The following is a 53,122-nucleotide window of genomic DNA, read 5'->3' on the forward strand; positions in this document are numbered from 1 at the left end:
GATCGTGTTGCGGCCGCTGCGGCCGCGCGAAGAACTGTTCGTGCTGCGCTCGGCCTGCGGCGCCGATGTCCGCTCGATCTGCGGCGGTGTCCAACCGGGCGGCGGGCGGATCGTGCAATGCCTGGCGACCAATGCCGGTTCGCTCTCGCCGGGATGCCGCGATGTGCTGGCGCCGTTCGCGGCGCGATGAGCTTGTTGCCAAGCGACTGACCGGAAGAGGGAGCGAACGATGCTGCGTATTGTCCTGACCGCCGCGCTGCTCTGCGGCGCGACCGCCGTCTACGCCCAGGAGCTAACCAACGCACAACGCGACGCGTGCATGGGCGATTACCAGAAGTTCTGCAAAAGCGTGGCGCCCGGCGGCGGGCGCATCATCGCCTGCCTCGCCAAGGAGAGCGACAAGCTGACGCCCGCCTGCAAGAAAGTGCTGGCGGAAGCGGAAAAGAAATAAAAGCGCGGGCAGTGAGACGACAGGTGCCCGGCGCTTTTCCGGGCACGGAGCCGTAGCACCTTGTTGTCACCGACAGGCCAACCATACCTCACCCGGGAGAGGGAATATCATGCGTTCGCTATTGCTGATCGCCGCGGCCCTGCTGTCCTTTGCCGCGACCATGACCTTTGAGTCCTCCGATGCCAACGCCGTCGTGTGCGGGCGCGGCCCCTATCGCGCCGGATGCGCCGGCGCGCGCGGCGCGGTCGTCGTCCGCAAGCCCGTGGTCGCCGGCTGCCGCTGGGTATGGGTCGGCGGGGTCAAGGTCCGCCGCTGCTATTGAACCGTTCGCCCCCTCGCGGACAGGCATGATCCGGAAAAGTGCGAAGCGGTTTTCCGAAAAGATCATGCCAAACAGGAATCTAGAGCGCGATGACGGTTCAACCTATCGCGCTTTAGACGCCGCGCGCATTTTCCCTCTGGCGTTCCCGCCGGAGGACTATTAGTCTGGACCCAAATTGTAAGTACACTGTCAATCTGGGAGGCAGACGTTGCGGATCGCCGTGATCGGCGGAGGGCCCGGCGGGCTCTATTTCGCCTATCTCTGGAAGAAGCGTCATCCTGACGCCGAGATCGACCTGTTCGAGCAGAACGCGGCCGGCGCCACCTGGGGCTTCGGCGTGGTGTTCTCCGAGCAGGCGCTGGACTTCCTGCGCGCCGACGACCCCGAGACGGTCGACGCCATCGCGCCCGGGATGGAGAGCTGGAAGAACATCACCCTCAATCTGCGCGGCGAGAGCGTCGAGATCGACGGTGTCGGGTTCTCCTCGATCGGCCGGCTCAAGCTGCTGACGATCCTGCAGGAGCGCGTGCGCAGCACAGGCGTCACGCCGCACTTCGACACCGTGGTGCAATCCCTCGACCAGCTCAGCGGTTACGACCTGATCGTCGCCGCCGACGGGCTGAACTCGATGGTCCGGCGCGGCTTCGAGGCTGCCTTCGGCGCGTCGGTCTCGCAGTCCTCCAACAAATTCGCCTGGTACGGCACCACGAAACCCTTCGCGACGCTGTCGCAGACCTTTGTCGCGACCGAGCGCGGCAGCTTCAACGCCCATCACTATCGCTATGCGAAGGACATGAGCACCTTCCTGGTCGAATGCGACGCGGCGACCTGGGAAGCTTACGGCTTCGCCGACAAGAGCATCGAGCAATCGCAGGCGATCTGCGAACAGGTATTCGCCGCGACGCTGGACGGCCACCGACTGATCTCCAACAAATCGGTGTGGCGCAATTTCCCGTGGATCTGGAACGAGCGCTGGTCGCACGGCAACATGGTGCTGATCGGCGACGCCTTGCATTCCGCGCATTTCTCGATCGGCTCGGGCACGCGGCTGGCGATCGAGGACGCGATTGCGCTGACCAAGGCGCTGGAGAGCGAGGGCGGCATCGCCGCCGCGCTTCAACGTTATGAGGGCGAGCGCAAGCCGATCGTGAAGAAGCTCGTCACCGCGGCGCGGACCAGCGCCGACTGGTACGAGCATTTCCCCGCGCATATGAAGCTCGACCTGATGGATTTCGCCTACAGCTACATCACCCGCTCCGGCCGGATCGACGATGCGCGGCTGCGCGCGATGTCGCCCGGATTCATGGCCCGCTACGAAGCCGCAAAGGGACAATCATGACCGGGATCGCCGACCAGGTTCCGCAGGACAACCCCGGTGCGCGCGAGATCGGCTTTACGATCCCCGAACGCTATAATGCGAGCCGCATCCTGTTCGACAATCTCGGCAACGGAAACGCCGAACGCCTGGCGCTGACCGGCCCGGCGGGCACGCGGACCTATCGCGAGCTCTGCGCTGACGCGGCGCGCTGGGGCCACGCCTTGCTGTCGCTCGGATTAAAGCGCGGCGACCGCGTCCTGCTGTTCCTCGACGACACCCCGGCCTATCCGGCGGCGTTCTTCGGTGCGGTCCGCGCCGGCTTCGTGCCGCTCTTGATCAACACGCTGACGACGCCGGAGCTGCTGCAATTCTATCTGTCCGACGCCGGCGCCCAGGTCGCCGTCACCGATGCCGAATTCTGCACGCGTTTCAATGCGGAAGCCTGCAAGGACACGCCGCTGCGCACAATGGTCGTGGTGAACGGTGCCGCAGGCGATCACAACGTGGCCGAGACACGCAACGCCGGCGAATGGCTGGATGGCTTCCCGACCGAACTGGACGCGGCCGACACAAACCGCAACGAGATGGCGTTCTGGATGTATTCGTCAGGCTCGACCGGCCGCCCCAAGGGCATCGTGCATTTGCAGCACGACATGGCCTATAGCGAACGTGCCTTTGCCCGCAGCGTGCTGAAGCTTTCGCCCGGCGATATCTGCTTCTCGGTGCCGAAGATCTTCTTCGCCTACGGTTTTGGCAATTCGATCACGTTTCCGTTCTCGGTCGGCGCTGCGACGCTGCTGCTGCCGGGCCAGCCGAAACCGGCCGCGATCTTCGCGGCGATCGGGCAATATCGGCCGACCGTGTTCTTCGGCCTGCCGACGCTCTACATCTCCTTGACCAAGGCCGAAGGCGCCGACACTGCCGATTTCTCCTCGCTGCGGATGGCGGTCTCGGCTGCCGAAGTGCTGTCGGCCGAGGTCTTCAACGGCTGGAAGCAGCTCACCGGGCTCGAGATCATCGAAGGGCTCGGATCGACCGAGGTGCTGCACGTCTATCTCAGCAACCGCGCAGAGCAGAAGAAGCTCGGCGCGGCCGGCCTGCGCGTCCCCGGCTACGAGATCATGCTCCGCGACAGCGACGGCCGCGAGGTCGGCGACAATGAGGAAGGCATCCTGTGGGTGCGCGGCGATTCCGCGACGCCGCTGTACTGGAACCGGCCGGACAAGACCGCCGAGACCGTGCGCGAGGACGGCTGGATCTACACCGGTGACCGCTTCATGCGCGACAGCGACGGTTTCCATTTCTTCCGCGGCCGCGCCGACGACCTGATCAAGATCTCCGGCCAGTGGGTCTATCCGCTCGAGGTTGAGCTCTGTCTCGCCGATCACCCCGACGTCCGCGAATGCGCCGTCTACGCCGCCGAATTGCCGGACCGGCGCATGACGCTGCGGGCCGTGGTGGTGATGAACAAGGCCGGCTTCGACAGCGACGAGGCGACGCGGCGGTTGCAGGACTACGTCAAGACGAAGCTGTTGCCGTATAAATATCCGCGCGAGGTAAAATTCATCGAGGAGCTGCCGAAGACCGGCACGGGGAAGATCGACCGCCAGGCGGTGATGCGGATGTGAGGGCACCAGGCTCGCTGTTGTCCCTGCGAAAGCAGGGACCCATAACCACCAATCTCAGCCGCTACATCGCGCTGGGGCCCCAGCATCGCGCCACAGATGCATTCGTGGTTATGGGTCCCGGATCGCGCTTCGCTCGTCCGGGACGACGGCGGAGTTTGCGACGGCTAACTCCCCAGCCCCGTCCCGCCATACAGCCACGCGATATCGTCGCACCACTCGGTCTGCGACTTCGCGCTCATGATCGCGTTGCGGATGCGGGCGTGGTCGCCTGCGGGATGGTAGACGTGCTCGCCGATCGCGCGTGACATCAGCTGCACGCGCGCCGTGCGCGGGAAGCGCTGGGCACGATAGGCATCGAGCGCCGCTGCCTGATCATCGTGATTGGCCAGCATGTGCGACAGGCAGACCGCGTCCTCCATCGCCTGGCAGGCGCCTTGCGCGAAATATTGCAGCATCGGATGCGCAGCGTCGCCGAGCAGCACGACGCGGCCATCGATCCAGCGTTCGGTGGGGTCGCGGTCGCACAGCACCCAGAGCTTCCAGTTTGTGCCGTGGCGAATGATGTTCTGCGCCCGCTCGTGGACGTGGGTGAAGCCCTTCATCACCTCGGCTTCGGAGACCGGCTTGCCCGCAACCGGCTCCGGTGCATCATTGTGATAGGTGACGACGAGGTTGAACACCTTCCAGCCCGACAGCGGATAATGCACGATGTGGCATTTCGGCCCGGCCCACAGCGTCGCCGCATTCCAGCGCAGGTCTTCCGGCATCTGCTCGGTCGGAATCACCGAGCGATAGGTGGTGTGGCCGGAGACGCGCGGCGGGCCGTCTGCCGTCACCTGCTTGCGGATGTTCGACCACAGCCCGTCGGCTCCGATCAGCAGCCGCCCGGTGATGCGCTCGCCACCGGCGAGCTTTGCAGTCACGGATGAACCATCCTGCTCGTAGCCGACCACCTCACTGCTGACGCGCAGCTCGATCAGTTCATGGCTCTGGCAGGCGCGCAGGAACACGCCGTGCAGATCGCCGCGATGCACGACGGCATAGGGGTTGCCGAACCGCGCGCGAAAGGCATCGCCGAGATCGATATGGGTGATCTCATCGGCGGTCAGCGCATCCATCAGCCGCAACTGGTCGATATAGACCGCCATGTTGCGCGCGGCCTCGCCGACGCCGAGATAGTCGAAGGCGTGGAACGCGTTCGGCCCAAGCTGGATGCCGGCGCCGATCTCGCCAAGCGCGGCGGCCTTTTCCAGCAGGATCGAGCGGATGCCCTTTTGCGCAAGCCCCAGCGCCACGGCGAGACCGCCGATGCCGCCACCCGCGATCAGGACAGGTCTCGTCTCCGCCATCAGCCCGACCTTCCGAGATGTTCGAGGGCATCCTCGGCGCGCAGCGGCACGCGCGACGCCTCGTTGTTGAGGTCGACAAGTTGGGTCAAGAGCGAGAGAAGCGTCTTTCGATCGGCCGGCTTCAACGGCTGCAGCATCCGCGTCTGTGCCTTCTCGACCGAGGGCATGATCTCGTTCAGCACGCCGGCGCCGGCCTTGGTGAGATAGAGCAGCTTGACCCGCTTGTCCTCGGGCGCCGGCTTGCGCACGATGAACTCCTTGGCCTGCAGCCGCTCGATCACGTTGCCGAGCGTGGAGCGGTCGAACGCGATCACCGCCGAGAGCCGGGTGGCGTCGATGCCGGGGTGGGTCGAGATCGTCACCAGCGCGGCGTATTGCACCGGCGTCAGGTCGAACGACCTGCATTCCTCGATGAACAACGCCACCGCGATCTGCTGCATCCGCCGGAACAAATAGCCGGGCGCGGTGTAGACCGCGTCCATGGTGACGGGCGTGGGCTTGCTACTCGGCATCGGGCTGCTTGTCCGGCGCGGCGTCGGCGAACGCCTTGACTTGTTTTGTCGCGGCCTCTGCCTTGAGCAGGCGCGGATAGGCTGAGACGTCGACGCCGAAGCGCCGCGCATTGGCGAGCTGCGGCACCAGGCAGAGATCGGCGAGCGTCGGCGTTTCACCGAAGCAGAACGGCCCGGCCTCTTCGGCAATCAGCGTCTCGCAGGCCGACAGGCCTTCGCGATTGGCCCAGGCGGCCCATTCCGTCACTTGCTCCTCGGGCAGGCCGAGCTGGCGCAGCCGCGCCAGCACTTTCAGATTCTGCACCGGGTGGGTGTCGCAGGCGATCGCCTGCGCGAACGCCCGCACCTTGGCGCGGCGCAGCGGGTCCTTCGGCAGCAGCGGCGGAGTGGGATTGGTCTCATCGAGCCATTCGATGATCGCAAGCGACTGGGTGAGGATCGCGCCGGCATCGCTCTCCAGCGTCGGCACCAACCCCTGCGGATTGATCGCCAGATAGGCCGGCGCGCATTGCTCGCCCTTGCGCAGATGATGCGGCAGATGCTCCGACGTGAGCCCCTTCAGATTGAGGGCGATCCGGACCCGGTAGGACGCGCTGCTCCGGAAATAGCCATGCAGCTTCATCGGAACCTCCCTTGCATTCTTGCATTTCGTTATCGGCTTGGTTCATTGACGCTAGCCATATTGTCAGTATACTGTCAATTAAATTGAACCGACAAGAATGATGGGAGGCTTGCCATGGAAGCCGTGCAGAAGACCCCGGAGCGCGAGGCGTTCTACAAGAAGATCGACGGCGAAAACCTCTCGGCGCTGTGGAACGTATTGGGCGACCTGGTCACGCCGGAGCCGCGCAGCGCCTGCCGCCCGCATCTGTGGAAGTTCGACCAGATCCGCGACTACATGAACGAGGCCGGCAAGTTGATCACGGCCAAGGAAGCCGAGCGCCGCGTGCTGGTGCTGGAGAACCCCGGCCTGCGCGGTCAGTCCAGAATCACGACTTCCCTGTTTGCCGGCGTGCAGATGGTGGTGCCGGGCGACGTTGCGCCCGCGCATCGTCACACCCAGTCGGCGCTGCGTTTCGTGCTGGAGGGCAAGGGCGCCTACACCGCCGTCGATGGCGAGCGCACCGCGATGGCGCCGGGCGATTTCGTCATCACGCCGTCGATGACCTGGCATGACCATTCCAACGAGACATCGGAGCCGATGTTCTGGCTCGACGGGCTCGATATTCCCATGGTGCAATTCTTCGACTGCTCGTTCGCGGAAGGCGCCAAGGAGGACCAGCAGGCGATCTCCAAGCCGGCCGGTGACAGCTTCGCGCGCTACGGCCGCAACCTGTTGCCGATCGACCAGAAGCGGTCGTCCAAAACCTCGCCGATCTTCAACTATCCCTATGAGCACACCCGCGAGACGCTGGAAAAGGCCCGGGCCCGAGATGAATGGGATGCCTGCCACGGCCTCAAGCTGAAATTCTCCAACCCCGAGACCGGCGACTTTGCGATGCCGACCATCGGCACCTTCATCCAGCTGCTGCCGAAGGGCTTCAAGACCGCGCGCTATCGCTCGACCGACGCCACCGTGTTCGCCGCGATCGAGGGCAAGGGCCGCACCCGGGTCGGCGACCAGACCTTCGAATGGGGACCGCGCGATCTGTTCGTGGTGCCGAGCTGGCACTGGGTCACCCACGAAGCCGACACCGACTCCGTGCTGTTCTCGTTCTCGGATCGCCCGGTGCAGCAGAAGCTGGATCTGTTCCGCGAGGACAGGGGGAACGCCTAAGCGATTGTAGGGTAGGCACGCTGCGCTTTGCTCACCTTACGATTTTAACCCCCGTCGTCCCGGGCAAGCGAAGCGCGACCCGGGACCCATAACCACAGGGTTGCGTTGTTGGAGGTGCTGGGCCCCCAGCCTTTTCTAACAACAACATCCTGTGGTTATGGGTCCCTGCTTTCGCAGGGACGACATTGAGTTTGTGGCCAGCAGCGCGCCTTCACCGCCAGTGCAGCAACCGCACTTCCAGCAGGTTGATCAGCTTCCCCACCACAAGCCCGAACAGCGACAGGATCACGACGCCGGCGAGCAGCTGATCGGTCTGCATCAGATTGCCGGCCTGCAGCACGAAGGCGCCGATGCCGTATTGCGCGCCGATCATTTCGGCGCTGACCACGAGCAGCAGCGCAACCGACGAGGTGATGCGGAAGCCGGCGAGGATCGAGGGCAGCGCGCCCGGCCAGATCACGCGGCGGACGATGGCGTGGAACGGCACGTTGAAGCTCTGCGCCATCCGGATCAGATTGCGCGGCACCGCGTCGACGCCGCTATAGACCGAGATCGCAGTCGAGAAGAACACGCCGAGCGCAATGGTCGCGATCTTCGGCTCCTCGCCGATCCCGAGCCACAGGATCAGCAACGGCAGCAGCGCGATCTTCGGAATCGGGAACAGTGCCGAGATGAAGGTGATGCCGACACCGCGCGCCATGGTCGACAGCCCGATCGCGAAGCCGACAATGACGCCGGCGGCCGTGCCGATGATCCAGCCGGTGCCGATCCGCATGATCGACCACGACAAATGCTGCCACAGCGCCCCCGACATCGCGAGCTTGGTGACCGCCACAGCGATCGCCGACGGCGCCGGCAGGAAGAGCGGATTGACCCATCCCGCACTGCCGGCAAGCTGCCAGACCGCGATGACCAGCGCGAGCGCGATCCAGCCCGCGGAGCGGCTGCCGCCCGGCGTGAAGCCGGCGCCGCGAAACGCGACCGGCCGCGTCGCTTCCGCCGATCGGTCCTTCGTCTCCTGCGGGGAGCGATCAAGCATGCTGGACCTCGCGCTCGGCATCGATCGCCTCTTTCCGGATCAGCGACCACAACTCCCCCTGCAACGCGGCCATCGGCCCGCGCGCCTCCGCCGTGCCACGCTCGGCGCGCGTCATCGGGATGGTCACGATTTCCCTGATGCGGCCGGGGCGGCGCGACAGCACCACGACGCGGTCGGCAAGCCGCACGGCTTCCTCGAGATTATGCGTGACATAGACCGCGCCCATCGCACCATCTGCAAGCAGGCCGACGAAATCCTCCATCAGGAGCTCGCGGGTCTGCGAATCCAGCGCCGACAGCGGCTCGTCCATCAACAGGATCGCCGGACGAACCGCGAGCGCGCGCGCGATGCCGACGCGCTGACGCATGCCGCCGGACAACTGCTTCGGGTATGCGGCGCGAAAATCCGACAGCCCGGTGCGGCGCAGCGCATCGTCGATCACGGCGCGGCGCTCGCCGGCGCCGAGGGACGTGTGCAGCAGCGGAAACGCGACGTTCTCCTCGACCGTGTTCCACGGCAGCAGGGCAAAGTCCTGGAACACAAAGGTCAACGGATTGAGGCTGCCCGACGGCGGCGCGCCGCGCAGTTCGGCGGCGCCCTCACTCGGCCGCAGCAAGCCACCGAGGATCGACAGCAGCGTGCTCTTGCCGCAGCCGGACGGACCGACGATCGCGACGATCTCGCCGGCGCGAACCGTGAAGGAGACATCGCTGAGCACGTCGAGCGCGCCGAAGCGATGGCTGATATGGTCGGCGATCAGGTCCATGTTGCGCCACTCTCCGCTGTCAGACCGTTATCCTGAGGAGCGCGCAGCGCGTCTCGAAGGATGGGCGGCCGAGCTCTATCCGGGCCGTCGACCCTTCGAGACGCGCGCAAGGGCGCGCTCCTCCAGCGACAAAGGCGAAGCCTTTGCGCGGGGGTGACGGTGAGAGAGTGGTGCGCGCGGCTCAGCATCAATCCGCCTTCACATAGTCCTTGGCGATGATCGCATCGGCATCAAAACCCTTGTCGACAAAACCCTGCCCCTGCAGCCATTTGATCTGGTTGTCGAGGTTCTTCACGTCGAGCTTGCCGTCGGGATCGATATAGGCGCAGTTGCCGACCACCTGTTCGACCGGCAGGTTGGTGTATTTGGCGATGATCTCGAGCAGCGGTTTGGTCTTGTCGTTGATCGGCGCCACACCGTCCTTGATCGCGGTCAGGATCACGTCGTGATATTCGTGGTCGGCGCGGGTGAGCGCGGTGAGCAGCCTCTTCACCAACTGCGGGTTGGTCAGCGTCTTCGGCGATGCGAAGATGGCGCCAAGCTGCCACGGCGTCTCGTCGCCGACCCAGCCGAGCAATTTTGCACCCTTCGAATCCATCAAGGTCCGCGCGGTCGAGACCGGCAACAGTGCCGCGTCGACCGTCTCGCCCTTCAGCGCCGCGGTCGCATTCGACAGCGATTGCAGCGGCACCACCTTCACGTCGGACAGCTTGAAGCCGTACTTGTCGGCGAGCAGCCCGAGCGAGTAATGAAAACTGGAGCCGACCTGGGTCACTGCGACGCGCTTGCCTGCGAGATCCTTCGGCGTCTTGAGGCCGGCGGCATAGGCGTTGTTGCTGGCGAAATAGCCGATCAAGGGATAGCCGGCCTTCTCGCGGCTCATGCCGCCGATCACCTTCAGCGTGCTCTTGCCGGCGAGATTGTAGAGCCCCGCGGTCACCGCGGTGACGCCGAAATCGACGTCGCCTGACGCGGTCGCCACCGCGATCGGCTGTGCCGCGTCGAAAAACTTCAGCTCGACATCGAGGCCGGCTTCGCGGAAGTAACCCTTGTCCTGCGCGATGAACACCGGCGCCGAGGACGACAGCCGCAGCACGCCGATCTTCGCCTTCAGGAGATCGTCGGCCCGTGCGATGCCGCTCGCGGCCCACACCAGCAGGCCCGCGAGTGCGAGCCGCGCCCAACCCTTCATTCCGTCCTCCGCTTACAAACCTTCTGGCACGGCCTGATCGCGGCCGACGAACGCGCCCTGCTTGCCGAGTTGTTGTTGCAACTTTTCGACGGAAATGTCGCGCGGAATCGTATTGCCCGATAGTGCCAGCGCCGCCGCGGTTCCTGCCGCCTCGCCCATCACGAAGCAGGCACCGGAGACGCGCGCCGCCGATTGCCCTTCATGGGTCATCGAAGCGCAGCGGCCGGCGACCAGGAGATTGTCGACGCCATCAGGTACCAGCATGCGATACGGCAATTCGTTGTAGCCGCGGCTCTCCGGGATCGGCGGAAACTCGAAAGTCACATCGCCCGGCACGTGCTTTTCCATCGGCCAGCCGTTGACGCCGATCGAGTCCGCGAATGAGGCGCAGCCCAGCACGTCCTCGCCGGACAGCATGTAGCCGCCGATCACGCGCCGCGTCTCGCGGATGCCGAGTTGTGGCGGCAGATCGACGATGTAGGAATTTTCAAAGCCCGGCACCGTGCGCAGGAACTTGAACGCCTCGACCGCCTGGCGGCGGCCCTCGATCTCGCCGCGCGTCATCTCGTCGGGATCAATACCGGAAATGGCGCCGCCATCGCTGCGCGTCACCTGGGTGAAATTCACCCGCCATTCGATCTGCGATTTCTGCGGCCGCACGATCGCGGACTTGCGCGGGAATTTATAGGTGCCGGCGGCCTCGGCCTGCGCCATCCGCTCCGGAATCGTCCGCCACGCATCGCCGGCCTTCGCCGGATCGATGCCGTTGAGACGGAACATCATTGAGGGGTAGAGCATGCCGCCCTGGTTGTCGCCGACCTCATGGGGCGCACCGGCCCACACCGCGAGATCGCCGTCACCGGAGCAATCGATGAAGATGCCGCCCCGCACCGCCTGCCGTCCGGCCTTGGTTTCCACCATCAGCGCGCGGATGTGCGCGCCGTCCATGACGACGCCGGCGCCGAGCGCATGGAACAGGATGTCGACCTTGTGATGCGCCAGGAGATCGTCCGCCGCGATCTTGTAGGCCGCGGTGTCGTAGGCTTGCGCGAGGATCTTGCCGAGGATCAGATGCGGCGCGTTCAGTCCGCCGAGCCGGTCGATGCGCGCCAGCAGGTCGGAGGCGATGCCCTGCACGACCCGGTGCATCTCGCCGAAGATGTTGGCGTGCAGGCCGCAGAAGTTGGTCACGCCCGCCGCGGTGCCCATGCCGCCGAGAAACCCGTAACGCTCGATCAGGAGCGTTCGCCGTCCGGCGCGTGCCGCGCCGACGGCTGCCGCGATGCCGGCCGGTCCGCCGCCAAGCACCACCACATCATATTCGCCATAGACCGGCACCTGCCGCGCAGGTTCTTCGATCGTGCTCGCTCGCATCATTTCCGCCCTGAACAAAGCTGATTGGGCGAACTATGAATTGATGCGGATTGCAGTACAATCCACCAAATTATGTGATCAGTTTTCGCGAATCGAGAAAGGCGAGAGCAAAGGGAACGGCCGATGGATACGCTGGTGAACCTCGAAGCCTTCCTCGCCACCGCAGACGCCGGCGGCTTCTCCGGCGCTGCGCGCAGGCTCAACGTCGCGACCTCGGTCGTCGCCAAGCGCGTCACCCAGCTCGAGGAGCGGATCGGCACCGCGCTATTCCACCGCTCGACGCGGCAATTGCGGCTGACCGAGGCCGGTCAGCAATATGTGCATCGCGCCCGCGGCGTCGTTGCCGATGTCGGCGATCTCCTGTCGCGAATGGGCGAGAAGCAGCGCGACCTCTCCGATCATCTGCGCGTCAAGGCGCCGACCTCGCTGACGGTCGCACGTCTCGCCGATGCCTTCACGATCTTCCAGAAGCAGAACAGCAGCGTGAAGCTCGAGATCGTGATGATCGATCGTCCGGTCGATCCTGTGACCGAAGGTTTCGATATCGCGATCGGCGCCTTTCCGCATTCCTTCGGCGGTGTCGTCGACGAACCGCTGTGCCGGCTGCAGCGGCTCGTGTGCGCCTCACCGGCGTATCTCAAGAAGCAGGGAACGCCGAAGCATCCGCGCGATCTGGTCGATCATCGCTGCCTCAGCTTTCTGCCGACAGGACCGGAATGGCCGTTCGAGGGGCCACGCGGCCGCATCAATATCCAGGTGCGGCCGATTCTCAGTTCAAACGAGGGCCGCGTGCTGACGCAAAGCGCGATCTCCGGTAACGGCATCGCGCTGCTCTCGCATTATCTGGTCGCGGACGCGCTGCGCGACGGCACGTTGCAGCCGGTCCTCCCTGAGTTTCCGATCCCGGAACTGTGGGTGAAGGCCGCCGTTCCCGAACGCCGCATCGATGCCGCCGCGGTGCAGGCACTGCTCAAGACCTTGAAAAAGTCGCTGTCGCAGTCGCTGTGATATAGCGGTGGTCTTGCTCCACGCAGGCGGACCTGAGACAAGGGCGCGAAAGGATCACCCGCTTGAAACTCCTGATGTCAGCCTTGCTCGGTCTCATGATCGTTGCGACGCCCGCGGCGGCGATCGAGACCTGCCGCTTCATCGAGGCCAAGGCCGAGCGCGAAGCCTGCTACCATCGGCAAGAGCAGGAGCTGGCGGCGAAGCGCAAGCCCGAGCCGCCGATCGCGCAATCAAGCGAAGCGAAGACGTTCGATCAGCTGCAGCAGATGCGGCGCGACGACGAAGAGGTCTATCGCAGCATGCGCGGCATCTGCCGCGGCTGCTGAGCGGTACGCTTGCAAATATGTAGGGCGGATTAGCGCAGCGTAATCCGCCAATCTGTCGGAATGCGAGCGGCGGGTTACGCCTTCGGCTAACCCGCCCTACAGACCATCCGCACAGACTACACCTTGCCGCCCCACCGCCCGGCGCGCTTCTCGGCAAAGGACGCGAGCCCTTCGGCCGCCTCGGCGGTCTGCCGCTTGGCCGAGTGCAGCTGGACAAGGCGCTTGTAGGCCGCATCGTCGACGGCCATGCCGCCGAACGAGCTCTCCATCGCGAGCTTCTTGGTTTCGGCCATCGCATCCGGGGCGTTGCCGAGCAGCTGCTCGACGACCCTGGCGCCTGCGCTTTCGAGATCGGCCAGCGGCACCACCTCATGGACGAGGCCGATACGGCGGGCATCCTCGGCGCCGAAACGTTCGCCGGTCAACGCATAGCGGCGCACCTGGCGGACGCCGATGGCGTCGCAGAGCTGCGGGATGATGATCGCAGCCGTCAGGCCCCAGCGTACCTCGGTGATCGAGAACAGCGCATTGTCGGCCGCGATCACGATATCGCAGGCCGAGATCACGCCGGTGCCGCCGCCGAAGCAGCCGCCCTGCACCAGCGCCACCGTCGGGACCGGCAGCGTGTTGAGGCGCTGCACCGCCTCGAAGGTGGCGCGCGACGCCACCTCGTTCTCCTCTGCTGATTTCGGGCGCACGCCGTTGATCCATTTCAGGTCGGCGCCGGCCTGGAAATGCTTGCCGTTGCCGTTGAGCACGACCACGCGCACCGGCTTGGTCGAGAGATCGTCGATCGCCGCCAGCACGCCTGCAATCAGCGCGCCGTCATAGGCATTGTTGACCTCGGGGCGATTCAGCGTGACGGACGCGACCCCGCGCGCATCGAGGCTCCACAGGACTGGGCTGGCCGACATGATGTTTCTCCCTGGTTCGGTATTGCTGTTGTCTTGTACTAACCTTGCACTATGGCGAGAGGAGATGGCTTGATCCATCACTTTCGAGCGCGCGCGGCCGCGCCACGCGCATGACGGGTTGCGCGATGGCCTGCGCTTGTGGAAACTGACGCGACACGTTGCAAGGACTAGTTCCACTGATGCGTATTTGTATTTTCGGCGCAGGCGCCGTTGGCAGCCACTTCGCGGTCCGGCTGGCACGCGCCGGCCACGATGTGTCCTGCGTGATGCGCGGACCGCATCTCGACGCGGTCAGGACCAACGGATTGACGCTGAAGGTCGGCGACAGCAGCGTCACTGCGAAAGTGACGGCATCGGCCGATCCTGCTGAGCTGGGGCCGCAGGACGTCGTCATCAGCACGCTGAAGGCGACCGGCATCGGTGCGCTCGCAACCGGACTGCCACCGCTGCTTCAGCGCGACACGATGGTCGTGTTCGCGCAGAACGGCATTCCCTGGTGGTACGGTCTCGGCCTGCCGACGCAGCATCCCGCGATCCCCGATCTCGGCTTCCTCGATCCCGGCGGACGCCTGCACTGCGCCATCCCGGAGGAGCGGATCATCGGCGGCGTGATCTTCTCCTCCAACGAGGTGATCGCGCCCGGCGTGGTGGCGAACCTGTCGCCGGATCGCAATCGCCTCTTGATCGGCGAGTGCGACGACCGCCGGAGCGAGCGCATCGCCATTCTGCGCGCGGCCCTCAATGACGCCGCGATCGAGTCGCCCGAGGTCAGTGAGATTCGTGAGACGATCTGGTCGAAGCTGCTCACCAACATGTCGATGTCGGTGCTCTGCCTGTTGACCGGGCTGACCGCGCGCGGCGTCCGCGACGATCCTGACATGCAGGACGTGATCGCGCGGCTGCTCGACGAGGCCAATGCGGTGGCGACACGCTATATCCCCGAGGTCAAGCGCGTCACCCGCTCAGGGCCGGCGCCCGACCACAAGCCGTCGATCCTGCAGGACTACGAGCTCGGCCGCGCAATGGAGATCGACGTGCTGGTGCGTGCACCGGCGGCGTTTGCCCGCGCAGCCGGACTTCCGACCCCGATGCTCGATTTGATGGCCGCGCTCGCGATCCAGAAGGCGCGTGACAAGGGGCTGTATCAGGGCTGACAATCCGGTCGCGACGATAACAAGCAGGGATATCGAACCATGCAAGTCAAGGACAAGGTCTGCATCGTCACCGGTGGCGCCAGCGGGATCGGCGAAGCGGTGGCGCGGGCCTATGCGGAGGCCGGCGCGCGCGGCGTGGTGGTCGCCGATCTCAAGACCTCGCGCGACCGGCTCGCCAGCGTCGCCGGCGACATCGACGGCCTCGCGGTCACCGCCGATGTCGGGCTCGAGGAGGACCTCAAGGCGCTGATCGCCGCAGCCGAGGACAAATATGGTCCGGTCGACGTGTTCTTCTCCAATGCCGGGCTGTCGCGCAAGGGACAGGAAACCGCGTCCGATGCCGACTGGGACGTCAGCTGGCGCGTGCATGTGATGAGCCACGTGTTCGCGGCGCGCGCGCTGGTGCCGGGCATGCTGGCGCGCGGCTCGGGCTATCTCATCAACACTGCATCGGCCGCGGGGCTGTTGGCCTCGCTGAACTCGATGCCCTACGGCGTCACCAAGAACGCCGCGGTCGCGCTCGCCGAGCATCTCGCCATCCAGTATGGCGACCGCGGCATCCGTGTCTCCGTGCTCTGCCCGCAATCGGTGCAAACAGGCATGACGACGCCGGGCCCGAGCGCCGCGCGCGTCGACGGTGTGCTGCAGCCCGGCGAGGTCGCGCGGATGGTGATCGAAGCGATGGCCGAGGAACGCTTCCTGATTCTCTCGCACCCCCAGGTGCAGGAATACATGCTGCGCAAGGCCACCAATCGAGAGCGCTGGCTGTCCGGCATGCGCCGCCTGCGCGACCGGATTTATGGCGGCGCGGCGTCGTAAAACCGTCTCCCCGTCATTGCGAGGAGCGACAGCGACGAAGCATCCATTTCTCGGCATGCGGCACTATGGATTGCTTCGCTTCGCTCGCAATGACGAGACTTACTCCTTTGAGGCCGGTGCGAATCCCTCGAGCAGCCCGGAATAGGCCTTGGCCGCAGGCGAGGCATAAGCGCCGCGGCGCGATGTCGTGAGCTTGAGGCCGGCGAGTGCTTCCGCCTGTTTCACCGCAGCCGCCACGCCATCGATGACCGGCACGCCAAATTGCACCGACAGCTCATGCGCGAGATCGGCCATGCCGGCGCAGCCGAGCACGATGGCGTCGGCACCCTTCTCCAGCGCCCGCGCGATCTCCGCCTCCAGCTTCGCCTTGGCGCCCGAACCCGGCTTCTCGAGATCGAGCACCGCGACGTCGCAGGCAGTGACCGTGGCGCGGTCGGCGAAGCCGTAGCGGCGGACCAGTTCCTCCAGCGGCACGATCGAGCGCGGCAGCGTGGTGACGATGCTGATACGCTTGGCGACCTGCCCGGCCGTGACCAGCGCCGCTTCGCAGATGCCGACCACCGGATAGCGCGCGGCCGACCGCGCAGCACCGAGGCCGGTATCGTCGAAGCAGGCGATGATGCCGGCATCGGCATCCGGCGTCATCAGGAACGCTTCGATCAACCCGGGAACGGCGAAGGCCTCGTCGTAGAAGCCCTCGATCGAGGCCGGCCCCATCGCGGATGTGACAGCGACGATCTCGGTGCCCGACGCGGCCACCGCCTGCGCCGCAGTGGCGATGGTCGCGGTCATCGACGCGGTGGTGTTGGGATTGACGATCAGGATCCTGGTCATGGGCTTGATCTCACGAATGTTTCACGACCCAGGCCGCGAACGCATCGAGCAGCTCGGTCATCACCTCGCGGTCGTTGCGGCCGGAGCGCTTGAGGACGTGGAAGGAGTGGTCGGCTTCCTGCACCAGATGCAGCGTCGCGCGGCTACCCAGCTCCTTCACCACCGGCTCAAGCAGATCCAGCTCCGCCAGCGCATCGCGCGTGCCCTGCAGGAACAGCATCGGGATCTTGACCTCGGCGAGGTGCTTGGCGCGTTCGTTCGACGGCTTGCCGGCGGGATGCAGGGGAAATCCGAGGAACACCAGCCCGCGCACGCCTTCGAGCGGCGCTTTGGCCTGCGCCTGCGAGGTCATGCGTCCGCCGAACGACTTGCCGCCGGCGAACAGCGGCAGTTCGCCGCAACGGCGCGCGGCCTCGGCCACTGCAGCATGCACCGTCGCCTGCGCGACGGCGGGCGGATCGGGCCGCTTGCTGGCCTTCTCCATGTAGGGAAACTGATAGCGCAGCGTCGCGATGCCGCGCTCCGCCAATCCCTTTGCGATCACCTCCATCGACGGATGCGTCATGCCGGCACCGGCGCCATGGGCAAACACATAGGCGCTGCGCGCCTGCGCCGGGCGCAGCAGCAGTGCGGACACCGTGCTATCGTCGGAGATCGTGATCGTGAGCGGCTGTGCATCTGACGCGTTCAAGATGACATCTCGAAGAATGATTGCTCCGTCAAATCTAGCCGCAGGTCTCGATGCGCGCAAATGCCGCCGCGGAGAGAGTGCCGCAAGTGAACTGGCTCACAGCTGATCAACATTTCCTTTGCAACATTTCCGTTGGTAGACCAAGCGCCGCTACTGTAGGATGGCGCACAGCTCACCACACGCTTAACGCGAACCTGTTTCGGCGATTTTTAATATCTCATCAATATGACGCGCGGGTATCGCGAATTGGGGGACGGGGCATGCCTCGCAAGACGATCGTTTTCATCGGACTGTTGATTGTCGCCGGCGTCTTCTACTTCAAGGACGATATCGAGACGGTGGTGAGCGGCTTCCGCGTCAAGGCCGTCGACTATCAGCCGCCGGCAAAGACGGTGTGGCTGGACCAGAATGTCAGCGCCGAGCGGCTGCGCTGGTTCTATCACGCCGACCAGGGCACGCGGACCTTCGGCATCCCCCTTGAATGGTTCGTGGCGCTGGAGCAGCCGACCGTCTGGCCGCTGTTCACTGCGGCACCGCGGCTCAGCGAGACCAATTATCTCGGTCGCTTCGGATTTATTCCCGACACTGTAATCCCCGGCAGTCCCGATGCGCTGCCGATCGGCTTTGCGCGGAGCGGCCCGATGGCTGATGCCAACGGCACGCCCTGGCGCAACCCGCACACAAAGGAGAGCATGAACGGGGTCGGGCTGACATGCTCCGCCTGCCACACCGGAAGCTTCAGCTATCGCGGCACCGAGATCGTGATCGACGGCGGGCCGGCCAACACCAACCTGTTCGAGTTCCAGAAGAGCGTCGGCGTCTCGCTGCTGCTGACCCGGTTCTGGCCGGGCCGGTTCGCGCGCTTTGCCGATGAGATCCTCGGCAAGGACTCTAACGTCGACGAGCGCATGGCGCTGCGCGGCCAGCTCGATCTCGTGCTGAAGCAGTACGCCAATATCAATGCGCTGGAGACCAAGGTTGCCGCCAACAGCGTCGAGGAAGGCTATGCGCGGCTCGATGCGCTGAACCGGATCGGCAACCAGGTGTTCTCGATCGACCTGAACAATCCGAACAACTATGCCTCGCATTCGGCGCCGGTGCATTTCCCGCGGATCTGGAACGCGCCGTGGTTCAGCTGGGTGCAGTATGACGGCGCGATCATGCAGCCGATGGTGCGCAATGCCGGTGAAGCGCTCGGCGTCAGCGCCGAGCTCAATCTGCTCGACGAGTCCAGGGGCCTGTTCAAATCGAGCGCGCGGGTCGACGTGCTGCACGAGATGGAGCGGATGATCGCCGGCGAGCCGCCGAGCGAGGACAAGGGCTTTGGCGGACTTGCGTCGCCGAAATGGCCGGAGAACATCCTGGGACCAATCGAGATGAAGCTCGCGACAAAGGGCGGCGAGCTCTACAAGACGCACTGCCAGGGCTGCCACGGCCCGGCGATCGACAGCAAGGCGCTGCCCACGAGCGAGGCCTTTGCGCTGTTCAAGGACAAGAAGCGCTGGATCAAGAACGACGCCGGCCAGCCGCTGCTCGACGTCGAGATGATTCCGATCAGCCATATCGGCACCGACAGCGCACAGGCCGAGGGCCTTGCGAACCGCACGGTCGAGACCCCGGCCAATTTGAAGATCAAGGACGGCGGCTTCGGGCCCGCGCTCGGCGAACTGGTCGAGAAGACCGTCGACTACTGGTACGACCAGAACAAAACCCCGCCTGAGGATCGCAAGCGCATCAACGGCTACCGGCCGAACGGGATCCAGGCGCTGCTTGCCTACAAGGTCCGGCCGCTCAACGGCATCTGGGCGACCCCGCCCTACCTGCACAACGGATCGGTCCCGACCATCTACGCCCTGCTGTCGCCGGTGAAGGAACGTCCCTCGATCGTCTATCTCGGCGGCCGGGAGTATGATCCGAAGGATCTCGGCTATATGTCGAACGACAAGATCAAGAACGTCTTCGCGCTCGACACCACCAAGCGCGGCAACAGCAATGCCGGACACGAATTCTCGGACGAGAAGGGTCCCGGCGTGATCGGACCCGGCCTGAAGGAAGACCAGCGTCGCGCCCTGATCGAGTTCATCAAGACGCTGTAGCCGTCGCTGGTCAACACGCCTGTTGTCATGGCCTGGCTTGGCGCGGCCATTCACGTCTTTTGCGCAGGTCACGTTGAAGGTGTGGATGCCCGGGACTAGCCCGGGCATGACGAGTGGCGGCTTCGTTTGTCCGGCCCTCGGGCGGGAACCGTAACGCTTGCTCTCAACTTTCCTTCAACTTGGGCACCGGCTGCCGGCGTGCCGGGCGGGTCATGGCTTCAAGCTCGAGCAGCTGGTTGAGCTGCTCCTCGGTCAAGAGCTTCTCCTCCAGCACGATGTCGGCAACCGAGCGGTTCTCCTTCAGCGCGCGGCGCGCTACGCGTGAACTGGCTTCATAACCGAGCGCCGGCGCCAGCGCCGTGATCAGCCCGATCGAGCCCTGCACCAGGCTGCGGCAGCGCTCGCGATCGGCCTCGATGCCGTCGACGCAGCGCTTGGTCAGCGTATCGATCGCGGCCGTCAGCATGCGCAGCGAGCTCAACACGCAATAGCCGATGGTCGGCTCGAAGGCATTGAGCTGGAGCTGGCCGCCTTCGGCGCACATCGTCACCGTGAGATCGTGCCCGATGACGAGGAAGGCGACCTGGTTGACCACTTCGGGGATCACCGGATTGACCTTGCCGGGCATGATCGACGAGCCGGCCTGCACCGCAGGCAGGCGGATCTCGCCGATGCCGGTACGCGGCCCCGACGACAGCAGACGAAGGTCGTTGCAGATCTTCGATACTTTGACCGCGACGCGTTTCAGCACGCCCGAGAACAGCACGAAGGCACCGAGGTCGGAGGTCGCCTCGATCAGGTTCGATGCCAGCACCATCGGCTGGCCCGACAGCCGCGACAGCTCCTCGACCGCAAGCGCCGCATAGCGCGGATCGGCATTGATGCCGGTGCCGATCGCGGTGGCGCCGAGATTGACCTCGCGGAACAGCGAAGAAATCTCGTTCAGCCGCGCGACGTCCTCCTTCACGGTGGCATGGAAGGCATCGAATTCCTGACCGAGCGTCATCGGCACCGCATCCTGAAGTTGGGTGCGGCCCATCTTCAGGACGTCGGCGAACTCCACCGCCTTGCCCTTGAAGGCATAGGCGAGATCATCCAGCGCGCGCACCAGCGGCTGGGTGGCGAAGATCACCGCGAGCCGCAACGCGGTCGGGTAGGCGTCGTTGGTCGACTGCGCCATGTTGACGTCGTCGTTCGGATGCAGCGTGTGATAATCGCCGGGCTTCTTGCCCATCAGCTTGAGCGCGACGTTGGCGATCACCTCGTTGGCGTTCATGTTGGTCGAGGTGCCGGCTCCGCCCTGGATGGCGTCGACGACGAAGGACTCGGCATAGACCTTGTCGGTCGCAACCTTGGTGCAGGCCTTGTCGATCGCATCGGCCTTTTCCGGCGAGAGATAGCCCAGGCGCTTGTTGGCGCGGGCGGCCGCCTGCTTCACCAGTGCCAGCGCGCGGACGAATTCCGGAAAATGGCCGACCGGCACACCGGTGATCGGAAAGTTCATCACCGCGCGCTTGGTGTGGATGCCCCACAGCGCATCGGCCGGCACATCGTCCTCGCCGAGCAGATCGTGCTCGGTGCGCGACTGCGCCTGCTCGATCGGCACGGTGCGAACGGTCGCGATCGCGAGCTCGCTGACGCCGCCGCCGTCGCCTGAGGGTGGTGAGGTGCCTGCAGTCCTGGCGGTTTCAACCTTCGATTCGGCCATCGATCCCTCCGTTACCTGCTGCAACCTGTCGTCAGCGACGCCGGTCATGATGCGCCCGAGAGGCGTCGAAAGCCAATGCCTATCGGCAAAGTCTTGCGCATCGGCGAACGGAAAGACACGGAAAAGCAGCATCGGCGTGCGCCGAACCGGCAGTCGAAAGCTGTGCCTTATCCGTCATGATAACAACAACTTATAGCTCCATACCGCGGGTCGCTCCGCGACTGGTGCGGCTGCTTCCTCCGCCCCGTCGTCGCGTGCTAGAGCAGCATCGACTGGCGCTAGGGCGCTGCCGACACTGAACGAACCAAGAGCCAAAGCCGTGTCCAACAACAACGAAGCGATAGCCATCAAATTCCGCTGCCCGGCGGAGCTCGAGGGCAAGATTCCGCCGCCGGTGCCTGCGTCGTTGGGTCTTCCCGGATGGCTCAAGGCGATGCCGACGCAGGCCTTCAATGCGATGAGCAATCGCGAGGAGGATACCGTCAAGCGCTGCCCGCCATTCGTCGATGCGATGACATCGGGTTTCCTGATGCCGCTGGTCTGCGATCTCAAGATCGAGAATGGTGCGATCACATGGGATAACGACCTTCCGCCCGGGGGCGCACTGGAATTCCCGCGCTCGCCGGTCGGCTTCCACGACGAAAGCCAGGTGGTCGGCTCGCCGCTGTTCGAGCCCGATCGCTTCATCATCAAGTTCGTCAATCTGTGGACCATCGAGGCGCCGGCCGGCTACTCGCTGTTCTTCACGCATCCGGTCAATCGGTTCGACCTACCGTTCACCACACTGACCGGCATGGTCGACTGCGATCTGTTTCACGACAGCTGGATCCATTTCCCGGCACGCTGGCACGACACTAATTTCAACGGCGTCTTGCCAAAGGGCACGCCGGTTGCGCAATGCTTCCCGGTGAAGCGCGAAAACTGGGTCGCGCAGACCGCGGCGATGACGCCGGATGAAACGTCGCGCGCACAGGACCTGTCCAACAGGATGGCCCGCGAGCCCGGACTCTATCGCCGCCAGTTTCGGACGTAGACCGGGCGCGGGGCCGTGTTGCGGGGCGATGACGAATGTCGGTGGGGGCCATACTCCCTCCACTTGTCGTCCCTGCCTAGTGCGCAATTGCGCACTAGGCAGGGACGACAGCGAGTACGTTGTGTGGTCGGTGGGTCTTACTCTCACATTCTCGCGACATGATTTGCCCCGAGCGTTTCATCTCATTCCGCCCCAGGGGCTCGCTCGCCTAGCTCAGAAACTTCGCAAACCCGCTGGGACGGAAGAAGAAGCGGCCATGCGATGACATGGTCAGCGCGGCCGTCGTGCGGCCCATCATTTGCGGCCGGCCACGCAACGCCAGGCGCAAATTGGCTTCGCCGGCAGCGCGGTCGCCCATTTCCAGAAGGCTGGCGGAGAAGCTGAGACGCGTCAGGGGATCGTCGGGGCGTTGCGCCACCACCTGACGGTAGAGATCGGCCGCAGCCGCATATTCGCCATCGAGCAGCAGCACGCGCGCGAGCGCGGCCAGAATATCAGGATGTCCCGGCGCCGCAGTGCGCAGCTTCTCCAGAATCTCGCGCGCGCGGCCGCGCTCATTGCGCTGGGGGAGCAGTTGCGCGAGCAGCAGTTGAAACTCGAGGCTCCCGGGCGCAAGAACAAGCGCGTTCTCAAGGACGGCAACCGCCTCGTCGATGCGACCGGCCGCGTGCAATTGCCCTGCCAGCGCCTGAAATGCGGGCAAATACGGTGGCCGCCGCGCGGTGGTCCGGCGCAACAGATCGATCGCCTCGTTCTGGCGACCGGCGCCGCCGAGCGCTGCGCCGAGCAGGGTCTCGAGGCCAGGATCCTCGACGCGGCGCGTGGCTCGCTCGAGCGGCGCGATCGCCTCCTCGTTGCGGTTCTGGATCATCAGCGCCCGTGCCAGGATCGAGGCCGCGCCCACATCGTTCCGGTTTGCCTTCAAGACTTCCGCCGCCAGCCGCTCGGCTTCGACGATCTGTCCCATCTGCAATGCGACGACCGCGCGCTGCAGAGCCGGAGATGGGCTTGGCCCGCGATTGGGAGGAAGCGGAGGTTTCGGCATACGGCCTGTCATGAGCTGGACTGCCCAGCCGTTATCATTGCCGCCGATGAAGCGTCCAGCGAAAGTCGCAGCCGGGTTGGAGATAATTGGAGACGTCAGCATTCGCCCGATCTTGCCACCGCTCGCCCGGGAATGTCGTCAACATACCCGCCGGAACCCGCCACTGAGATACCGCCCGGTTCCTGCAACGCCTGCACGGGCCGATTTGATGCATCCCATCGCTGTCGGGCGACAGGCGCCGAACCAGGCTCTGGCGCGCAATTTTTCGACTGCTTAACCTATTCAATCTAGCCTGAATTGCCGTAACAGGGCCCGGCTTGATGTACGCAACAACCCTCGAAACAATTCAGGCGACCAGGTCGAAGCGAACCGCCTATACGCGCGGAATGCTCACACTTCTCGCCATCGCCGTGCTCTTGAAGGCCGCGTGGTTCTCCCGGCTGGGCCTGGGACAAGACCGCGAACTCGTCGATTTCGATGCCTTCTACATCGTCGCAAAACTGGTGTGGCAGGGCACCGTGGACCAAGCCTACCAGTTCGCGAAGCTCATCGTCATCCAGAGAGAGGCGTCGGGCGGGCACGACAGCTTCATGCCGTGGACTTATCCGCCACAATTCAGCCTGCTGCTCGCGCCGTTCGCGCTGATCCCGGTCGGGATTGCCTACCTGCTGTTCACGGCCTCGACAGTTGCACTCTACCTCGCAGTGCTGCGCCGCATCGCCGGAAGCCAGTTCGTGCTGGTGCTCATCATCTTCTTTCCGACGATCGGAATCACTTTGGCGTGCGGCCAGAACGGATTCCTCACGGCGGCGCTGATCGGGCTGGTTTGCCTGTTCTTCGAAGAGCGACCGGCTATCGCCGGGGTCGCCCTCGGGCTCATGATCATCAAGCCGCATCTCGCGATTGCATTTGCGGTCTATGCCATCCTGCGGCGTTCCTGGGTCGTCGTGTTCGCGGCCGGCGCAGTCGTGCTGGTCAGCTCAGTGGCCTGCACCGCGTTGTTCGGCGTGCAGATCTGGACCGCGCTGCTGCAAAGCGTCCGCGACTCGTCGGCCTTCCTCGAGCAAGGCTACTATCCGCTGTATCGGATGATCTCGACCTATGCCGCGCTGCGGACCGCAGGTCTCTCTGCATCGGGATCATTTGTCGGCCAGGTCGCCGTTGCCGTCCTCGCGCTCGGCGTCGTGCTCATTGCGGTGTACCGGAAGATGCCCGTACGTGAGAGCCTCGGCCTGACCGCGATCGTATCGGTCTGCATCAGCCCTTACGCCTACGATTACGACTTTCTGATCTTCGGCATCGGTCTGGCCCTGCTGTTGCCGGCGCTGCTGGCGAACGCGCGCGAGTGGGAGCGGGGAATCATCTACATCCTGCCGATCCCGATCGGCGCCCTCGGCTACATGCGGGCGACGCAGATGGCGGCTTCCCACAAGGACCCTCAATGGCTCGACGTGCTCTCGATCGGAGGCTTCGCGATCCTTCCGCTCATCGCGCTGATTGTCGGAATCCTGCTGCTGCGCAGTTCAAGTTCTGAAACGGTCCAGTCCGTCCCGGCACAAGGACCGCTTGCAAGAATTTGAGCCGCGGGCACGCGTGATTGGAATCAATGTGGGGCCACGCCCCGCCTCACCGCGCGAGTATTTCGAGACGATCACGCGCCGGCAGCGTCGACGCGAACACCTTCAAGGCGCTGTCGACGACCTCCCGCTCCGCAGCCGGAGTGATATAGAAGTCGACATCGCCCTGCTCGCCGGTTACCGGAATCGTGTGCAGTATCGCAACTTTCTTCCAACTGGCCGGCACGCCCTTTGGAAACCAGCTGTCGTAGATCATGGCGACGCCGACGTGATACTGATCTGCGAGCACGGCCATCTCGTCAGGGCCGTAATGACCGGCGAGCTTCGCCTTGCGCACGCGTTCCGAACCGAGCCCCCACAAATCAAGAACGAAGTTCGGATTCCTCCAGGCAACCAGCCCGAGATCATTGACGGCCACCGGCCGATCGTAGAGTTGCTGGGCAAAACGACGCAGCTGATAATGCTGCTCGTAGATGCCGCGTGAGGCGAGCGGCGTCTCCAGGGCAGCACTGACATAGCCGACGCTGGCAAGGCCGGCCAACCCGACGCTGGCGAGTGTTGCGGCAGTCCATTGCGGCACGCTCAGAAGCGTCCTGGCACGCGCAACGGCGTACAGCAGCGCCAGCACCGCGAGCGCAACGATGTAGACCTCATACCGATAGAACCAGCCGTATTGGCCGAAGGCCAGATGCGCGCCGATCGCGACGAGAACCGTCGCACAGACCGTCAGCGCGCCGCGGTCGACGCGAAGCGGCCACATTGCGCAGGCCAGCGCCAGACCAAGCAGCGTCAGGCGAGAGCCGGTGGGGTCCTCGAAGCTGGCACCGAGATTGCGGAGGATCGAGGCAACCACGCTGGTTCCCTCATAGGCGGTTTCCGCGACATGCGACTTGAGCAACACCGAGCTTGGCAGCAGTGGAAGACCGAGGGAGGCCATCCGCGCGAAATAGCCCGCGAACGCGCAGAGGATCACGATTGCGGCGGCACCGGCGAAGCGACGCCGGCCGAGCAATGCAAAGCCCGCGATCGCCGCAAGCGCAAATGCCGCCCCCTCGAAACGAATGAGCGGCAGCAGCACGAGTGCAACGAAGTGCATCCGGGTCGGCGGTCGTCCGCGCGCGGCCTCGACGAGGCCGCCGAAGGTCGTGATCGTAGCCCAGACGTGAAGGCTGTGTTCCATACCGGTCATCGGCAAGGCAATTGCGCTCGACGACAGGATCGCCAGCAGCGCGACAAAGAAAGACAGCGGCTTCTCCTGCGCAGGTGCGAGCAGCCCCGCCGTTTCGAGAATGCGCAGGAAGGTTACGACCGTCGCCGCTGCGGCTACGGCATTGATCAACAGCGGTCCGAATGCGCCGAGATGCAGTGTCTCGGTCACGACCAGCAGGTAGGGCCAGATGATCGACGAGCTTGGCGACGAGACCTCGGACGCGTTGACCCCGTAACCGCCCGATCGGATGTGATCGGCCACGGCGAGATGGATGTAGGGGTCGTCGAGCGTGAAGATGAGCCGGCCATCGCAGAGAACGATGCAGCAGATCAGCACCACCACGAACAGGCCGAGCCACAGCAACGCCGTCGCCAGCGGAACGTTTTGCCCGATCGAGCCCGACAACAGCGGCCGATCGGCCGAAGCCGCCGCGACATGATCGCGATCTCCGGTGTGCAGACTATCTCGACCAGACAGGGACATGACGGCCAACCGTTAGAACCCGGGACCAGATCGGCAGATGCCGCGGCCCCTCAATAATCCGCCGGTATGCGCCCGGCGTCAGATGCGCATCCGCTTGAAAACGGGCTCCGGCAATGCACAGATGATCGTCATCACCAGCCAGAACCGCCGGGCTACATAGATCACGTCACGCGGCTTCATCACATCGGCCCGGAAGATATCCTCCGCAACCCGATCCGGCTGGACCGTCAGCGGCGCCGGCAGCTTCATATGCGCAGTCATCTTCGTGCGTACGAACCCGGGCTTGACGGTGACGACGCGAACCTTGCCCGCCAGCGCCAGGCGGTTGCGCAGGCCGGACAGGAATTGCGAGAAGCCGGCCTTGGCCGCGCCGTAGTAATAGTTCGACGCGCGCCCGCGATCGCCGGCAACCGAACTGACCCCGACGATGGTGCCAGAACCGCGCGCCTCGAACGCTTGCGCGAACAGTTCGAGCAACAGGCTGGGCGCCTCGAAATTCGTGCGCATGATTGTCGTCGCAAGCTCAGGATCGGTCTGGGCACGGAGCTGGTCGCCGAGTTCCCCGACAACGCACACAACGGTGTCGGGGAGCGCGGAGAGGCCGGCGACAAAGCCGGCAAGCTGCCCGGTCTGCAACACGTCCAGCGCTTGGACCGTTGCTTCGACGCCACTTCGCGTCCTGATATCGTCTGCGTTGCGCTGCGCTGCCTCGAGATCGCGGGCAGCCAGCGTCACGCGCCATCCCTCCCTTGCATAGCGCAGCGCGGTCGCGTGCCCGATGTCCGAGCTGCCGCCAATCACCAGAATTGATTTTGTGCCGGTCATCAGATTCCAAGCCGTGCTGAAAGATGGGACGCAAGCCGGGTGTTCGCCCCGGTCTGCTCGCGGATGTCCCGCAAGGCCGCGAGGCCGGGATATCCGGATTCGAATGTCGCGCGGGACTGCCTTGCGTCCTTGGCGAGGTAAAGCCGGCCGCCGGCATCGACCACCAGTGCGTCGAGCTGGTCGAGAAACGCGAACAGCGTTTCGGTGACGGGAAAATCCATCGTCAATGTGTAGCCGCGAAGTGGAAATGACATCGGTCCGCTCGCGTCGCCAAGCAGCTTGAGCACCGCAAGAAACGACGCATCGCCGCGCCGCGATACCCGATCCAGAATGTCGGCGAGCACGCGGCGCGCGCGGCCCTGCGGGATCACGCATTGATACTGCACGAAACCGCGCCGGCCGTAGATCCTGTTCCAGTCGGCGATCGCATCGAGCGGAAAGAAATAGGGATCCCAATGGACGAGCCGCACTTTGCCCTGATGCGCGGCACCGCGGCGGAAGTAGAGCTCGTTGAACGCCCGCATCGAGGCGCGATTGAGCAGCCATCCCGGAAACAGCTCCGGCACCGACAGACGCGACGTGCGAACGCTGGGGAAAGGCGCGAGGTCAGGTCCGAGCATATCCTTGTCGCGGCGGGTGGCGTGCTCGGCCAGATAGACCAGCGACCGCCCAAGCGCCGCGCCGCGCGCGAGGCAATCGATCCAGGCCACCGAATAGGTTGTCGATGCGCTGCTTTCCAGTTGATCGATCGCCGCGTCGAGATTGCCGGCAACGCGGGTGTCCTGCCGCAGCCAGGCCGTCTCGATTGGGAGCAGCCGCAGCGTCGCATCGAGGATCATGCCGGTCAGGCCCATGCCCCCCAGCGTCGCCGCGAACAGCGCGGCATTTTCCGACCGGCAGCAGGTGACGATCTCACCGCCCGGCAGCGCGAGGCGGAACGAAACGACGATATTGCCGAAGCCGCCGTCGCGATGGTGGTTCTTGCCGTGAACGTCGGCCGCAATCGCGCCCCCGACCGTCACGAATTTCGTGCCGGGCACGACCTTCAAGAAGAAGCCGCGCGGCTCGAACGCGGCAAGAATGTCGGCAATGGTCACGCCGGCTTCGACGGTCAATTGGGCGGTCGCGGCATCGAAGCTCCGCATCCGGTTCAGGCCGCGCGACGAAATCGTGGATTGCGTCCCGATCGCGGCATCGCCATAGGCGCGGCCTGCCCCGCGCGCGACGACGCCGGACCGCGCAAGCAGGTGGTCCCGTGCACCTGCCGGCGTCTGCGGAGCCAGCAATTCGGTCGACACTCTGGGATAGTTGCCCCAGCCGGAGAGGCCGCTCGCGCCCACTCCGGAGTTCGACATCACGCTTCCTGGCAACGCAGCCGACGGCATCGCTAGATTGCAGCGAGCATGATGAGGCCGATCGCGCCAAGGGCAAACCAGCTGACGCGATCCCTCAGCGCGAAGATGACCGGATCGTCATCGATCAATCCGCGCTGTGCGAACAGCATCACGCGACTGATCCAGTACATCAATATCGGACAGCCGACCCAGAGCAGTTGCGGGTGGCTGTAAAGCGCGCGAACCGTATCGGACGAGATGTAGAGCGTGAAGATCACGACGGCGTTGAAGCCCGACGCGGCCGCGAGGATCGCGATCATCGCCTTGTCTTCGATCTGGTAGCCCCGCGCCGCCAGCACGGCACCGTCCGGTTGGCTCGCGAGCTCGATATAGCGCTTCACCAGCGCCAGCGACATGAAGATGAACAGCGAGAACGCGAGCAGCCATTCCGACATCGGCACGCTGATCGCGACCGCACCGCCGATCACGCGGACGGTGTAAAGCGTGGCGAGCACGACGACGTCGACTGTCGCGATGCGCTTGAGCCAGAGCGAATAGGAAGTCGTCAGCACCAAATAGCCGAGCAGGACGCCGCCAAACGCGAGCGATATCGACAATGCGATCGCAAATGCGGTGACCAGCGCCATGGCCATCGCGCCGACGGCTTGTGACGCCGCGATGGCGCCGCTTGCGATCGGACGATTGCGCTTGGCCGGATGCGCGCGGTCGGCCTTGACGTCGAGAATGTCGTTCAGGATGTAGGCGCCCGATGCGCAAAGCGAGAATGCGATCACGGCAAACAGTGAGGTCGCCGCCGATCCCAGTGCGAATTTGTGCGCGGTCAGGAGCGGCACCAGCACGAGGCCGTTCTTGGCATATTGATGCACCCTGAACAGCTTCAGCCAGCTGCGCATGCTGGCCCGCGCAGGCGTGGCAGGCGTGGCAGGCTCCGATCGAGCGGGGCGCGCGACACGCGATGCGAAGCCGGGCAACGCAACCGCTGCGCTGCCGAAATAGTCAAAGCCCTGACCGAGCGCGGGCGGAAGCTCTTCGTCCTGCCCTGCCGGCGATTGGCCGTCCGGTGCGGCAGCCCAGGCGGTGAAAACGCCGAGATGCTGGGCGACCGCACTGACGAGCGGCTCGGGGTAGGTTTCTGAACAGAGATAGACCGGACGGCCTTCGCCCAACGCCTGCAACAGGAACGTCACGGCGTCGTGGTCGAATTGCGCGCGCGAGGAATCGAAACCCGACGCATCAACAGCCCGCGCTGATCGCGCTTCCGATCCGAAGGCCGCGGCAACCGCCGCAATGAATGCGTGAAGGCTGTGGCTCAGGGCTGATGCGATATCCGCCGCGAACGCGCTTCCCGGGAGCATGACTTCGTCGACGTCGACGACGAGCGGCCGGCCCTTTGCGCGCAGCGGATCGCGAAGGGCATCGCTGCCCCCCTGCTCGACCCGTTCTGGAACGCTGGCTCGCATACGCGCGGTCTTCCGGTGGCCCCCTCCCCATTCTCCCGGGCTTTCCCTAATTTGGTGTGAACTTGGGGGAGGCAGACGCCCGGCAGATTGCGCCGGAAGGCGTTCCGCAAAAGCCTCGCCCGCGGCGCACAGCGAGCGCAACGAGACGGAAAATGGCGATCCCGGGAAGACTCGAACTTCCGACCTACGGTTTAGGAAACCGTCGCTCTATCCGGCTGAGCTACGGGACCGCACCGCTCGCAAGCCGAAGCATGCGGGCGCCGCCATCCCATAGCAGAGGCGCCGGGTGATCGCCAGCCCGCGCCCGGCGCGGCCGCGAGCGAAGTTGCGCGGAGATTTGGCGCTTCGCGCGTTACGCCACCTGGCGGGCCGGATCCGCGGCCGCATCGGTCGCGCCGGCCCGCCGCGCCGGCAGAAACTCGATGGCCTCATCCTTCAGCGAACCGAAGCGCAGCGTCATGATGTCGAGTGCATAATTCTGATAGAGCCGCCACGGCCGGCGCGAGCCCTGCTTGGGGAACCTGGCGGCGGCGCGCTGGATGTAGCCCGAGGAGAAATCCACCCAGGGCAGTTCGGTGACATCAGGGTCGTTCCGCCGCGGCGTCACCTGCGCATAGCCATTCGCCTTCATGTGATTGAGCATGCGGCAGACATATTCGCAGGTCAGGTCGCATTTCAGCGTCCAGGATGCGTTGGTGTAGCCGAAGGCGGCGGCGAGGTTCGGTACGCCCGAGTACATCAGCCCCTTGTAGTTCATGGTCTTCGACAGATCGACAGCCGCGCCGTCAACCCTGATCTCGAGCCCGCCGAGCACCTGGAGATCGAGGCCGGTCGCGGTCACCACGACGTCGGCGTCGAGCACATTGCCCGACTTGAGCTTGATGCCACCGGGCGTGAAGGTCTCGATCTGGTCGGTGACGACGGACGACCCGCCGCTGCGCAAGGATTGAAAGAGATCGCCGTTCGGCACCAGGCAAAGCCGCTGGTCCCACGGATTGTAACTTGGCGTGAAATGGGTGGCGATGTCGTAGTCGGGGCCGAGCGCGTGGCGCACGCCGCCGAGGATCAGCTTCTTCACGCGCTCCGGATCGCGCTTGCAGAGCCGGTAGAAATACATGCCGAACAGCACGTTCTTCCAGCGGGTGAGGCCGTAGGCGAGCTTTGCAGGCAGCCGCGCACGCAGCCAGTTGGCGACCTTGTCCTCATCGGGGCGCGCCACGACGTAGGTCGGCGAACGCTGCAGCATCGTGACATGGGCGGCGGTCTTGGCCATTTCCGGCACCAGCGTCACCGCGGTCGCGCCGCTGCCGATCACCACGACCTTCTTGCCGGCGTAGTCGATGTCGTCGGTCCACTGCTGTGGATGGACGACACGGCCGGCGAAATCGGCGATGCCGGGAAAGTCGGGCGTGTAGCCGTGCTCATATTTGTAGTAGCCGCTGCACATGAACAGGAAGTTGCAGGTGAAGCGCTCGATCGTCTTCTCCGGTCCGCGCTCGACCTCGACAGTCCATTGCGAATCCGCCGATGACCAGTCGGCGCGGACGACGCGATGGTTGAAGCGGATGTTCTTGTCGATGCCATAGACGCGCGCGGTCTCGCGCACATAGTTCAGGATCGACGGGCCGTCGGCGATCGCCTTCGACTCGGTCCACGGCCGGAACGAATAGCCGAGCGTGTACATGTCGGAATCGGAGCGGATGCCGGGATAGCGGAACAGGTCCCAGGTGCCGCCGATGCAATCGCCGCCTTCAAGGATGGCGTAGCTGCGATCCGGAGAGTTGGCTTGCAAATGGTAGCCGGCGCCGATGCCCGACAGCCCCGCGCCCACGATCAACACGTCGAAATGAGCGGACATGCCCTGACCCTCCGGTGACAGTATTGACAATCTATATTGTCAGATAACTTGACATCTGACAATCCCCCGTGTCAATAGATTTCATGACAAGCAGCCGGAAAGCCCGCCTCTATGGCGGCATGGACGCCGAGGAACGCCGCGCCGAGCGGCGGCTCAAGCTGATCGACGCGGCGATCGACGTCTATGGCGAGGTCGGCTATCGCGGCGCGACCGTGAAGGCGATCTGCGAGGCGGCCGAGCTGACCGAGCGCTATTTCTACGAATCCTTTGCCAACAGCGAGGCGCTGCTGATCGCGGCCTACAACCATGTCGTCGGGCACCTGCACGAGGAGATGGCGGCCGCCGCCGCTGGCGGCGGCGACGATCCTGAGGCAAGGCTGCGCGCCGCGCTGACGCTGTATTTCACGCGGCTGAAGGAGCATCCGAAGCCCGCGCGAGTCTTCCTGCTCGAGATTTCCGGCATCAGTCCGGCGGTCGACGCCGTCAAGCTCGACGCTTTGCGCGTCTTCAGCGACATCCTGGTACCACCGGCACGCGATCCGAACGGCAACGACAAGGGCGCGGCCACCACGCTGCTCTCGATCGGCATGGTCGGCGCCGTCATCTCGATCGCGCTGCGCTGGGTGTCGAAGCACTACCGGCAGCCGGTCGAGGATGTGGTCGCGATCGCCGCCAGCTTCTGCCGGGTGGCGCTGACCGAGGCCGACCGCCGGCAGGATTGATGCTTTTTGCGGCAGCCGGATCATACCGGCCAGCCGGACCCGCCGATTTTCGTTCATGTTTCGCCAGGGTTTGCCGGGCCTGCCGCAGGCAGCGCCGTCGATTTCACTTGCATGTCGGGCAGCTCGGGCTTTCTTATGCACGGTACCGGGCGAAGCTAGGCTCAGCCTGTTTCGCCTTGCGAAACAACGAAAATCTGCATCAGGCGGAGCTTAAGCCTTTGGTCGACGTGCACAGGCTGGACGACGTGACCGCGCGCCTTGGCGACGTGGTTCTCGATCCCGCGACCTGGCCGTCCTTCATGGACGAGGTATGCGCGGCCGTCGGCGCGACCGGAGCTGCGATGCTTCAGAGCGATATCCGCACTGAAGACATTCCGCGCTCCGAGTCGATCAGCGACTATTTCACCAAGACCTATTTCCCGCACAATCTGCATCTCACCGACATCCGCGCAGCACGCGGCGTGCCGCTAATGCTGGCCGGCACCAACGTCATCACCGATGCGGACCTGTTCGGAGGCGAAGCCGAGATGCTGCGCGATCCGCTTTACGCGACGCTCGGTGAGTTCGGGCTGAAATGGTTCGCGGGGATCGGCTTCCGCGCCGGCCCGGCATTATGGGCACTGAGCATCCAGCGCTCACCAAAGGAAGGCATGTTCGACGCCGACGAGGTCAAGGCACTCTCGCGCGTGTCAGCGCGGCTGACCGAAGCTGCGACGCTGTCCACCGTCGTCGGCCGCTCCGCGCTATCGGGCATCACCAGCGCGCTCGATCTGATCCAGGTCGCCGCTGTCGCCGTCGGCCGCTTCGGCGCCGTCATCGGCATGAACAGCCAGGCGGAAGCCTGCCTCGGCCACGACCTTGCGATCCGCAACAATCGCCTCACTCTGCTCGACCGGCAGGCCAATGCCGATCTGACCAGGCTGATCGATCAATTGGCCCACAGTTCGGACCTGCACCCACTACCGTCGTCGCCGATCGTGGTGCGCAGGATCGACAAGCGTCCGATCGTGATCCAGATGCAACCGGTACCTCCGGCGGCGCGTTCGCCGTTCCTCGGCGCGCGCGCGATCCTGCTGATCCGCGATCTCGAAGGCAGCGCCGCGTTCGATCAGGCGCTGCTGGCGGCGACTTTCGAACTGACGCCGGCGCAGGCGCGCCTCGCCACGCGGCTTGCCCGCGGGGATTCAGTCGAAGCGGCCGCGCAGGAGGCCGGCATTGCCCTTGCCACCGCGCGCAACCAGCTCAAGACAATTTTCCAGAAGACCGGCACACATCGGCAGGCGGAACTCGTCGCGTTGCTGCACCGGGTGAAGTGAACGATTCAAGTCGAATTGTTCCGATGTTCCATTTGCGTTGAGATGGAATTCTTCAAATATTCCAACGCTGCACGTGGCTGTGTTCCGCCGGTCACAGCGGCTGGATCGCCGATCCACAGCTCGGGGAAATCGTCGGGTTCCAGGGGTGACAAGCGTCACTAAAATGGCGACAATCCGGTCACTCTGTGTCGTTCGGATTTGGTTGCAATGTCCGTGATGCCATCACGATCATCGACGTTGGCTGTTGCCGTTTTCGTCGCCGCCTGTGCGCTGGCGCCGATCAGCGCGCACGCGCAATGGTGGCGCAGCGCGCCGAAGGACTTCGAGGATTGCGCCGACCTCGCCGAGAAGGCGAAGAGCAAGCAAGACAAGACCGCACAACTCGCCGATTGCAACGCCAAGTTCGCCGGACGCCGCAAGCCCGGGGGCGGCTACACCTATTACGACTTCATGCAGGACCGCAGCTTCGACATCGCCGGTCCCAATCCGACGCCCGACGAACAGAAAAAGATCGACCAGGAATATACCGGCTATCTCGAGAAGGAGCGCCGCTCGAGCATCGTTGCGGCGTTCAATGCCAAGCAGCTCGAGCGGCAGGACAAGCAGCAGGTGCGGCCGCCCCAGCTTCAACAGGCGTCGCTTTACAGCGAGCCAGTGCACAGCGAGCCGGCGAAAGTCCCGGCCCCGGTCGCAAGGCCGGTCAAGCCGCGGGTTGCTGCTGCCCCTCTTCCCAGGGTACGGCCGCAGGCGGCGAGTTGCGTGAAGGGCACGTTCTCCTGCGACTGGCCGCGGCTCTCCGACGGGCTGAACGATTTGAAGAAGCTGTTCACGCCGACATCGCCGCCTCCGACCAAGCTGGCGAAGCGCAACTGACGCCGCAGCGTCAGGACAGCGTCAGTCGGTAATCACCATCGCCCAGAACCTGCGGTACGGCGACTTCGGATTGTCGACGAAAGCCACACCGACACGCTTGGCGCCCGGCATCAACAGATTCTCGCGATGGCCCGGCGAATTCTCCCACTGCTTCAGCATCTCGGCGAAGGCGATGAACCCTGCGCCGATATTTTCGGCGGCGCGCTGCTTCTTCAGCGGCGCGATGCGCGTGAAGAAGCTGCCGCCTGCGGAATGGCTGACCGATCCGGTCGCCGACATCGCCTGCGCCTGCTTCAGCGCCATCGCATTCAGCTTCGCGTCGAGCGTCACCGCGGGCATGCGATTGGCGCGCCGATACGCACTGATCGAACCGGCATAATCGGCGGCGCTTGCCGTCGCAACCGGGCCAAGCAGAAGGGCGAGCGCAAGAACCAGCAGCTTCATCTCGGATAGCCTCTTCCATAGATCAGCGCGCGTGACCGCGCTTGTGGTGTCGACGCGCAACCGGCTTGTGTGTGGGCACGGCCGGGCGGCTCGCCGCCGCGCGCTGCTCTTGCAAGCGCGCATCATAGCCCGGCGAAGGCACTACGGTCGGCGGCGCCGCACGAACCGGACCGGCGGCAAGCGAGACAAGCGTGAGCAGCATGATGCAGGATCGTCTCATGATGTCACCTCCTCGGTTGTTCGATCGATGTGGCGAACGATCATCGGCGCTCATGGTCCCCGCCATCGCGTATCTGTTCCGGCGTCAGCCCGGGCGATCCCTTACCATCGGCCTCCGCTTTCCGGATCAGCGCGATGATGCGGCGCGACAATGGGGCTTCGAGGCCGCGGCGATCCGCGATCGCAACAATCACGCCCTGCAGATAGTCGATCTCGGTGCGGCGGCCGCGCTGCAGATCTTCCCACATCGAGGAGCGCGCCTCGGGATCGATCTTCATGGTGCGGCCGAGCAGCATGTCGAACAGCGCGTCCGGCAACCGCAACAATATCGGCATCCAACTCGAAGGCAGCGGCGTCGGCGACACCGGCGCAATGCCTTCGGCGCGCACCGCAGCCAGGCCCTCGGCCATCTGGTCGGCAAACAATTGCCGCCAGCCGCGCTGTGCGAGTTGTTGCCGCAGCGGAATGTTGGACAGCGCGTTGAGCGCATTGTTGAGATTGACGACCAGCTTGCCCCACTGCACGCCGTCGATATTGGAGGTAGCCTTGATCGCAAGGCCCGGCACCGAGAGCCGCGCCGCGGTGCCGGCGTCATCCTGCGCGATCACGATGTCGCCCGAGGTCGAGCGATGGAAGCGGCCGTCGCCGAGCGCGACCACATTGAACGGCACCATGCCGCCGAGCACCCTGCGGCCCGGCAAGCGGTCGCGCAGCAGCGGCACATTGCCGACGCCATTCTGCAGGCTGACGATCGCGGCATCGGCAGGCGCATGGCGTGCGATCAATTCGGCCATCCCGCCGGTGTCGGGACTCTTCACCGTCACCAGCACGGTCTGAACGTCGCGCAGGATCGACGGATCGTCGGACAGACCAAGCCGGTCCGCGGATACCATCCGCTCCGAGCCGTCGAAACTGCTGACCCGCAAGCCGTTGCCCGCGATCTCCTGGATCAGCCGCGGCCGCGCCAGCAGCACGACGCGGCGGCCTGACGCAGCCAGCATGCCGCCGACGAAGCAGCCGATGCTTCCGGCGCCCGCAATCCCGATCGGCCGGTCCTCGTTCATCTGGCTAAACGTCCGTTCATCAGGGCTCGATAGCAGACGTCGATAGCAGACCTGGCGTTGTCTGCCTATTTCCACGCGCCGCCGCCGGGTGGCCCGCCTTGTAACCGTCATGGCCCGAAGCTATGTTTCCGGCTCGGGGCACGGTTGCGGCAGGAGACGATCATGGGTTTACTCGACGTACTCAACGGCATGCAGAACGGCCCACGCGGTCCAAGCGCGTCAAGCACACCATCCGACAGCTCCAGCGGCGGCGGCAGCGGAATGTCGCCGATGACGATGGCCATCCTGGCGTTGCTGGCCTGGAAGGCGGTCAAGCATTTCTCCGGCGGCCAGCCGGGCGCAAGCGCCCCCGAGCCAAAGCCGGCGCCAGCACAGGCGCCGCAGCTCCCCGGCAACGTCACCGCGAGCCTGCCCGGCGGGGCCGGCGGCGGAGGGCTTGGCGATCTGCTCAAGGGCGGCCTTGGCGGACTTCTCGCCGGCGGCGCAGCCGGCACCGTGCTCAGTGGCGGCCTCGGCGATCTGCTTAATCAATTGCAGCAGAAGGGCCATGGCGACGCGGCCAATTCCTGGGTCAGCAACGGTCCCAACAAGCAGATCGCGCCCGGCGATCTCGCCAACGCGCTCGGCGCCGACCAGATCGACTCGCTGGCGTCGCAGAGCGGCATGTCGCGCGACCAATTGCTGCAGGGCCTGAGCCAGTATCTGCCCGACGCGATCAATCATCTGACGCCGGACGGCCGGCTGCCGAGCGGCGACGAGCTGAACGGCCGGCTTTAGCGCCAGCGTTGATTCCATCTGAGGAGGACGACAGTCATGGGCGGCATCATCTGGGTCATCATCGTCGGCTTTGTCGCGGGGATCATCGCGCGGCTCCTGTCGCCGGGACCGAATAATCCAAGCGGCTTCATTCTCACCACCGTGCTCGGCATCGCCGGCGCGTTTCTCGCGACCTTCATCGGCCAGGCCATCGGCCATTACGGTCCTGAACAGGGCGCCGGCTTCATCACTGCCACGATCGGCGCGCTGGTGGTGCTGTTCATCTGGAACCGGCTGGTCGCGGCGCGCGTGATCCCGGATATTGGAAACAAGTGACGGCAAAGCCGTCATCCCGGAGCGATGCGTAGCATCGAATCCGGGATCTCGAGATTCCGGGTTCGATGCTTACGCATCGCCCCGGAATGACTGGACAACAAACCGACAACCGGTTCAGAATCATGAAAATGCCCGGGCCAGGCCCGGGCATTTTCGCTTCGGCAACAGCTCGGAAGCTAGCTCACTGAATGAGATGCATGCCCGCGTCCATGCGGACGAATTCGCCGGTCATGTTGCTCGATGCCGGGCTCGCCAGGAAGCAAACAAGATTGGCGATATCCTCGGCCGTTGATGCGACCTTCAGCGGCACCCGCGCGACCACGGCATCACGAACCTGCTTGGCACCGGCCTCGCCGCGGCCCTTGGTGAACCAGGGCGTATCGATGTAACCCGGGCACACCGTGTTGACGCGGATCAACGGCGCCAGCGCACGCGCCAGCGACTGCGTCATGGTGTTGAGCGCACCCTTGCTCGCGGCATAGGCCACCGACGAACCGCCGCCGGAAATGCCGGCCACCGAAGAGACGTTGACCACCGCCGAGGGACGGCCGGATGCCTTCGCGCCGGCTTCGAGCAAGGCGCGCGCAGCACGGACCATCTGGAATGGGCCGATGGTGTTGACGGCGTAGATGCGCTGGAAGTCTTCCGCGGTCAGGCCGTCGAGATCGTGATGCGGCACATGCTTGGTGGTGCCGGCATTGTTGACCAGCACGTCGAGACGGCCCCAGCCTTGCGCGGCGGCCGCGATCTTCTTGCAGTCCTCATCGCGCGAGACGTCGCCCTGCACCACCAGCACCTCGGCGCCCTGCTTGCGGCAGGCTTCAGCAGTCGCTTCGGCTTCCGCCTTGCTGTTGGAATAGTTGATGATGAGGCGCGCGCCCTGCGTGGCGAGAATTTGCGCGGTGGCGGCGCCGAGCCCCGATGCCGATCCCGTCACGATCGCGCACAAACCATCCTTGGACATCTGCATTTTCCTTGTCGTTGTGAGCCAGATGATCTCCGGCGGCGGCACACCATATCGCGCGGCACAGTATCTGCAAACTGCGCCTCACGTATACGCGTTCGGCCCCTTTTGCAGGCTGGCCCACTGCGCCTCGTCATGGCCGCAGATGATCTTGACACCTAACGCCTCCAGCTTGGCGATCTCGTCGAGAGATCTCAGGAACTGATCGACATCCAAACTATTCCTGGGCGAGACCCGCTGATCGAGATTGGCGCGCACGCTGAGCGAGTCGGAGGCGAGCAGGAATTCGCCGCTCTGGTCCAGCTTGACCAGCGCGCCGGTCGTTCCCTTCGAATGTCCCGGCAGCGGGATCAGCGTCAGTCTGCCATCGCCGAACACATCCATCTGCTTATCGAATATCTCCATCTTCAGCGGATGATCCCAATCCGCCTTGATGTATCCGCGTTCGAACGCGTTATCGGCATTCGCGGCCTCGACCTCGAGCGCGTGGACGAAAATCGTCGCCTTCTTGAAGAAGGCGTTGCAGCCGCAATGATCGGTGTGCAGGTGAGAACAGATCACCACGTCGATATCGTCGGGGCCAAGGCCGACGGCCTTCAGGCTCGTCAGCACGTGATCGTCTGCCGGCATGATCGGTTGCATGTATTTGGCCAGCGTGCCGAGCCGCCCTTCAGGATCGGTCGCGACGTCGGGATGGCATCCGGTGTCGAACAGCACATTGCCCTGCGTATGCCGCAGCAACATGCACGACACCGGAAGGTCGATCATCTCGCCGCGCGCCGCATCCGGCAGGTAGGTCCGCTTCGACATCCGCAAACGTCCGCCCGACAACACATGCATCTTCATCACACGCCCCCCGATCCTGGCCTCAAGCTAAGCACGAGTTTATCGAAGCTCATATGCTTCTCGCCCAGCCTCATCACACCGGGCGCGGGGCTTTGTCGCCACGAACTTGCCGCCGATTGCGGGAGGCGATCGAGTTTCATCTGGCGGACTGAATGGGTCTTCACCGGCCAATTTGCTCCCGCGCGTGGCATACAAACCGAGGCGGTCGAAAGTTCACAATGCGGAATTCGCGCACCTCGTTGAGCTTCATGCCATCCGCGCAAGTGGCCCTGCGGGCAACGCTTGTCACGGCTATGGCTTTTCCGCATCATTGAGCGCAAGACAACATCGCAAGCAGGGCGCGGCCGAACGGCCAGCCCAAGCCAATCAACACGAGGAACGCTGTGGCGGAGAGTGAGAACATCGTCGCCGAGACCGCGGAAAAGATTTTCGCCGATCTCGCGGATGCCCAAACCATCAATCACGACAAGCAGGGCGCATGGAAGGCGCCGCTGTGGCAGGCGCTGACCGAAGCCGGCCTGCCGCTCTCCTGGGTGCCCGACGATCTCGGCGGTTCCGGCGCCAGTCTCGCTGAAGGTTTCAGCGTCCTCAACGTCGCCGGGCGGCATGCGATCGCTGTTCCGCTGGCCGAAACAATGCTGGCGGGCTGGCTGCTGACGCAAGCCAAGATCGCATCTCCCGAGGGCGAGATGACGGTGCTGCCGGCAAGCCCGAAGGACCGCGTGACACTCAACGCCGGCAGCAGCCTCTCCGGCCGCGCCCGCGGCGTACCGTTCGCGAAAGACGCAAAACATTTCGCGGTGCTGGCGACCGGCAAGGACGGCATCTCGATCGCGCTGGTCGACGCCGCGAAGTGCCGGATCGAATCCAGCACCGGACTTGGCGGCGATCACAACGACACCGTCACGCTCGACGAGGTGCAGCCGGTCACGACCAAGCCGGCGCCCAAGGGTTTCGACCAGACCACGCTGATGCTGATGGGTGGAGTGGTGCGCAGCCTGCAAATTGCCGGCGCACTGGAAGCGATGCTCGACATCTCCGTGCGCTACTCCAACGAACGTGTCGCCTTCGAGAAGAAGATCTCAAAATTCCAGGCGGTGCAGCACAACCTCGCCCGTCTCGCCGGCGAGTCCGCCGCGGCTCTTGCTGCCGCGACTTCGGCGGCCGACACCATCGCGAATGCAAAATCGCTCGACAACGACGCGGTGTTCCTCGAAGCGGCGGCGGCCAAGATCCGCTGCTCGGAAGCGGCCGAGAAGGGTAGCGGCATCGCCCATCAGGTGCACGGCGCGATCGGCTTCACCAACGAGCATATCCTGCATCGCTACTCGCTGCGGGCGCTGGCCTGGCGCGACGATTTCGGCTCCGAGAGCTACTGGGCGGTCGAACTCGGCAAACTCGTCGCCGAGCGCGGCGCCGATGAATTGTGGCCGCTGGTGGCTTCGCGCTGAGATCAGGCAGAAAGATCAGGACTGGACATCATGACTGCAGCCCTTCGTTTCGATCCGATCCGCCTGCCCGAGAAATGCGAGCAGCTCCGCAAGGAAGTGCGCGCCTTCCTCGCCGAGGAGATCGCCGCCGGCACCTTCGATCCCTACGCGCCGAACCGCGAGGACAATGACGCGCCGGAATTCTCCCGCCGCGTCGGCGCCAAGGGCTGGCTCGGCATGACCTGGCCCAAGAAGTACGGCGGCCAGGAACGCTCGTTCCTCGAGCGCTATGTGGTGACCGAGGAGATGCGGGTGGCGAACGCGCCGACCCGGCGCTTCTTCGTCGCCGACCGCCAGAGCGGGCCGGTGCTGCTGAAATACGCGCCCGAGCACATCAAGATGGACATCCTGCCGCGGATCTGCCGCGGCGAGGTCTGCTTCGCGATCGGCATGAGCGAGCCGAATTCCGGCTCCGACCTGTTCGCGGCGAAGACCCGCGCCACCAAGACCGATGGCGGCTATCTGATCAACGGCACCAAGATCTGGACCTCATCGGCGCACATCGCCGACTACATGATCGCGATCTTCCGGACGTCACCGCCGACCAAGGAAAACCGCCGCCACGGCCTGACCCAGTTCCTGGTCAAGATGAAGCAGCCCGGCATCCAGGTGAATCCGATCGGCCAGATCACCGGCCAGTTCGAGTTCAACGAGGTGGTATTCACCGACTACTTCGTGCCCGACGATCACGTGCTGGGCGAGGTCGATGGCGCCTGGAAGCAGGCGACATCCGAGCTCGCCTATGAGCGGTCCGGCCCCGAGCGGTTCCTCGAGACGTATTACGTGCTCACCGAGCTGGTGCGCGCGGTCGGCAAGAATCCGGACACCCGCAGCGCTGAAGGCATCGGCCGGCTGGTGGCGCAGGTCCACACCATGCGCCGCATGTCGGTGTCGGTTGCGGGCATGCTGCAGGCCGGCAAGGAGCCGGTGGTGGAGGCTTCCATCGTCAAGGACATCGGCACGGTGTGGGAGCAGCAGCTGCCGCATCGCGTCCGCGATCTCGCGGCCTTCGTCGAGGAGACCGCGACCAACCGCGAGACGCTGGAAAAGCAGCTCGATTTCGCCATCAAGACCGCGCCCAAGCTGACGATCCAGGGCGGCACCACCGAAGTGCTGCGCGGCATCATCGCCCGCGGTTTGGGCCTGCGCTAGCCGCGCGGGCTCGTTTGCAAATTCAACGAGGACAGACCATGACCAAGTACACTGATATCGGCGTCGAGACCCACGGCCATGTCGGCCTGATTGAAATCCGCAAGCCGCCGCTGAACTTCTTCGACGTCGCGCTGATCAACCAGATCGCTGACGCGCTGGAGGAATTCGACAACAACATCGAGATCCGCGCCTCGGTGCTCGCAGCCCAGGGCAAGGCGTTCTGCGCCGGCGCCAATTTCGGCGATCCCGCCCGCCAGGAGCAGGAAGAGCGCGCCAAGAGCGATCCGGCCTCGAACCTGCCGATCAACCATCTCTACGTTCAGGCGGTCCGCATCTTCCGCAACAAAAAGCCGATCGTCGCGGCGATCCACGGTGCCGCGATCGGCGGCGGCCTCGGGCTTGCCGTCTCCGCCGACTTCCGTGTCGCCTGCCCCGAAGCGCGCTTCGCGGCGAACTTCACCAAGCTCGGCTTCCACCCGGGCTTCGGTCTCACCACCACGCTGCCGGAACTGATCGGCAAGAACAATGCCGAGCTGATGTTCTACACGAGCCGCCGCGTCACCGGCGAAGAGGCCTATCGCTGGGGCCTCGCCAACGTGCTGGTGCCGCAGGACCAGGTGCGGGCTGAAGCGATGAAGCTCGCGCAGGAGATCGCCGAATGCTCGCCGCTCGGCCTGGTCTCGACCCGCGCCACCATGCGCGCCGGCCTCGCCGACCGCGTGCTCGCCGCAACCAACCACGAGCTGGAAGAGCAGACCAAGCTGCGCGCGACCGAGGACTTCAAGGAAGGCGTCAAGGCCACCGCCGAGCGCCGCGTCGCGAACTTCAAGGGGCGGTGAGCGGACCGCCCCGCTCTCTCACACGTCGTCCCTGCGAAAGCAGGGACCCATACGCCGCGGCCCGCGGAAAGGGCACAAGCGGCGTTAGCTTCCTCCTCCAACCACGTTCGGTGGTTATGGGTCCCTGCTTTCGCAGGGACGACGTTGGGGAGATAGCGCGCCACGCTAACCCCTCGGCACCACCAACGCATCGACGATCGTCACGCCCTGCCCCTCCGGATACACCAGCACGGGATTGACCTCGATCTCGGCAATCTCGCCTGCATGCTGCGCCGCCAGCAGTGAAATCTGCGAGATCAATCGCGCGAGCGCTGCGACATCCGCCTTCGGCGCACCACGGAAACCGCGCAGCAGCGGCGCCGCCTTCAGAGTCTCCAGCATAGTGGTCGCCTCAGCCGGGCTCACCGGCGCCGGGCGATAGACCACGTCCTTGAGCAGCTCGGTCGTGATGCCGCCGAGCCCCACCATCACCATCGGTCCGAACGTGCCATCCGTCATGGTGCCGACGATGATCTCGACGCCCTTCTTCGCCATCGGCCCGACCAGCACGCCCTGGATCGGAGCATCCGGCCGCTGCTTCTGCACGCTCTCCAGCATGTCGCGATAGGCCGTGAACGCCGCGCCCTTGGCCGCGATGTTGACCCGGACGCCGCCGACCTCGCTCTTGTGCGCGATCGCGGGCGACTGGATCTTCATGACGAGTGGAAATCCGGCACGCTCGATCGCGGCGTCGAGGCCGTCGCGATCCGTCACCAGCATTTCGTCGGGCAACGCGATGCCGGCCGCGCGCAGCAGCGATTTGCTGTCATATTCGGAGAGCGTCTTGGCTGTGAGATGCGCGGAGAGATCGCGCGCCGGCGACGCCGACGCCGTTATCTCGGTCGCAAGCTTGAAGCCGGCATAGTCCGACAGCCGCCGCATCGCGACGCCGACATGAGTGAGCCCCGAGAGCACCACCACGCCTGATCTCGCCAGTTCCTGCCGCGCGAATTGCGACGGCAGCGTGTAGGAATAAAACACCACCGGCTTGTTCTGCCTTGAGATCACCGGCTTCAGCTCGGCTTCCTTGAACGGCATCCGCGTCTCGCTCGACAGCGACAGCACGACCAGCGTCGCATCCACCTCGTCGGAGGCATCGAACAGCTCGATGCTTTTCTGCAAGCCGCCGGACGAGACGCCCTGCGCGGTGACGTCGACCGGATTGCCCGCCGCGCCATAGGACGGCATCCACTGCTTGATCTGGCTTTGGATGTCGGCCGAAAGCTCCGGCACGCGCAGGCCCTGCATCGACACGGTATCGGCGCCCCAGATGCCGGCGCCGCCGGACACCGTAAGCACCGCGACGCGGTCACCTTTCGGCAGCGGATTGGTGGTCAACACGGCAGCGATCGTCACGGCCTCGTCGAGGTCGTTGGAGACGATGAAGCCGTATTTGGCGAACACCGCATCATAGGCCGCCGACCAGCCCGCCATGCTCGCGGTGTGCGAGGCCGCTGCGCGTTCACCGGCGCCGGAGCGGCCCACTTTGGTGACGATGACGGGCTTCCTGAGCTCTGCCGCGCGCTTCGCCGCGGCCAGGAACTTGTCGACGTCGCGAATGCCCTCGATGAACAGCAGGATCACGTCGGTTGAGGCATCCTGCACCATGTAGTCGAGGAACTCGCCGGCGCCGAGATCACTCTCATTGCCGGCGCTGACGACGTAGCTGAGCGCGACACCGAGCGCCTTGGCGCGATGATAGATCGCAAAGCCGATGCCGCCGCTCTGCGCCACGATGCCTATCCGCCGTTGGCTTGCGACCAGCGCCGGCGCATCCGGCTTGACGTCGACGGTCGGACTGAAGGTCGCGGCGACCTTCTGCGCCTGGCTGTAAAAGCCTTCGGCGTTGGGACCGGAGATCCGCATTCCGCTCCGCTTCGCCAGCGCCACGATCGCATCCTGCATGCCGGCGCTGTCGCCGCCCTCCTCGGCAAAGCCGGAGGAGATGATGACCGCATTCTTGACGCCGGCGGCCGCGCATTGCTCCAGCGCCGGCAGCACGGCACGGGCAGGGATGACGATGACGGCGAGGTCGATCGGCGCGCCGATCTCGGCGATCGACCTGAAGCATTTCAGGCCGTCGATCTCGTCATAGTTCGGATTGATCGGATAGAGCGCACCCGGATAGCCGTTTTTGCGCAGCATCGCGAGCAGCCGTCCGGGGATCTTCTCGTGATCGCGCGAGGCGCCTATCAACGCGATGCTTTTTGGAGCGAAGAAGGTATCGAGCGGATGCAGCATGGGGCGTTCCGGTTGTTGTTATTGCGCTCGACGATATTGAATCGTAGCCTCGGGCTCAACCTCACCCCGTCATCCTGAGGAGGCCGCAACGCGGCCGTCTCGAAGGATGAATCGGCCCGGCCGGTGGCCGTACATCCTTCGAGACGCGCTACGCGCTCAGGATGACGGGATTAGCGCTGCGTAGCCCGGATGGAGTGCAGCGCAGTCCGGGAATGGTCCATCCGCGGAGAGTGCGGCCCCGAATTTCGCTTCGCTGCATCCGGGCTACGAGAGCTACACCGTCAGCTTGAAGGTCACGCCGCAGAGCTGGAACTCATCGCCCTTCACCGCACAGCCTCTGGCCTTCGCGGCATCGAGCACCTTCGCTTTGTCGGCGACCTTGAAGGTCAAGCCGCTCATGATCTCGCTGTCGCCCTTGACGAAGCGGAAGGTGCCGTTCGGCAGCTTCACCACGGTGCCGTCAGCGGGAACGCCGACGATCTTTCCCCAATGCTCCGCCAGTGCTTGCGGCTCGGGGCTCTGCATCTCGACCACGGTCAGCGCCAAAGTCGTGTCCTTGCGGATCGACTTCTGCCAGTCCGGACCGGCCGGCGGGTACGGCCCCAGGATGTCGTCGCTGCCGTCGGTGTGGTTGAACTCGATGAAGGCGGCACGGCAGTCGCGCGGATGCAGCTGCACGCCATGATACGGAGCGTGCGTGATCACATTCGCAGTGCGCACGCCCATCGCATTGGCCTTGGCGCCGCGCGCGTCGGGATCCTCGCAGCAGAAGATCGCCATGTAGCCGCCGTGACCGCCGGTCTTCTCGATGAAGCGGCCGGCCGCGGTGCCCGGCCCCGGCTGGAAGGGTGCCACGACTTCCAGGAGGATCGTATCGACCGGCAGCAGCGCGTTCTCGAGGCCGTATTTGGCGACGTTGCCGTCGCGGTAGCAGACATCGAGGCCCATGATCGCGGAGATATCCGCGATCACAGGTGCAAGCTGCGGCGCCACCAGGCAGATCTGCCGCAGCCGCATGTAATCGGCCATGTGATTGGTCACGGCTTACTGACCCTGGAAGGTGGGCTTGCGCTTCTCGACGAAGGCTTTCGCCGCTTCCTTGTGGTCGGTGGTCTCGCCGGCGCGGGTATGGTGGATCGCCTCGCCGTCGAAGCAGGCTTCCAGCGTCATGGTCTCGGCATTGTTGATGTTGCGCTTGATGTAGCCGAGCGCCACCGACGGTCCCTGCGCCAGCGACCGCGCCAGCTCCAGCGTCTCGGCCTCGACATCGGCATCGGGCACCACCTTGGAGACCATGCCGAGGTTGTAGGCTTCCTGCGCCGACAGCACCGGCGACATCATGTAGAGCTCGCGCGCCTTGGCGCTGCCGAGCATCTTGGTGAGGAAATAGGTGCCGCCGTAGTCGCCGGAGAAGCCGACCTTGGCAAAGGCGGTGGTGATCTTGCAGGAGGCGCTGGCGACGCGCAGGTCGCAGGACAGCGCGATCGAAAGCCCGGCGCCGGCCGCCGCACCGTCGAGCTGCGCCACGACAGGCTTCGGCATCGTGTGCAGGATGCGCGAGACTTCCATGCCACGGCGCAAATTCGCCATCTTGGCCTCGAACGGCAGCGGCGCACGGCCTTCCGCCATCGACTTGACGTCGCCGCCGACGCAGAAGGTGCCGCCGGCGCCCCTGATCAGCACCGCACGCACCTCGGTATCATCCTGGGCACGCCGCGCCGCCTCGACGAGGCCGCGCGTCATGTCCGGATTGAGCGCGTTGCGCCGGTCGGGCCGGTTCATGGTGATGGTGAGCAGGCCCTTGTCGAGGGATTGGAGAACCATCTGATTGTCGCTCATGGCGTTTTGCCTTTCGTTGTTTGTTATCTTAAACTTCCCGCCGTCATTGCGAGGAGCGAAGCGACGAAGCAATCCATACCTTCTGTTTGGCGAGATGGATTGCTTCGCTTCGCTCGCAATGACGACGCTCCGATTGTCCTATTTCTTCACCAGCGGGCAGCGCGAGGCTTCCAGCGGCTGGAACGCCTGGTCGCCCGGCACGGTCGCAAGCAGCTTGTAGTCGTCCCAGCGGCCCTTCGATTCCGAGGGCTTCTTGACCTCGAACAGATACATGTCGTGCACCATGCGGCCGTCCTCTCGGATCTTGCCGTTCTTGGCGAACATGTCGTTGATCGGGGTCTCCTTCATCACCTTCATGACGGCAGCCGCATCCGTGGTGCCGGCAGCCTTCACCGCCTTGAGATAGTGCGTCACCGAGGAATAGACGCCGGCCTGCGCCGAGGTCGGCACCCGCTTGACGCGCTCCATGAAACGCTTTGAGAACGCGCGGCTGTCGTCATTGAGGTCCCAGTAAAACGCCTCCGCGAGCAGCAGCCCCTGCGCGGTCTCGAGCCCGACGCTGTCGATGTCGGTCACGAAAGCCAACAGCGGCGAGATCTTCTGGCCGCCCTTGGTGATGCCGAACTCGGCGCCCTGCTTGATCGCGTTGATGGTGTCGCCGCCGGCATTGGCGAGCCCGATCACCTTGGCCTTCGAGGCCTGCGCCTGCAGCAGGAACGACGAGAAGTCCGAGGTGTTGATCGGGTGCCGCACGCTGCCGAGCACCTTGCCGCCCGACTTCACCACGACATTGCTGGTGTCCTTTTCGAGGTCCTGGCCGAACGCGTAGTCGGCGGTCAGGAAGAACCAGGTGTCGAGGCCGGATTTCACCGCGGCAAGGCCGGTCACATTGGCCTGCGCGAAGGTGTCGAACACGTAGTGCACGGTGTAGGGGCCGCAGGCCTCGTTGGAGAGGCGGATCGAGCCCGGGCCGTTGAAGATGATGATCTTGCCGCGCGCCTTGGCGATCTCGCCGGCCGCCAGCGCGGTCGCGGACGCCGCGACGTCGAAGATCATCTCGACGCCCTGGTTGTCGATCATGTCGCGGGCGATATTGGCGGCAAGGTCGGCCTTGTTGAGATGGTCGCCGACCACGATCTCGACCTTGCGGCCGAGCACCGTGCCGCCGAAATCCTCGACCGCCATCTTGGCAGCAGTTTCGCTGCCCGAGCCGGTGATGTCGGCATAGAGGCTCGACATGTCGAGGATGCCGCCGAGCTTCAGCGGAGGCTTGTCCTGCGCCAGCGACGCATTCGCCGAGATCGCAAACGCACAGGCCAACACGCCGGCCAAAACCCGTCTCATTCAGATCCTCCCTTGAACAACAGACCTCATTCCATCAGGTCCGTTTCGAGGGGCGGATCATGCCGCATGGCCCGCAGTGCAGCAAGCCGCAGCGGCAGCAATCTGTTTTCCGCTAAGCGGAATGACACGTTGCGCCGGCGACGCAGCGGCGCGCCGATCGGGTCCGACCGCGACGCGATCAGAGATGAAAATCGGACACGGTTTGATAGGGCGTTCCCGCCGGCAGGCCGAGGAACAAATACTGCATGCCGTATTGTCCGGCGAACGCCGATGCCGTCGCATCCATGATGACGTGGCCGCCCAGATCCAGATGCAGTTCCGGCCGGGTGAGCGCCCCGATCGTGTAGGCCGGCGCGATGGTCTCGTTGATGTGCAGCGCATCGAAGGCGGCGGACACGGCCGAAAGCGAGGCCGCGTTGCCGGCCAGATCGACGATATTAGCGCCATTGGCGACGAAGCCGGTCACCGCCAGCGAGCCGGCGCGATTCGTCGACGACACGATGTGATCGAACACCAGCTTCGACGGATCGCCGAGCAGCGCTGTCGCCGCGGCATCGTAGATCGCGCTGCCGCCATCGTTCAACGTCAGTGTCGGCGTGCCGCCATTGACGTGAACCGTCTCGTTGAAGCCGACGGTCAGTTGCACCAGCGAGCCCGTTGCCCCGACGCCCCCTGAGGGGGTCGCGGTGATCCCGGTCAGATGCGGCGCTGTCGTATCGAGGGTGAAGGTCAGGCTGGAAGACACACTGACATTGCCGGCGGCATCGACCTCCTGCACCGTCACGGTGTGCACGCCGTCTGTCGTGAAGGCCGGCGCCACCGCCGAGAAGCTCGACGCGCCGTCAGCCTTGAATCGCAGCGTGTCGGCCGCATCGGACTTGGTGTAGTCGATCAGTGCATTGTTGGTGATGTGATCGGAAGCCGAGAAACCGGTGTCCTGATGCAGCGCCACCCGCGGCGCCGCAGGAGGCTTGGTGTCGCCTGAGAAGGTGATGGTGCCGCTTGCCGCACCGGCATTGCCGGCGACGTCGCTGTAGCTCGCCCCGGCAACCGCCAGATCGGCCGACAGATGGTCGGTGACGTCAGGCGTGAAGATCGCGGTGTAGATATCATGGCCCGATCCGTTGAGGCCGACATGAACCAGGCTGCCCAACAGGCCGCCGTGGACGGTGATGTCGCCGAGCCCGAAGCCCGCGACCGCCTCGGAGAACGTGAAGGTCATGAGCGCCGCGTCGCCGGCGTGCAGCACGGTATGATCGGCCGCCACCGACACCGTCGGCGAATGCGTGTCGCCACCGATGGTGGCGGTGTTGCTCGCAGCCCCGGCATTGCCGGCATCGTCGGCATAGCTCGAGGCCGTGATCCGGATCGAGCCCAGCAGCACGTCGTTGATATCTGGCGTGAAGAGCGCGGTGTAGACGTCCTGGCCCGACACGTTGAGCCCGACATGGACCAGATTGCTCAGCGCACCGCCGGCGACGACGGTATCGTTGAGCGCAAAGCCCATGACGTGCTCGGAGAAGGTGAAGGTGACAACTGAAGTCTGGCCGGCCAGCACCGTGCTCGGGCTTGCGGCAACCGACACCGTCGGAGCCTTGGTATCGCCAGTGAAATTGACGGTGCCGCTCGCCGCACCGGTGTTGCCGGCAACGTCGGTGTAAGAAGACGCCCGGACCTGTGCCGACCCTGCTTCGGCGTTGCTTTCGTCCGGCGTGAAGATTGCGGTGTAGATGTCCTGGCCCGACGCGTTGACGCCGACATGGACCAGATTGCCCAGCGCCCCGCCATGCACGGTGACGTCGCCGAGCGCGAAGCTCGCAATTTGTTCGGAGAACGTGAACGTCACCAGCGCCGTCTGGCCGGCCAGCAGCGCGTTACGATCCGCCGCGATAGACACGGTCGGCGCCAGCGTGTCGCCGCCGATCGTGGCGGTATTGCTCGCCGTACCGGCATTGCCGGCTATGTCGCTGTAGCTCGATGCATTGACTTTCACCGAGCCCGACTCGGTGTCGCTGACATCAGGCGTGAAGGTCGCGGTGTAGACGTCGTGGCCGGCGCCGTTGAGCCCGACATGCACGAGATTGGTCAGCGCGCCGCCATGGACCGTGGTGCCGGCAAGGCCGAAGCCGGAAACGGCCTCCGAGAAGGTGAAGGTCGCGACCGAGACGTCGCCGGCCAGCACCGTGTCCGGATTGAGCGTGACCGATACCGTCGGCACCTGCGTATCGCCGGTGAAGCTGACCGTGTTGCTGACCGCGCCGGCATTGCCTGCCGTGTCGCTATAGCTGGATGCGTTGACCTTGACCGAGCCAGCCTCGGCGTTGCTGACATCAGGCGTGAAGGTCGCGGTATAGATGTCCTGGCCGGAGCCGTTGACGCCGACATGGACGAGATTACCCAGCGCACCGCCGCTGACGCTGACGTCCCCAAGCGCGAAGCCCGCGATGGCCTCGGAGAAGGTGAACGTCACCACCGCGGTCTGACCTGCGAGCAGCGTGCCGTGGTCAGCCGAAACCGACACCGTCGGCGCCTTGGTGTCGCCGGAGAAGTTGATCGTGTTGCTAGACGAGCCGGAATTGCCGGCGACGTCGGTATAGCTTGACGCGTTGACCTGGACCGACCCCGCCTCAGTGTTGGTCACATCGGGTGTGAAGGTCGCCGTGTAGACATCATGGCCGGAGCCATCGACGCCGACATGGCTGAGATTACCCAGCGTGCCGCCCTGGACGGTGACATCGCCCAGCCCGAAGCCGGCGACGGCCTCGGAGAAGGTGAAGGTGACGAGCGCGCGATCGCCGGCGGTAAGCATGCTGTGGTCGGCGGCAACCTGCACCGTCGGTACCTTTGTGTCGCCCGTGAAAGTGATCGCGCTGCTTGCCGCACCGGCGTTTCCGGCGCTGTCGGTATAGCTCGATGCGTTGACCTGCACCGAACCTGCCTCGGCGTTGGTCACATCGGGCGTGAAGGTCGCCGTATAGATGTCCTGGTGCGAGGCATTGAGGCCGACATGGATGAGGTTGCTCAACGCGCCGCCGCTCACCGTCGTATCCGCGAGCGCGAAACCCGTTACCGCCTCGGAGAAGGTGAAGGTGACGGTCGAGGTCTGACCTGCCAGCAGCGAAGTCGGGGTCGCCGCCACGGAGACGGTCGGCGCCGTCGTGTCGACCACGAGGTGCAGGTCTGTGGCCGCATGGGTCACGTCGGCGTCCTGGCCGCCGGGATCCTTGATGGTGCCGCCATTGAGCGAAAGGCTCTGCACCTGCAGATCGGACGTGTTGTCGCCGTCCTGCACGGTGTAGCCGAACACCAGCGTGTGCGAGCCGCTGCCGCTGAGATAGGTCGCGACCTTGCCGTCGTTGAGCAGCAGCTGCGGCGCGCCGGTCACGCTCACCGTGTTGCTGAAATCGACCGTGACGGTGACGACCTTGCCGGTGTTCAGCGTCGTGAGGTGACCGGTGGTATCCGCCGTGACCGACGCGATGCTCGCCTGCGACCTGAGCTCGAGATGCGGCGATGCCGAGCCGTCGGACGCCAGCATCAGCGAGCCGAACGAGGCGCCGGCGCCAAAGCTCAAATTGAACGAGGCGAGCGTCGTGCCGCCGCTGCTCTTCACCAGCAACACGCCGTTCGAATAGGACAGCGTTTTCGTTGCGTCATAAACGAGATTGCCGAAGTCGATGGTGTCGCCGCCGCCGAAGCCGGTGATCGACGTGCCGAACGAGGTGCCTGAGAACGCGGCGGCATCGAGCACGAGCTTCTCGGTAGAGCCGTCGGTGAAGGCGATCGAGCCTGTTCCCACGGCGCCGTTCGCGGCGAGCTCAAGGATGGAGCCCTTGATGACGGTGCCGCCCGAATAGGTGTTGTGTGCCGACAGCACGAGCCGACCACCGCCGGTCACCTCGACGTCGCCCGGCGTCGCGCCATCGGAGATGACGCCGCTCTGGGTGACGGTTTCGCCGACCGCGACATTGAAGACGGGATCGCCCGCGACGGTGATGTTGCGGGTCTGCGTGAAGCCGTCGGTGAAGCTGATGCCGGTGCCGTCGCCGAGCTTCAGGATGCTGGTGAGCCCGCCGAGGTTGACGTTGGACGAGATCGACACCGTTGTGCCGGCGCCGCTGACCGTGGTGTTGCCGATATAGGTGTTGTTGCCGCCGAGAATGACGGTGCCACCGCCGCCGATGGCGAGGCCACCGACGCCCGCATTGGCGCCCGTACCGCCATTGCCGCTCTGGTCGGCGATGTCGTTGGTGACAGTCAGCGTCTGGCCGCTGCCAGGCGTGAAGCTGAGATTGTTGTTGCCCTGGATGAAGATGCCGGAGCCGTATGCCGAGCCGCTGGTCTGGCCGCCGCCATTGGTGCCGCCCTTGACCGCGTTGAAGCCGGAATCGTTCGAGAGCGAGCCGCCCTTGACGGTCAGCGAGCCGCCTTGCTCGACGAAGACGGTGCCGCCAGCGCCAAGGCCGCCACCGCCACCCGCCGTGCCATCACCGCCGCCGAAGCCGCCGAGCCCG

At 64.9% G+C, this 53,122-nt stretch carries 48 protein-coding genes and 1 tRNA gene; 21 read left to right on the forward strand and 28 right to left on the reverse strand.

All coding sequences use genetic code 11. The features are described 5' to 3' along the window. From H8A95_RS13450 to H8A95_RS13470, 5 genes are all read left to right on the forward strand, one after another. Nucleotides 1-190 (forward strand): cysteine rich repeat-containing protein (locus H8A95_RS13450; RefSeq protein WP_229183614.1); only part of this gene is annotated, 190 nt, incomplete at its 5' end. A gap of 39 nt (nucleotides 191-229) precedes the next feature. Further along, entirely contained in the window at nucleotides 230-451 is a 222-nt protein-coding gene (locus H8A95_RS13455; protein ID WP_229183615.1) for a cysteine rich repeat-containing protein, read from the forward strand. Between the two features lie 109 nt (nucleotides 452-560). Next, complete coding sequence (locus H8A95_RS13460) at nucleotides 561-773, forward strand: hypothetical protein (RefSeq protein ID WP_106328038.1); 213 nt, start codon at nucleotides 561-563, stop codon at nucleotides 771-773. A gap of 208 nt (nucleotides 774-981) precedes the next feature. After that, nucleotides 982-2,112 (forward strand): FAD-dependent monooxygenase, encoded by a 1,131-nt coding sequence (locus H8A95_RS13465; protein ID WP_229183616.1) that lies wholly within the window; start codon nucleotides 982-984, stop codon nucleotides 2,110-2,112. After that, nucleotides 2,109-3,719, forward strand: coding sequence for a benzoate-CoA ligase family protein (locus H8A95_RS13470; protein ID WP_233287040.1), 1,611 nt, complete (start codon nucleotides 2,109-2,111; stop codon nucleotides 3,717-3,719). The genes H8A95_RS13465 and H8A95_RS13470 overlap by 4 nt, the downstream gene beginning before the upstream one ends. Nucleotides 3,720-3,883: 164 nt before the next feature. Here the strand turns inward: H8A95_RS13470 and H8A95_RS13475 are convergent, their stop codons facing one another. From H8A95_RS13475 to maiA, 3 genes are read right to left on the reverse strand one after another with little or no spacing between them, the layout of a single operon-like run. Then, nucleotides 3,884-5,068 carry a 3-hydroxybenzoate 6-monooxygenase gene (locus H8A95_RS13475; RefSeq protein ID WP_229183617.1) on the reverse strand — a complete coding sequence of 395 codons (1,185 nt, stop codon included), beginning with the start codon at nucleotides 5,066-5,068 and terminating at the stop codon, nucleotides 3,884-3,886. Next, nucleotides 5,068-5,580 (reverse strand): MarR family winged helix-turn-helix transcriptional regulator, encoded by a 513-nt coding sequence (locus H8A95_RS13480; protein ID WP_163162350.1) that lies wholly within the window; start codon nucleotides 5,578-5,580, stop codon nucleotides 5,068-5,070. Before H8A95_RS13480 ends, H8A95_RS13475 begins: the two co-directional genes overlap by 1 nt. Next, nucleotides 5,570-6,202, reverse strand: coding sequence for a maleylacetoacetate isomerase (maiA, locus tag H8A95_RS13485; RefSeq protein WP_229183618.1), 633 nt, complete (start codon nucleotides 6,200-6,202; stop codon nucleotides 5,570-5,572). The genes H8A95_RS13480 and maiA overlap by 11 nt, the downstream gene beginning before the upstream one ends. A 114-nt stretch (nucleotides 6,203-6,316) precedes the next feature. Between maiA and gtdA the strand changes: the two genes are divergently transcribed. Beyond that, nucleotides 6,317-7,357: a gentisate 1,2-dioxygenase gene (gene gtdA / locus H8A95_RS13490; RefSeq protein ID WP_229183619.1), complete on the forward strand. Its 1,041-nt coding sequence runs from the start codon at nucleotides 6,317-6,319 to the stop codon at nucleotides 7,355-7,357. Between the two features lie 211 nt (nucleotides 7,358-7,568). Here the strand turns inward: gtdA and H8A95_RS13495 are convergent, their stop codons facing one another. The 4 genes from H8A95_RS13495 to H8A95_RS13510 all read right to left on the reverse strand — a co-directional run bounded on the left by H8A95_RS13495 (nucleotide 7,569) and on the right by H8A95_RS13510 (nucleotide 11,728). Beyond that, a complete protein-coding gene (locus H8A95_RS13495; protein ID WP_229183620.1) occupies nucleotides 7,569-8,396 on the reverse strand; it encodes an ABC transporter permease in 828 nt (275 codons plus the stop codon). Continuing rightward, on the reverse strand, nucleotides 8,389-9,162 hold the full coding sequence (locus H8A95_RS13500; RefSeq protein ID WP_229183621.1) for an ABC transporter ATP-binding protein: 774 nt from the start codon (nucleotides 9,160-9,162) through the stop codon (nucleotides 8,389-8,391). Before H8A95_RS13500 ends, H8A95_RS13495 begins: the two co-directional genes overlap by 8 nt. 187 nt (nucleotides 9,163-9,349) lie before the next feature. Next, complete coding sequence (locus H8A95_RS13505; RefSeq protein WP_229183622.1) at nucleotides 9,350-10,354, reverse strand: ABC transporter substrate-binding protein; 1,005 nt, start codon at nucleotides 10,352-10,354, stop codon at nucleotides 9,350-9,352. Between the two features lie 12 nt (nucleotides 10,355-10,366). After that, nucleotides 10,367-11,728 carry an FAD-dependent oxidoreductase gene (locus H8A95_RS13510; RefSeq protein WP_229183623.1) on the reverse strand — a complete coding sequence of 454 codons (1,362 nt, stop codon included), beginning with the start codon at nucleotides 11,726-11,728 and terminating at the stop codon, nucleotides 10,367-10,369. Nucleotides 11,729-11,851: 123 nt separating this feature from the next. On the opposite strand from H8A95_RS13510, the gene H8A95_RS13515 reads away from it, so the two are divergent. Both H8A95_RS13515 and H8A95_RS13520 read left to right on the forward strand, forming a co-directional pair. Further along, nucleotides 11,852-12,736, forward strand: a complete 885-nt coding sequence (locus tag H8A95_RS13515) for a LysR family transcriptional regulator (RefSeq protein ID WP_229183624.1) — start codon at nucleotides 11,852-11,854, stop codon at nucleotides 12,734-12,736. A 74-nt stretch (nucleotides 12,737-12,810) separates the two neighbouring features. Next, nucleotides 12,811-13,062, forward strand: coding sequence for a type VI secretion protein (locus H8A95_RS13520; RefSeq protein ID WP_229183625.1), 252 nt, complete (start codon nucleotides 12,811-12,813; stop codon nucleotides 13,060-13,062). Between the two features lie 116 nt (nucleotides 13,063-13,178). Here the strand turns inward: H8A95_RS13520 and H8A95_RS13525 are convergent, their stop codons facing one another. Next, complete coding sequence (locus H8A95_RS13525; protein ID WP_229183626.1) at nucleotides 13,179-13,976, reverse strand: enoyl-CoA hydratase-related protein; 798 nt, start codon at nucleotides 13,974-13,976, stop codon at nucleotides 13,179-13,181. 179 nt (nucleotides 13,977-14,155) lie between these two features. On the opposite strand from H8A95_RS13525, the gene H8A95_RS13530 reads away from it, so the two are divergent. Together H8A95_RS13530 and H8A95_RS13535 are read left to right on the forward strand one after the other, a co-directional pair. Next, entirely contained in the window at nucleotides 14,156-15,130 is a 975-nt protein-coding gene (locus tag H8A95_RS13530; RefSeq protein ID WP_229183627.1) for a ketopantoate reductase family protein, read from the forward strand. 39 nt (nucleotides 15,131-15,169) lie between these two features. After that, nucleotides 15,170-15,949 carry an SDR family oxidoreductase gene (locus tag H8A95_RS13535; RefSeq protein WP_229183628.1) on the forward strand — a complete coding sequence of 260 codons (780 nt, stop codon included), beginning with the start codon at nucleotides 15,170-15,172 and terminating at the stop codon, nucleotides 15,947-15,949. Between the two features lie 99 nt (nucleotides 15,950-16,048). On the opposite strand, the gene H8A95_RS13540 is transcribed toward H8A95_RS13535, so the two are convergent. Together H8A95_RS13540 and H8A95_RS13545 are read right to left on the reverse strand one after the other, a co-directional pair. Next, on the reverse strand, nucleotides 16,049-16,783 hold the full coding sequence (locus H8A95_RS13540; RefSeq protein WP_229183629.1) for an aspartate/glutamate racemase family protein: 735 nt from the start codon (nucleotides 16,781-16,783) through the stop codon (nucleotides 16,049-16,051). Between the two features lie 10 nt (nucleotides 16,784-16,793). Next, a complete protein-coding gene (locus H8A95_RS13545) occupies nucleotides 16,794-17,474 on the reverse strand; it encodes an alpha/beta hydrolase family protein (protein ID WP_229183630.1) in 681 nt (226 codons plus the stop codon). 260 nt (nucleotides 17,475-17,734) lie between these two features. Here H8A95_RS13545 and H8A95_RS13550 point away from each other — a divergent pair, with 260 nt between their 5' ends. After that, nucleotides 17,735-19,570, forward strand: a complete 1,836-nt coding sequence (locus tag H8A95_RS13550; protein WP_229183631.1) for a di-heme-cytochrome C peroxidase — start codon at nucleotides 17,735-17,737, stop codon at nucleotides 19,568-19,570. 163 nt (nucleotides 19,571-19,733) lie between these two features. On the opposite strand, the gene H8A95_RS13555 is transcribed toward H8A95_RS13550, so the two are convergent. Then, a complete protein-coding gene (locus tag H8A95_RS13555; protein ID WP_229183632.1) occupies nucleotides 19,734-21,278 on the reverse strand; it encodes an aspartate ammonia-lyase in 1,545 nt (514 codons plus the stop codon). A gap of 319 nt (nucleotides 21,279-21,597) precedes the next feature. On the opposite strand from H8A95_RS13555, the gene H8A95_RS13560 reads away from it, so the two are divergent. After that, on the forward strand, nucleotides 21,598-22,311 hold the full coding sequence (locus tag H8A95_RS13560) for a hypothetical protein (RefSeq protein WP_229183633.1): 714 nt from the start codon (nucleotides 21,598-21,600) through the stop codon (nucleotides 22,309-22,311). Nucleotides 22,312-22,519: 208 nt separating this feature from the next. On the opposite strand, the gene H8A95_RS13565 is transcribed toward H8A95_RS13560, so the two are convergent. Further along, entirely contained in the window at nucleotides 22,520-23,356 is an 837-nt protein-coding gene (locus tag H8A95_RS13565) for a tetratricopeptide repeat protein (protein ID WP_274617414.1), read from the reverse strand. 386 nt (nucleotides 23,357-23,742) lie between these two features. Between H8A95_RS13565 and H8A95_RS13570 the strand changes: the two genes are divergently transcribed. Then, on the forward strand, nucleotides 23,743-24,936 hold the full coding sequence (locus tag H8A95_RS13570) for a glycosyltransferase family 87 protein (RefSeq protein WP_229183635.1): 1,194 nt from the start codon (nucleotides 23,743-23,745) through the stop codon (nucleotides 24,934-24,936). A gap of 46 nt (nucleotides 24,937-24,982) precedes the next feature. Here the strand turns inward: H8A95_RS13570 and H8A95_RS13575 are convergent, their stop codons facing one another. The 6 genes from H8A95_RS13575 to H8A95_RS13600 all read right to left on the reverse strand — a co-directional run bounded on the left by H8A95_RS13575 (nucleotide 24,983) and on the right by H8A95_RS13600 (nucleotide 32,124). Then, the gene (locus tag H8A95_RS13575) at nucleotides 24,983-26,626 is read right to left on the reverse strand and encodes a hypothetical protein (RefSeq protein WP_229183636.1); all 1,644 of its coding nucleotides are present in this window, start codon (nucleotides 26,624-26,626) and stop codon (nucleotides 24,983-24,985) included. 78 nt (nucleotides 26,627-26,704) lie between these two features. Then, entirely contained in the window at nucleotides 26,705-27,451 is a 747-nt protein-coding gene (locus H8A95_RS13580; RefSeq protein WP_229183637.1) for an SDR family oxidoreductase, read from the reverse strand. Beyond that, a complete protein-coding gene (locus H8A95_RS13585) occupies nucleotides 27,451-28,806 on the reverse strand; it encodes an FAD-binding oxidoreductase (RefSeq protein WP_229183638.1) in 1,356 nt (451 codons plus the stop codon). The genes H8A95_RS13580 and H8A95_RS13585 overlap by 1 nt, the downstream gene beginning before the upstream one ends. 32 nt (nucleotides 28,807-28,838) lie before the next feature. Then, nucleotides 28,839-30,266 carry a UbiA family prenyltransferase gene (locus H8A95_RS13590; RefSeq protein WP_229183639.1) on the reverse strand — a complete coding sequence of 476 codons (1,428 nt, stop codon included), beginning with the start codon at nucleotides 30,264-30,266 and terminating at the stop codon, nucleotides 28,839-28,841. Between the two features lie 153 nt (nucleotides 30,267-30,419). Continuing rightward, nucleotides 30,420-30,496: transfer RNA gene (locus H8A95_RS13595), tRNA-Arg, on the reverse strand. A 122-nt stretch (nucleotides 30,497-30,618) separates the two neighbouring features. Then, nucleotides 30,619-32,124 carry a flavin-containing monooxygenase gene (locus tag H8A95_RS13600; protein ID WP_229183640.1) on the reverse strand — a complete coding sequence of 502 codons (1,506 nt, stop codon included), beginning with the start codon at nucleotides 32,122-32,124 and terminating at the stop codon, nucleotides 30,619-30,621. An 83-nt stretch (nucleotides 32,125-32,207) separates the two neighbouring features. Here H8A95_RS13600 and H8A95_RS13605 point away from each other — a divergent pair, with 83 nt between their 5' ends. The 3 genes from H8A95_RS13605 to H8A95_RS13615 all read left to right on the forward strand — a co-directional run bounded on the left by H8A95_RS13605 (nucleotide 32,208) and on the right by H8A95_RS13615 (nucleotide 35,035). Beyond that, nucleotides 32,208-32,846: a TetR/AcrR family transcriptional regulator gene (locus H8A95_RS13605; protein WP_229183641.1), complete on the forward strand. Its 639-nt coding sequence runs from the start codon at nucleotides 32,208-32,210 to the stop codon at nucleotides 32,844-32,846. Between the two features lie 245 nt (nucleotides 32,847-33,091). Continuing rightward, complete coding sequence (locus H8A95_RS13610; protein ID WP_229183642.1) at nucleotides 33,092-34,162, forward strand: helix-turn-helix transcriptional regulator; 1,071 nt, start codon at nucleotides 33,092-33,094, stop codon at nucleotides 34,160-34,162. A gap of 216 nt (nucleotides 34,163-34,378) precedes the next feature. Beyond that, nucleotides 34,379-35,035: a hypothetical protein gene (locus tag H8A95_RS13615; protein ID WP_229183654.1), complete on the forward strand. Its 657-nt coding sequence runs from the start codon at nucleotides 34,379-34,381 to the stop codon at nucleotides 35,033-35,035. A gap of 21 nt (nucleotides 35,036-35,056) precedes the next feature. Here the strand turns inward: H8A95_RS13615 and H8A95_RS13620 are convergent, their stop codons facing one another. The 3 genes from H8A95_RS13620 to H8A95_RS13630 are packed head-to-tail and all read right to left on the reverse strand — an operon-like array spanning nucleotide 35,057 to nucleotide 36,762. Further along, nucleotides 35,057-35,479 carry a CAP domain-containing protein gene (locus tag H8A95_RS13620; protein ID WP_229183643.1) on the reverse strand — a complete coding sequence of 141 codons (423 nt, stop codon included), beginning with the start codon at nucleotides 35,477-35,479 and terminating at the stop codon, nucleotides 35,057-35,059. A gap of 22 nt (nucleotides 35,480-35,501) precedes the next feature. Continuing rightward, nucleotides 35,502-35,699 carry a hypothetical protein gene (locus H8A95_RS13625; protein ID WP_229183644.1) on the reverse strand — a complete coding sequence of 66 codons (198 nt, stop codon included), beginning with the start codon at nucleotides 35,697-35,699 and terminating at the stop codon, nucleotides 35,502-35,504. A 40-nt stretch (nucleotides 35,700-35,739) separates the two neighbouring features. Beyond that, nucleotides 35,740-36,762, reverse strand: a complete 1,023-nt coding sequence (locus tag H8A95_RS13630; protein ID WP_229183645.1) for a 2-dehydropantoate 2-reductase — start codon at nucleotides 36,760-36,762, stop codon at nucleotides 35,740-35,742. Between the two features lie 162 nt (nucleotides 36,763-36,924). Here H8A95_RS13630 and H8A95_RS13635 point away from each other — a divergent pair, with 162 nt between their 5' ends. Further along, on the forward strand, nucleotides 36,925-37,539 hold the full coding sequence (locus H8A95_RS13635; protein ID WP_229183646.1) for a YidB family protein: 615 nt from the start codon (nucleotides 36,925-36,927) through the stop codon (nucleotides 37,537-37,539). 36 nt (nucleotides 37,540-37,575) lie between these two features. Beyond that, the gene (locus tag H8A95_RS13640) at nucleotides 37,576-37,854 is read left to right on the forward strand and encodes a GlsB/YeaQ/YmgE family stress response membrane protein (protein ID WP_163159388.1); all 279 of its coding nucleotides are present in this window, start codon (nucleotides 37,576-37,578) and stop codon (nucleotides 37,852-37,854) included. Nucleotides 37,855-38,035: 181 nt separating this feature from the next. Here H8A95_RS13640 and H8A95_RS13645 read toward each other — a convergent pair whose 3' ends face one another. After that, a complete protein-coding gene (locus tag H8A95_RS13645; RefSeq protein ID WP_028336226.1) occupies nucleotides 38,036-38,818 on the reverse strand; it encodes an SDR family NAD(P)-dependent oxidoreductase in 783 nt (260 codons plus the stop codon). An 84-nt stretch (nucleotides 38,819-38,902) separates the two neighbouring features. Continuing rightward, the gene (locus H8A95_RS13650; protein ID WP_229183647.1) at nucleotides 38,903-39,628 is read right to left on the reverse strand and encodes an N-acyl homoserine lactonase family protein; all 726 of its coding nucleotides are present in this window, start codon (nucleotides 39,626-39,628) and stop codon (nucleotides 38,903-38,905) included. 419 nt (nucleotides 39,629-40,047) lie between these two features. Between H8A95_RS13650 and H8A95_RS13655 the strand changes: the two genes are divergently transcribed. From H8A95_RS13655 to H8A95_RS13665, 3 genes are read left to right on the forward strand one after another with little or no spacing between them, the layout of a single operon-like run. Continuing rightward, the gene (locus H8A95_RS13655; RefSeq protein ID WP_229183648.1) at nucleotides 40,048-41,115 is read left to right on the forward strand and encodes an acyl-CoA dehydrogenase family protein; all 1,068 of its coding nucleotides are present in this window, start codon (nucleotides 40,048-40,050) and stop codon (nucleotides 41,113-41,115) included. A gap of 30 nt (nucleotides 41,116-41,145) precedes the next feature. After that, complete coding sequence (locus H8A95_RS13660; RefSeq protein WP_097671039.1) at nucleotides 41,146-42,306, forward strand: acyl-CoA dehydrogenase family protein; 1,161 nt, start codon at nucleotides 41,146-41,148, stop codon at nucleotides 42,304-42,306. 38 nt (nucleotides 42,307-42,344) lie between these two features. Continuing rightward, complete coding sequence (locus tag H8A95_RS13665) at nucleotides 42,345-43,145, forward strand: enoyl-CoA hydratase/isomerase family protein (RefSeq protein WP_024582673.1); 801 nt, start codon at nucleotides 42,345-42,347, stop codon at nucleotides 43,143-43,145. 165 nt (nucleotides 43,146-43,310) lie between these two features. Here the strand turns inward: H8A95_RS13665 and H8A95_RS13670 are convergent, their stop codons facing one another. From H8A95_RS13670 to H8A95_RS13690, 5 genes are all read right to left on the reverse strand, one after another. Then, nucleotides 43,311-45,425, reverse strand: a complete 2,115-nt coding sequence (locus H8A95_RS13670; RefSeq protein ID WP_229183649.1) for an acetate--CoA ligase family protein — start codon at nucleotides 45,423-45,425, stop codon at nucleotides 43,311-43,313. Nucleotides 45,426-45,698: 273 nt separating this feature from the next. Next, nucleotides 45,699-46,454 (reverse strand): VOC family protein, encoded by a 756-nt coding sequence (locus tag H8A95_RS13675; protein ID WP_229183650.1) that lies wholly within the window; start codon nucleotides 46,452-46,454, stop codon nucleotides 45,699-45,701. 15 nt (nucleotides 46,455-46,469) lie between these two features. Continuing rightward, on the reverse strand, nucleotides 46,470-47,264 hold the full coding sequence (locus H8A95_RS13680; protein ID WP_095731620.1) for an enoyl-CoA hydratase: 795 nt from the start codon (nucleotides 47,262-47,264) through the stop codon (nucleotides 46,470-46,472). 138 nt (nucleotides 47,265-47,402) lie between these two features. Continuing rightward, nucleotides 47,403-48,608 carry an ABC transporter substrate-binding protein gene (locus H8A95_RS13685; RefSeq protein WP_229183651.1) on the reverse strand — a complete coding sequence of 402 codons (1,206 nt, stop codon included), beginning with the start codon at nucleotides 48,606-48,608 and terminating at the stop codon, nucleotides 47,403-47,405. 178 nt (nucleotides 48,609-48,786) lie between these two features. Next, on the reverse strand, nucleotides 48,787-53,122 hold a 4,336-nt coding region (locus H8A95_RS13690), incomplete at its 5' end, for a beta strand repeat-containing protein (RefSeq protein WP_229183652.1).

The organism is Bradyrhizobium oropedii, assembly GCF_020889685.1.
In the GTDB taxonomy this organism is placed as follows: Bacteria; Pseudomonadota; Alphaproteobacteria; order Rhizobiales; family Xanthobacteraceae; genus Bradyrhizobium; species Bradyrhizobium oropedii.

Coding starts and splice junctions, on each gene's coding strand:
- maiA (WP_229183618.1), bottom strand. CDS start 6,202: ATGAAGCTGCATGGCTATTTCCGGAGCAGCGCGTCCTACCGGGTCCGG.
- H8A95_RS13555 (WP_229183632.1), bottom strand. CDS start 21,278: ATGGCCGAATCGAAGGTTGAAACCGCCAGGACTGCAGGCACCTCACCA.
- H8A95_RS13650 (WP_229183647.1), bottom strand. CDS start 39,628: ATGTCGAAGCGGACCTACCTGCCGGATGCGGCGCGCGGCGAGATGATC.
- H8A95_RS13660 (WP_097671039.1), top strand. CDS start 41,146: ATGACTGCAGCCCTTCGTTTCGATCCGATCCGCCTGCCCGAGAAATGC.
- H8A95_RS13550 (WP_229183631.1), top strand. CDS start 17,735: ATGCCTCGCAAGACGATCGTTTTCATCGGACTGTTGATTGTCGCCGGC.
- H8A95_RS13685 (WP_229183651.1), bottom strand. CDS start 48,608: ATGAGACGGGTTTTGGCCGGCGTGTTGGCCTGTGCGTTTGCGATCTCG.
- H8A95_RS13505 (WP_229183622.1), bottom strand. CDS start 10,354: ATGAAGGGTTGGGCGCGGCTCGCACTCGCGGGCCTGCTGGTGTGGGCC.
- gtdA (WP_229183619.1), top strand. CDS start 6,317: ATGGAAGCCGTGCAGAAGACCCCGGAGCGCGAGGCGTTCTACAAGAAG.
- H8A95_RS13630 (WP_229183645.1), bottom strand. CDS start 36,762: ATGAACGAGGACCGGCCGATCGGGATTGCGGGCGCCGGAAGCATCGGC.
- H8A95_RS13455 (WP_229183615.1), top strand. CDS start 230: ATGCTGCGTATTGTCCTGACCGCCGCGCTGCTCTGCGGCGCGACCGCC.
- H8A95_RS13570 (WP_229183635.1), top strand. CDS start 23,743: ATGCTCACACTTCTCGCCATCGCCGTGCTCTTGAAGGCCGCGTGGTTC.
- H8A95_RS13585 (WP_229183638.1), bottom strand. CDS start 28,806: ATGTCGAACTCCGGAGTGGGCGCGAGCGGCCTCTCCGGCTGGGGCAAC.
- H8A95_RS13625 (WP_229183644.1), bottom strand. CDS start 35,699: ATGAGACGATCCTGCATCATGCTGCTCACGCTTGTCTCGCTTGCCGCC.
- H8A95_RS13510 (WP_229183623.1), bottom strand. CDS start 11,728: ATGCGAGCGAGCACGATCGAAGAACCTGCGCGGCAGGTGCCGGTCTAT.
- H8A95_RS13670 (WP_229183649.1), bottom strand. CDS start 45,425: ATGCTGCATCCGCTCGATACCTTCTTCGCTCCAAAAAGCATCGCGTTG.
- H8A95_RS13645 (WP_028336226.1), bottom strand. CDS start 38,818: ATGTCCAAGGATGGTTTGTGCGCGATCGTGACGGGATCGGCATCGGGG.
- H8A95_RS13605 (WP_229183641.1), top strand. CDS start 32,208: ATGACAAGCAGCCGGAAAGCCCGCCTCTATGGCGGCATGGACGCCGAG.
- H8A95_RS13635 (WP_229183646.1), top strand. CDS start 36,925: ATGGGTTTACTCGACGTACTCAACGGCATGCAGAACGGCCCACGCGGT.
- H8A95_RS13600 (WP_229183640.1), bottom strand. CDS start 32,124: ATGTCCGCTCATTTCGACGTGTTGATCGTGGGCGCGGGGCTGTCGGGC.
- H8A95_RS13620 (WP_229183643.1), bottom strand. CDS start 35,479: ATGAAGCTGCTGGTTCTTGCGCTCGCCCTTCTGCTTGGCCCGGTTGCG.
- H8A95_RS13615 (WP_229183654.1), top strand. CDS start 34,379: ATGCCATCACGATCATCGACGTTGGCTGTTGCCGTTTTCGTCGCCGCC.
- H8A95_RS13480 (WP_163162350.1), bottom strand. CDS start 5,580: ATGCCGAGTAGCAAGCCCACGCCCGTCACCATGGACGCGGTCTACACC.
- H8A95_RS13460 (WP_106328038.1), top strand. CDS start 561: ATGCGTTCGCTATTGCTGATCGCCGCGGCCCTGCTGTCCTTTGCCGCG.
- H8A95_RS13515 (WP_229183624.1), top strand. CDS start 11,852: ATGGATACGCTGGTGAACCTCGAAGCCTTCCTCGCCACCGCAGACGCC.
- H8A95_RS13500 (WP_229183621.1), bottom strand. CDS start 9,162: ATGGACCTGATCGCCGACCATATCAGCCATCGCTTCGGCGCGCTCGAC.
- H8A95_RS13665 (WP_024582673.1), top strand. CDS start 42,345: ATGACCAAGTACACTGATATCGGCGTCGAGACCCACGGCCATGTCGGC.
- H8A95_RS13535 (WP_229183628.1), top strand. CDS start 15,170: ATGCAAGTCAAGGACAAGGTCTGCATCGTCACCGGTGGCGCCAGCGGG.
- H8A95_RS13580 (WP_229183637.1), bottom strand. CDS start 27,451: ATGACCGGCACAAAATCAATTCTGGTGATTGGCGGCAGCTCGGACATC.
- H8A95_RS13525 (WP_229183626.1), bottom strand. CDS start 13,976: ATGTCGGCCAGCCCAGTCCTGTGGAGCCTCGATGCGCGCGGGGTCGCG.
- H8A95_RS13640 (WP_163159388.1), top strand. CDS start 37,576: ATGGGCGGCATCATCTGGGTCATCATCGTCGGCTTTGTCGCGGGGATC.
- H8A95_RS13540 (WP_229183629.1), bottom strand. CDS start 16,783: ATGACCAGGATCCTGATCGTCAATCCCAACACCACCGCGTCGATGACC.
- H8A95_RS13530 (WP_229183627.1), top strand. CDS start 14,156: ATGCGTATTTGTATTTTCGGCGCAGGCGCCGTTGGCAGCCACTTCGCG.
- H8A95_RS13470 (WP_233287040.1), top strand. CDS start 2,109: ATGACCGGGATCGCCGACCAGGTTCCGCAGGACAACCCCGGTGCGCGC.
- H8A95_RS13520 (WP_229183625.1), top strand. CDS start 12,811: ATGTCAGCCTTGCTCGGTCTCATGATCGTTGCGACGCCCGCGGCGGCG.
- H8A95_RS13675 (WP_229183650.1), bottom strand. CDS start 46,454: ATGGCCGATTACATGCGGCTGCGGCAGATCTGCCTGGTGGCGCCGCAG.
- H8A95_RS13680 (WP_095731620.1), bottom strand. CDS start 47,264: ATGAGCGACAATCAGATGGTTCTCCAATCCCTCGACAAGGGCCTGCTC.
- H8A95_RS13590 (WP_229183639.1), bottom strand. CDS start 30,266: ATGCGAGCCAGCGTTCCAGAACGGGTCGAGCAGGGGGGCAGCGATGCC.
- H8A95_RS13565 (WP_274617414.1), bottom strand. CDS start 23,356: ATGCCGAAACCTCCGCTTCCTCCCAATCGCGGGCCAAGCCCATCTCCG.
- H8A95_RS13495 (WP_229183620.1), bottom strand. CDS start 8,396: ATGCTTGATCGCTCCCCGCAGGAGACGAAGGACCGATCGGCGGAAGCG.
- H8A95_RS13475 (WP_229183617.1), bottom strand. CDS start 5,068: ATGGCGGAGACGAGACCTGTCCTGATCGCGGGTGGCGGCATCGGCGGT.
- H8A95_RS13575 (WP_229183636.1), bottom strand. CDS start 26,626: ATGTCCCTGTCTGGTCGAGATAGTCTGCACACCGGAGATCGCGATCAT.